Consider the following 55,925-nt stretch of genomic DNA (forward strand, 5'->3'; position numbering starts at 1 on the left):
CGCTGGGCGCGTTGCTCCGCGCGATGGCGCAGGCGCTGCAGAAATTGCCGCGGCTGCCGGAGTGGATCAGCCCCGACGTTCTGCGCCGCGGCCACTTTCCGCCGCTGGCCGAGGCGCTGAACCGCGTCCACATGCCCGTCGAGATGACGGACATTCTGCCGGATGGTCCATTTTGGTCTCGCCTCGCCTTCGACGAGCTGCTCGCCGGCCAGCTCGCTTTGGCTCTGGTGCGCGCGCAACTGCGCCGCCCGGCCGGCGACCGCAACGCCGGCGATGGACATCTGCGCCGGAAGATCATTGACGCGCTGCCCTACGCGCTGACGGTATCGCAGCAGCAGGCCGCCGCCGCCATCGCGGACGATCTGCGCCAGCCGATAAGGATGCTGCGCCTGCTGCAGGGCGACGTTGGATCGGGCAAGACCCTGGTCGCGCTGCACGCCATGCTGATCGCCGCCGAGGCCGGCGCGCAGGCGAGCCTGCTCGCGCCGACCGAGATCCTGGCGCGCCAGCATTACGAATCGCTGCGCCGCCTGTTCGCCGGCTTGGGCGTCGAGGTCGCTGCGCTGACCGGGCGGGACAAGGGCGCGGGCCGCGAGGCGACGCTGATGGGGCTGGCGGACGGCTCGGTCCACATCCTGGTCGGCACGCACGCCATCTTTCAGGAGACGGTGGGCTATCGCGATCTGGCGCTGGTGGTGGTGGACGAGCAGCACCGGTTCGGCGTCGCCGAGCGGCTGCTGCTGCAGGCGAAGGGGCGCAGCCCGCACCTGCTGGCGATGACCGCGACGCCGATCCCGCGCACGCTGACGCTCGCGCAATATGGCGAGATGGACGTCAGCCGCCTCGACGAGATGCCGCCCGGCCGCCAGCCGATCGAGACTCGCGTCGTGTCGGAGGACCGGCTGGACGAGGTGGTCGACGCGCTCGGCCGGCACCTTGCCGACGGCCATGGAGATCAGGGGGGCCAGGCCTATTGGGTGTGCCCGCTGGTCGAGGAGAGCGAGCGGAGCGATCTCGCCGCCGCCGAGGCGCGCGCGGCGGCGTTGCGGCGGCGGTTCGGGGACCGGGTGGGTCTGGTCCACGGCCGCATGAAGCCGCCGGAGAAGGATGCGGTCATGGCCGCGTTCGCCGGCGGCCGCCTCGGCGTGCTGGTCGCGACCACGGTGATCGAGGTCGGCGTCGACGTGCCCAACGCGCGGCTGATCGTGATCGAGCATGCCGACCGGTTCGGGCTGGCCCAACTGCACCAGCTGCGCGGGCGGGTGGGACGCGGCGAGGGCCGCTCGGTATGCCTGCTGCTGCGCGGGTCGGCGCTCAGCGAGACCTCGCGCGCGCGCCTGGCATTGATACGCGAGACGACCGACGGCTTCCGGATCGCCGAGGAGGATCTGCGCTTGCGTGGTGGCGGCGAATGGCTGGGCACGCGCCAGTCGGGCGAGATGAGCTTTCGCCTCGCCCCGCCCGACCAGCTTGCCGAGCTGATGGCGTGCGCGCAGGACGACGCCCGCCTGCTGATCGACCGCGACGGCGGGCTGGAGGGTCCGCGCGGCGCCGCGGCACGGATCGCGCTCTATCTGTTCGATCGGGATGCGGGCGTGCAGATGCTGCGGTCGGGCTAACGCCGGAGCGCGCTCAGCAGGGTGTAGTATTCCGCGAGCCCCAGCGCGCGATCCAGCTTGCAGCCGAGCCGCCCGCCCAGCGACCAGCGGACCTCCGCCACCACGCTGCCGATCTGCGGCAGGTCGACGCGCAGCCGATCGCCCGGCTCGCAGGCCGCGTCGCAGCGGGCCATCAGGCCGCTCTGGGAGGTGTTGACGATGAGCAGCGGCAGCAGTCGGCCGTCCGGGTGGACGGCGCGGGCGCGGTGATGCACGGCGTCGCGCGGCTCGACCCGTTCGTCCATCATCCAAGGCAACGCGCTGCTCGCCACCGACCGTCGCTCCTGCTTCGATCCAGGCATGGCGGCGAGAGTTGAAGCGCGCGCGAACGGACATGGTTAGCGAAAGATTACGCCGGCAAAAGCAGCCCGTGGAGCTTCTTGCCGGCGGAGATGCGCAGCGGCGCGCCGCTGACGGTGACGGTGGCGGCCTCGTCGCCGACCTTCTCGCCGCCGACCCGCGCGCCGCCGCCCGCGATCAGCCGCCGCGCCTCGCCCCTGGACTTGGCGAAGCCGAGCGCGACCAGCGCGTCGACCACGCCGATCTCGCCGCTGACGGTCACGCTGGGCAGCGCGTCGCCTGCCGCGCCCTCGTCGAACGTGCGGCGCGCCGTCTCGGCGGCGCTGACGGCCGCGGCCGCGCCCCGACACATGGCGGTGGCCGCATCGGCGAGCGCGATCTTGGCCTCGTTGATCTCCGCGCCGGGCAGCGCCTCCAGCCGGGCGATCTCGTCCAGCGGCAGGTCGGTGAACACGCGCAGCCGCTTGCCGACATCGCGATCGTCCGTGTTCCGCCAGAACTGCCAATAGTCGTAATGCGGCAGCTGATCCTCGTGCAGCCACACCGCGCCTGCCACCGTCTTGCCCATCTTAGAGCCGTCGGCGTTGGTGATGAGCGGCGTCGTCACCGCGAACAGCTCCGTCCCGTCGGCGCGCCGCGCGAGGTCGATCCCGTTGACGATGTTGCCCCATTGATCCGAACCACCCATCTGCAGCCGGCAGCCATGGCGGCGCGACAGCTCCAGGAAGTCGTAGCCCTGGAGGATCATGTAGTTGAACTCGAGGAACGACAGCGACTGCGCGCGGTCGAGCCGCAGCTTGACCGAGTCGAAACCGAGCATCCGGTTGATCGAGAAGTGCCGGCCGATGTCGCGCAGGAAGGGCAGATAGTCCAGCCGGTCGAGCCACTCGGCATTGTCGACCAGGATCGCGTCGCTCGGGCCTCCCTCTTCTCCTTCCGGGCCGAAGCGCAGGAAGCGCTCGAAGATGCGGCGGATGTTGGCGATGTTGGTGCCGATCGTCTCCGCCGACAGCAGCTGGCGCGCCTCGTCCTTGAAGCTCGGATCGCCGACCTTGCTGGTGCCGCCGCCCATCACCACGATCGGCTTGTGCCCCGCCTGCTGCAGGCGGCGGAGCAGCATGATCGAGACCAGGTTGCCGACATGGAGCGACGGCGCGGTCGCGTCGAAGCCGACATAGCCCGGCACCACCTGTCGCGCCGCCAGCGCGTCCAGCCCGGCGGCATCAGTGAGCTGATGGATATAGCCGCGCTCGTCGAGCAGGCGGAGCAGGTCGGAGTGGTATGTCATGCTACTCGCTCTCCCCTCCCGCATGCGGGAGGGGTCGGGGGAGGGGGTGTGTGTCGCCTGACATGCCCTCCCCCAGCCCCTCCCGCAAGCGGGAGGGGAGCAAGGGTCGCCCCTCCCGCAAGCGGGAGGGGAGCAAGGGTCGTCCCTCCCGCAAGCGGGCGGGGGCTAGACGGAGGCTAGAGCGGCGGCAATTGCGCCTGCGGGTCGATCGGCGTGCGACCGCGGCGCAGCTCGAAATGGACCGCCGGGCGCTGGGCATCGCCGGTCGCACCGGACAGCGCCAGCGTCTGGCCCTTCTTCACCGCCTGGCCGCGCTGGACAAGCAGCTTGGCGGCATAGCCGTAGACGCTGGTCCAGGCGCTGCCATGCTTGACGATGACGAGCCCGCCCAGCGACTGGATGCCGGTGCCGACATAGGCAACGACGCCGTCCGCGGTCGCCCGCACGGGGGTGCCGAGCGGGGCGGCGATGTTGACGCCGTTCTGCCGCTCGCCGCTCTCGCCGGGACCGAAGCGGGCGAGGAGGCGCCCCGTCACCGGCCACGCGAAGCCGCCGCCGGCTAGCCGGGCGGGCGGGGCGATCACCGCGGTCGCGGGCAGCACCCGCCCGGCACCGTTCGCCGCGCGCACGGGCGCGGCGTCGACGGCCAGCGCCGGCTCGCCGCCGGTCAGGATGTCGTCGATGTCGAGCCGGAACGCCGCGGCGCGCTGCGCGGCGGTGCTCAGCCCCGGTTGCGCGGGCGTGAGGTCCGGGATCAGCACGCGCTGGCCGGCGCGCAGCAGGAACGGCTCGGCCAGGCCGTTCGCCTCGACGACGCGGCTCCACGGCACGCCATAGGCGCGGGCGATGGCGATGCCGCTCTGGCCGGGCTGAACGAGATGGTAGCGGCCGCCGGGGATGGTCAGCCGCCGGCCCGGCCGCAGCGCGAAGGGCGGCGCGAGGCCGTTGGCGCCCGCGATCGTCTCCGCGCCGGCTCCGGTGACGTTGGCGACATGGCCGAGCGTATCGCCCGGACGGACGACATAGGTCTGCGACGGCACGACTGTCGCATCGGCCGCGACCGGTCGCGATTCCCACGAGGGGCGAGGAGCGGGCAGGGCGGCGACTTGGGCGTCATTTCGTCGGGATGGCCCGTCCTGCTCGGGATAGGGCCGCTCGGCGGGTGGTGCGTCCGGATACGGCTCGGCGGCGGCAGGGTCGTGCTGAGGTCGAGGCGCGGGACCTGCGCCGTCATACGGGCGATCGACGTGCGGTATGCAGCCGGCGAGGCCCATCGCCGCCAGGATCGCCAGACTCCGTTGCATCCCGAACCTCCCGGCCGTCATGCCGGCCTTGTGCCGGCATCCACCTTTGCCCGCTCCTGAACGTCGGGCTGTATCTGCTCCGTCGGACCTGGCCAACAGTGGACCCCGGCACTGCGGCCGGGCTGACGGGGGTGAGGATCAGCCCTTCGGCTCCAGCCGGTTGAGCCCGCCCAGATAGGGCTGCAGCACCGAGGGCACCGCCACGCCGCCGTCCTCCTGCTGGTAGTTCTCCAGGATCGCGACGAGCATACGGCCGACCACCAGCCCCGAGCCGTTGAGCGTGTGGACGAAGCGCGTGCCCTTCTCGCCCGCCGGCCGATAGCGCGCGTTCATGCGCCGCGCCTGGAAATCGGTGCAGGTCGAGCAGCTCGAAATTTCGCGGTAGCGGTCCTGGCCGGGCAGCCAGACCTCCAGATCATAGGTGCGCGCCGCCGAGAAGCCCATGTCGCCGGTGCACAGCTTCATGCGGCGGAACGGCAGCTCCAGCCGGGTCAGCACGCCCTCCGCCGCGGCGGTCATCCGCTCATGCTCGGCCTCGGACCGGTCGGGCGCGACGATCGAGACCATCTCCGCCTTGTCGAACTGGTGCTGGCGGATGAACCCGCGCGTGTCGCGCCCCGCCGCGCCCGCCTCCGAGCGGAAGCAGGGCGTCAGTGCGGTGAAGCGCAGCGGCAGCTCGTCGGCGCTCAGGATCTTCTCGCGCACGATGTTGGTCAGGCTGACCTCGGAGGTCGAGATCAGGTAGCGCCCGTCGGTGGTCTTGAAGAGGTCTTCCTCGAACTTCGGCAGCTGGCCGACGCCGAACACCGCCTCGCGCCGGACGAGCAGCGGCGGCACGACCTCCTCATAGCCGTGCTCGCGGGTGAGCACGTCCAGCCCGAACTGGCCGAGCGCACGCGCCAGCCGGGCGGCAGCCCCTCGCACCAGCGTGAACCGCGCGCCGGCGATGGCGACGCCGGTCTCGAAATCGAGCCCCAGCGCCGGGCCGATCGCGTCGTGCTCGCGGACCGCGAAGGCAAACGCCGGCTTGCGGCCGCGCTCGTGCTCCAGGACATTGCCGTCCTCGTCCGCGCCGCCCGGCACGTCGGCGAGGGGCAGGTTGGGGATCGCGGCCAGCGCATCGTCCAGCGCCGCGCCGAGCCGCTGCTCCTCGCCTTCCAGCGCGGGCAGCCGCTCCTTCAGCGCGGCGACGTCGCGCATCAGCACGTCTGCCCTCGCATCGTCCTTCGCCGCCTTGGCCTGGCCGATCGCGCGCGACAGTTCGTTGCGCTGCGCTTGCGCGGCCTGCGCCTCGGCGATCGTCGCCCGCCGGTGTTCGTCGAGCTGGAGAAGCGCTGCCGCCTGGGGCGCCACCCCGCGCCGGGCAAGCGCGGCGTCGAAACCGGCGGGATCGTCGCGGACGAGACGGATGTCGTGCATGGCGGGCGGGCTATGGCGGCGGCCCCCGCCGCGCGCAACCCGCGCCGCCGACGGGGCGTTGGACCGGGATAACGATCGAGGAGCATGCCCATGGAACTCGCCCCCAACGCCGTCGTGCTCGTCGCCGACGGCCGCAAGCTGCTGTTCCTGCGCAACGAGGGCGACGCCGCCTATCCGAACCTGACCGTCGAGACGGCGGAGGAGCACCCCAATCCGGCCACGCGCGATCAGGCGACCGACGCCGCCGGCCGCGCCTCATCCACCAGTGCCGGGGGCGGCAACGAGCGGACGGGCAGCTCGGTCGAGCCGACCGACTTCCACCAGCTGGAGGAGGACCGCTTCGCCGCCGAAGCGGCCGCGATGCTGAAGGCCAAGGCGCTGGCGCACGAATACGAGCACCTGATCATCGTCGCGCCACCCAAGACGCTCGGCGAGCTGCGCAAGCATTATCACCGCGAAGTCGAGGATCGGCTGGCTGGCGAGCTCGCCAAGGACCTGACCGGGCACACGGTGGCGCAGATCGAGGCGGCGCTGAAGGCGGCCTGAGTCGCTACTCGGCAAAGACGGCCGGGCGGTAAAGTCGAAAGACAGGCCAAAACGGGCCCGCCGCTCCCCCGAACGGCGGACCCGTACCGGCGCTCGAACCTGTTCAGGCGAGCGCTGGCCTGCTGAACCGCTTGCGTGCGACGATCGCCGCGGCCGCCGCCCCGAACAGCAGCACCATCGGCGGCGCGGGCACCGGCGTCGGCGGGCCGCCGCTCGATCCGCTGCTCCCGCCCGAGCTGGACGACGACGAGCCCGACGACGAGCCCGACGAGCTGCTGGAGCCGCTGCTCGATCCCCCGGTGGAGCCGGTGCTGGACGACCCGTTGGATGACCATCCGCCCGTCGACGACCAGCCCTGGCTGGAGGAGCCGTAGCCGGAGCTGCCGTTCTGGTTCTGGTTCTGGTTCTGGTTCTGGTTCTGGTTTTGAGCCTGCGCTTGCTGGTTCGAATTGGTGTTGGTGTTGGTGCTGGTGCTGGTCGCGTTGTTGGCCGACGAGTTGTTCGCGCTGTTGTCGTTGCTGCTCGTGTTCGCATTGTTGATGTCGACCGCCGCGCCGCCGGTCGAGCTGGAGCCGGAGACGTTGCCCGACGACGAACTGGAGACGTTCCCGCCCGAACTGCTGGAGGTCGAGGACACGACGATGCTGCCGCTCGATCCGCCGCCGCCGCCGCCGAACCCACCGCCGAAAAAGCCACCGCCGCCACCCCCGAAGAAGCCGCCGCCGCCGATCACCCCCGGCACGATGCCACCGCCGCTTACCACCGCCGTCGGCGCGGGCGGGATCGGCACCGCCGTGCCAGCGATAGTCACCACCGCGGGCGGGCAGGACGAGGTCGTCGTGGTGATGATTCGCCGCTTGGGGCGGACCTGCGCGACCTGGGTCACCCGGCGGACGACTCGGTGATGCACGGCGCGCCGGTGCTCCGCCACATGGACGGCGCCGCCACCGATCAGCGCGCCCCCGCAGGCGCAGGCGCATAATTTGGCCAAGGCCATTCGCACCGACATACCGTCTCGTCCTCATCGTGGCGCGGACCGCTGCCCCCATCCACGCCGTTGCCGCTGGCGGCGGCTAGAGGCAGAGTGCGAAATAAAGCATTAAGCGCAATGCGGTTAACCACGAATAGTCGGAGGACGCGCGCGATACTGATCGCGCCGGCGCTGACAGCGTAGTTAACGTGCCGCCGTGGCACAATCCGGCCCGCCTGATCTTGACCAAATCACGAATGATGCAGGCGTGTGACAGATCGTCGGCATCCTCGCGGCCGCGCCGTCGGTCGCTTGTCCCCGGTCTTGCTCCAGATTATAGCCCGCTTGGGCATAGGGACGGCTCGATGGTGCCGGCAGGGGTCATCGCGGGTCGTGGGGAGAGCGGCCATGGCGACTGTGTTGCAGCGTGTGCATTCCGACACCGACCTCATCGCGGCGAACGACGCCGGGCCGGGCTACCGCCCGTCGCCCGACGAGCCGTTCATGAGCCTTCGGCAGCAGGCCTATTTCCGCGACAAGCTGCTGCGCTGGAAAGACGCGATCCTGCGCGAGGCGCTGGACACGCTCAGCCACCTGCAGGTCGAGCCGCTCCGCGAGGCGGACCTCACCGACCGCGCGTCGAGCGAGACCGACTGGTCGATCGAGCTGCGCACCCGCGATCGGCAACGCAAGCTGATCAGCAAGATCGACGCGGCGCTGCGCCGGATCGACGAGGGCGAATATGGTTATTGCGAGGCGACGGGTGAGCCGATCAGCCTCGGCCGGCTGGAGGCGCGCCCGATCGCGACCATGACCGTGGAGGCGCAGGAGCGGCATGAGCGGCACGAGCGCGTCTCGCGCGAGGACTGAGGCGCGCGTCCTTAGCGTTTCGCTAAGCCTTCGCCGCCTATGCCGTCGTTCGGGCCAGCGTGGAGCGCGTAAGCAGGTGAAGGACGGCGGCGGGCACGTGGACAGGGACACGGGCGACAGCGAGCCCGCCACCGGCGGCGGCGTGCGTGCACGCAAGCGCGACAGCCTGTTCATGTCCGCCCGGCTGCACGTCGCAGGGCAGGAAGGCGAGCACGAGGTGCGCGTGCGCAATCTGTCGGAAGGCGGGCTGATGGTCGAGCTGGATCGCGCGGTCGAGCCCGGCGCCGCCGTGACGCTCGAGATGCGCGGGCTGGGCGAGATGACCGGCGTCGTCGCCTGGCGAACCCACGGGCGCATGGGCATCGCGCTCGATCACCCGATCGATCCCGCGCGTGCGCGCAAGCCGATCGCGGCCGCCGCGGCGACGGTGTCGGCGCGGCCGGAGACCAAGCCGGCGCCGCGCCGCCGCTGACCGCGACTACAGGCTGGAGAGCTCTTCCTTCAGCTTCAGCTTCTGCTTCTTCAGATCGGCGATCACGAGGTCGTCCGGCATCGGTCGTGCGGTCTCCGCCGCGATCCGCTGGTCGAGCACGGCGTGCTTGGACTGGAGGGCTGCCTGATGCGTGGACGCCATGGTCGCGATCTCCTCATGCGCTCAAGGGAGCCGAATAAACCATCGAGCCGCCGGAAAGTCGCGCCCCGGACCGCGCCGGAGCGACGATCCGAGCGGTGACCTGCGACGACCCGTTTGCGCCTCCGGCGCTGGTCGGTCGGCGCGCCGCTCCGGGAGCCGTTTGCGCCGGCAATGCGCGCGGCTATGTCGGTCCGAAGCAGGGGGCGAGGCGGATGGACGAGGCGCAGATCAGGGCCCGGCTGGGGAGCGCGCGGATGGAACATCGCGATCTGGACGCGGCGATCGCGGCCCTTGCCGGCCAGACCCTTCCGGATCAGCTGCGGCTGGCCCGGTTGAAGAAGCGCAAGCTGATGCTCAGGGACGAGATCGCCATGCTGGAGGATCAGCTGATCCCCGACATCACCGCCTGAACCGCTCCCATTGCGGGACGCACGCCCCGGCACGGCCGCTGGTTCGTGACGGGCGCGCATGGCATCGTTCGGCATGGTCTTCCTGACCGAATCACGCTTGCGTCATCGGCTCGTCGCGTCCTTGCACGTCGAGGCGATGCTGCTCGCCGACGAGGCGCGCAGCTATTTCGACGAGGCCGGCCGGGCCGAGCGCGAGGCGCTAAGCCCGCTCGATCGGGTCGGCTTCTCATGCGAATCGCTGAAGGTGACCACGCGGCTCATGCACGTCATCGCCTGGCTGCTCACCCAGCGCGCAGTGACCGCCGGCGAGCTTCGGCCGGGCGACGCGCTGCATCCGTCGCGCCGGCTCGGCGACGCGCCGCGGTCGGACGAGGGAGTGGTGGCGCTGCTGCCGGTCCGCGCGCGGCTGCTGATCGCCGGCAGCATCGACCTGTATCGCCGCGTCGCGCGTCTGGATTCGGCGCAGGAGGAGGGCGCGTCGGACAGCCCCGTCCGCTCGCTCCAGCAGCGGCTCGCGCTCGCCTTCTAGGCGGCGAGGCGCAGCCGGCCGCGCGCGGCGTCATATTCGCGCCGCATTCGCTCGACCCGGATGCCGACCGGCTCCACCTGGTCCACCGCGCCGATCCCCTGGCCCGAGCCCCAGATATCCTTCCACGCCTTGGGGCTGCGGTTGCCGCCGAAGTTCATCGTGCTCAGGTCACCTTCCGGCAGGTTGTCGGGATCCAGCCCCGCCGCCTCGATCGAGCCGCGCAGGTAGTTGCCGTGCACGCCGGTGAAGAGGTTGGAATAAATGATGTCGCTCGCACGCCCGTCGACGATGCCCTGCTTGTAGCGCGGATCGGCGTTCGCCTCCTCCGTCGCGATGAAGGGCGAGCCGATATAGGCGAGGTCCGCCCCCATCGCCTGCGCCGCCAGCACCGCGGCGCCCGTCGCGATCGAGCCGGACAGCGCCAGCGGCCCGTCAAACCATTGCCGGACCTCCTGCACCAGCGCGAAGGGAGAGAGCCGCCCGGCATGGCCGCCCGCGCCCGCCGCCACGGCGATCAGCCCGTCCGCGCCCTTCTCCACCGCCTTGCGCGCGAAGCGATCGTCAATGACGTCGTGCAGCGTGATTCCGCCCCAGCCATGCACCGCCTGGTTCAGCTCCTCGCGCGCGCCGAGCGAGGTGATGGTGATCGGCACCTGCCACTTTTCGCAGGTGGAGATGTCCTGCTCCAGCCGGTCGTTGGACTTGTGGACGATCTGGTTGACCGCGAACGGCGCGGCGGGCGCGTCGGGGTGATCGCGATTGTGCTGCGCCAGCTCCTCCGTGATCCGGTGCAGCCATTCGTCCAGCAGCGTCGCCGGCCGGGCGTTGAGCGCCGGGAATGAGCCGACGATCCCGGCCTTGCACTGGGCGATGACCAGTTCGGGGCCGGAGATGATGAACAGGGGCGAGCCGATGACCGGCAGCGCCAGGCGATCGAAGAGGGCGGGCAGCGACATGAACCGGTTCTGTCATGCAACCGGCTCGGCTGTCCAGCGGCCGTTGCTTGGGTCGCGCCCGGCGCTATGGCGTCGCTACTGACCTACATCGGAGCCGTTCATGAAGATCGCCGTCGCCGTCCTGCTGCTCGCCGCCGCCTCCGGTCCGGCGCTGGCGCAAGGGCAGCTGCCCCGCAACGCCGTGCCCGTGCTGTACGACATCGCGGTCGCGCCGGACGCCAGGGCACTGACCTTCAAGGGGCAGGAAACGGTGACGGTGGACGTGCGCGAGGCGACGCGCACGCTGACGCTCAATGCCGCGGACCTGACCATCGCCGCCGCGACGTGGGACGGCCGCCCGGTGACGGTGAAGCAGGACAAGGCGACGCAGCAGCTCAGCGTCGCGCTGCCCGCCGCCGCCGCGCCCGGCCGGCACCTGCTCCATTTCGACTATGCCGGCACGATCAACCGCTCCGCGGCCGGAATGTTCGCGATCGACTATACCAACGGCGACGGGTCGCCGAGCCGGATGATCGCCACCCAGTTCGAGGCGCCGGACGCGCGCCGCTTCGCACCGATGTGGGACGAGCCGAGCTTCAAGGCCCGCTTCCGCCTCGCCGCGATCGCGCCGGCGGGGCAGCTCGCCTTCTCCAACATGCCCCCGGCAGCGATCACGAAGAACGGCGACGGCACCCAGCTGTACCGCTTCGGCGAGACGCCGGTGATGTCGAGCTACCTCCTGTTTCTCGGCATGGGCGACCTGGAACGCAAGACGGTGATGGCCGGCAAGACCGAGATCGGCGTCATCACGCGGCGCGGCGTCGCCGATCAGGGCGATTATGCGCTGGCGCAGGCGAAACGGTTGCTCGCCTATTACAACAGCTATTTCGGCCAGCCCTATCCACTGCCCAAGCTCGACATGATCGCGGGCCCCGGCTCGTCGCAGTTCTTCGGCGCGATGGAGAATTGGGGCGCGATCTTCTATTTCGAGAACGAGCTGCTGTTCGATCCCAAGCGCACGACGGAGAGCGGGCGCCAGCGCATCTTCACCGTCGTCGCGCACGAGATGGCGCACCAGTGGTTCGGCGATCTCGTCACCATGGCGTGGTGGGACGACCTGTGGCTGAACGAGGGCTTCGCCTCCTGGATGGAGGGCAAGACCGCGGCCGACCTCAACCCCGCCTGGCTGGCCGATGCGGCTGATGTCGCGGGCGCGCGCGAAGCGGCGCTCGGCATCGACGCGACGGCCGCGACCCACCCGATCATCCGCCATGTCGAGACGGTGGACCAGATCGGCCAGGCGTTCGACGGCATCACCTATGCCAAGGGGCAGGCGGTGATCGGCATGATCGAATCGACGCTCGGCCCCGACGTGTTCCGCGACGGCATCCGTCGCTACATGGCGAAGTATAAATACGGGAACACCGTCACCGATCAGCTCTGGGCCGAGCTGTCGGCGGCGGCGGGCAAGCCGGTCGCGGGGATCGCGCACGATTTCACGCTGCAGGGCGGGGTGCCGCTGGTCAGCGTGTCCGGCGTGCGCTGCGCCGCCGGCACGACCAGCGCGTCACTGGCGCAGGGCCGGTTCGGGCTCGATGCGGCGTCGAAGGCGCCGCAGACCTGGCATGTGCCGTTGACGGTCGGCGCGCTCGACGGCGGATCGGCGGCGGTGATCGCCACCGGTGCGGCGACGCCGATACACGTCCGCGGCTGCGGGACGCTGGTCGTCAACCAGGGCAAGGGCAGCTATGCGCGCGTGCTCTACGACGATGCGAGCCACGCCGCGATCGTGAAGGATTATCCGCGGCTGGCGCTGAACGACCGGCTCGGCACGCTGGGCGACGATTTCGCGCTGGCGGCGGGCGGCGATCAGGACCTGTCGCGCTGGTTCGCGCTGGCTGGACGCATCGATGCCGACGCCAACCCCCTCGAATGGGATTCGCTCAATGCGGGCCTGGGCGAGTTGCTTCAGCTGAACCTGGGAACGCCCCTGGAGGCGCCGCTGCGCGCGCGTCGTGTTCAGCTGATCGCGCCGGAACTGCGCCGGATCGGCCTGGAGGCGCAGCCCGGCGAGCCGGTGCTCGTCACCAACCTGCGCGAGGCCCTGTTCAGCAGCGCGGGCACGAGCGGCGATCCCGAGGTGGTGGCGCTGGCGCGACGCTATGTCGGCGCGTTGCGGACCGATCCGACGGCGGTGCCGCCGGCGATCCGCCAGCCGGTCCTGACCATCTTCGCCTTCAACGCCACGTCCGCCGATTGGGATCAGCTGCTCGCGCTCATGCAGGCCGACAAGAGCCCGGTCGCGCGCAACGGGTTCGTGCGCCTGCTGGGCGCGGCCCGCGACGAGGGGGTGGCACACCGCGCGCTCGACCTGCTGCTCACCGAGCAGATCACCCCGCCGCAAAAGGCGTCGCTGCTGCGCGCGATCGCCAACGTGCACCCTGATCTGGCGTTCGACTGGGCCGCGGCGCACCACGAGGCCGTCGAAGGCTGGCTGGAGGAGAGCACCAGGGCGCAATTCATCGTGGGCCTGGGCGGCGGCTCCAACGATCCGGCGATGCCCGGCAAGATCCAGGCCTATGCCGCCAGATATCTCCCGGCCGGATCGGGCGACGCGGCCAAGCGCGTGCTATCGGGGATCGCGGTGCGCAAGGCGACCGCCGATCGCCTGCGGCCGGCGACGGCGCGATGGCTGGGGATGGCGGGGTGAACCGGAATCGTCACCCCGGCCTTGTGCCGGGGTCCATGGTCGGTCTTGCCCAGCACCAGGCGCTGCTCGCGCGATTGGCCTGATCGACGGTGGATGCCGGCACTTAGGCCGGCATGACGGTCAGGCGATCCGGTTCGCCACCAGATCGTCCACCACCGCCGGGTCCGCCAGCGTCGAGGTGTCGCCCAGGTTCGCCACATCGCCCTCCGCGATCTTGCGCAGGATGCGCCGCATGATCTTGCCCGAGCGCGTCTTGGGCAGCGCGGGGGCGAACTGGAGCGCGTCGGGCGTCGCGATCGGCCCGATCTCGCGCCGCACCCAGTCGCGCAGGCCTGTGTGCAGCCCTTCATCGGCCGTGACGCCCGCGTTCAGCGTCACATAGGCGTAGATGCCCTGGCCCTTCACGTCGTGCGGCATACCGACCACCGCGGCCTCCGCCACGTGCGGGTGGAGCACCAGTGCCGATTCCACCTCCGCCGTGCCGAGGCGATGGCCCGAGACGTTGATGACGTCGTCCACCCGTCCGGTGATCCAGTAATAGCCGTCCGCGTCGCGCCGGCAGCCGTCGCCGGTGAAATACTTGCCCGGATAGGTGGTGAAATAGGTCTGGAAGAAGCGGTCGTGGTCGCCCCACACGGTGCGCATCTGGCCGGGCCAGCTCTGGCTGACGACGAGATTGCCCGCCGCCGCCTTGACCAGCACGGTGCCGATCTCGTCGACGATCTGCGGCTGCACGCCGGGCACCGGCTTGGTCGCCGAGCCCGGCTTGAGCGGGGTCGCGCCGGGCAGGGGGGCGATCATCGCGCCGCCGGTCTCGGTCTGCCACCAGGTGTCGATGATCGGGCAGCGGCCCTCGCCGATCACGTCGTGATACCAGCGCCACGCCTCCGGATTGATCGGCTCGCCGACCGTGCCGAGCAGCTTCAGGCTCGTCCGGCGCGTCGCCTTCACCGGCGCGTCGCCCTCCTTCATCAACGCGCGCAGCGCCGTGGGGGCGGTGAAGATCGCCTCGACCTGATGCCGGTCGACGACCTGCCAGATGCGGCTGGCGTCGGGCCAGTTGGGTAGGCCCTCATACATCAGCGTCGTCGCGCCGTTCGCGAGCGGGCCGTAGACGACGTAGCTGTGCCCCGTCACCCAGCCGACATCGGCGGCACACCACCAGACCTGGCCGGGGCGATAGTCGAAGCAGAGCTCGTGCGTGTAGCTCGCCCACAGCAGATAACCCGCCGACGTGTGCAGCACGCCCTTCGGCTTCCCCGTCGAGCCGGAGGTGTAGAGGATGAACAGCGGGTCCTCCGCCGCCATCGCGACGGCCGGGCAATCGGTCCCGACGCCCCGGATCGCCTCGTGATACCAGCGGTCGCGCGGCCCCATCGGCATCTCGGTGCCGGTCGCGCGGACGACGATCACCCGCTCCAGCGTCGGCGCGCGCGCGGCGGCGGCGTCGACATTGGCCTTGAGCGGCACGCGCCTGCCGCCGCGCCGGCCCTCGTCGGCGGTGACGACGATCCTCGACCCGCAATCGGCGATCCGCCCCGCCAGCGCCTCCGGCGAGAAGCCGCCGAACACCACCGAGTGGATCGCGCCGATCCGCGCGCAGGCCAGCATCGCGATCGCGGCCTCCGGGATCATCGGCAGGTAGATCGTCACCCGATCGCCCTTCGCCACGCCTTCGGCCTTGAGCATGTTGGCGAACCGGCAGGTCTCGGCGTGAAGCTGGCGGTAGGTGTAGCGCCGCGGCGCCTCGGCGGGATCGTCCGGCTCCCAGATCAGCGCGACCGCGTCGCCGCGCGCGTCCAGGTGTCGATCGAGGCAGTTCGCCGCGACGTTCAGCTCGCCGTCGGCGAACCACTGGATGTGGAAATCCTGCTCGGCGAATGACCAGTCGCCGGCGATCGTCGGCTCGCGTACCCAGCGCAGCCGCTTCGCCTGATCGAGCCAGAAGCTCCCCGGGCTGCTGACCGAGGCCTCGTACAGCCGGCGATACTCGGCCTCGTCGACGCGGGCGGTCTTGGCCCAGCCAGCCGGGACGGGATAGATGTCGTCGTTCATGGCGGGATGCCTAGCATAAGAGACGTGGCATTGAAGGTGGCGGACGCACTTGAGCCTCGTGCGGCGATGGGCGAGACTGGTGGCCGGCGGCGATGGGGGATCGGATGATGGTGCGGGCTCTGGTCTCCCTCTCGGCGCTGTGCTGGTGCGTCGGCGCGGCGGCGTCGCCGTTCGCGGCGACGGTGCTGCCACCGCCGGTCGAACCGAGCCGCGCGGTGCAGCCCTATGTTGCAAGGGCCGCCGGCCGGATCGCGCTGGCCCATGTCCGAGTGATCGACGGGACCGGCGCGCCGCCGCGTGACGACATGACGGTGGTGCTCGACGGCGCGCGGATCGCCGCGGTGCAGCCGGCTGCGGCGCCGGTGCCCGCGGGCGTGCAGGTGCTGGATCTGACCGGCCGCACGGTGCTGCCGGGGCTCGTCGGCCTCCACGATCACATGTATTATATCGGCCGGCCCGATCTGGATGCGCAGGGTCACAGCGAGCCGCCGCTGGTCGTGCCGCAGATGACCTTCACCTCGCCCCGGCTCTACCTTGCCGCCGGCGTGACGACGCTCCGCACGACGGGCAGCGTCGAGCCCTATACCGATCTCAACCTCAAGCGGCAGATCGACGCCGGCCGCATCCCCGGCCCGCACATGGACGTGACGGGCCCCTATCTGGAAGGACCGGACAGCCCGTTCATCCAGATGCACCAGCTCAAGGACGCGGACGACGCGCGTCGCACCGTCGCCTTCTGGGCGGATCAGGGCGTGACCTCGTTCAAGGCCTATATGAACATCACCCGGGCCGAGCTGCGCGCCGCGATCGCCGAGGCGCATCGGCGCGGGCTAAAGCTTACCGGGCACCTCTGCTCGGTCACCTATCCGGAGGCGGCCGCGCTCGGCATCGACGACCTGGAGCACGGCTTCTTCGTCAACACGCAGGACGATCCCGGCAAGACGCCCGACCGCTGCCCCGACATGGCCGGCACGCCGACGCTGGCCGGGATGGCGCCGGGCAGCCCGGCGGCGGCCGCCCTGATCGCCGACCTGATCCGTCACCATGTGGCGCTGACGTCGACCCTGCCGGTGTTCGAGCAGCAACTGTCGTTGCACGGGCCGCTGCAGCCGCGCGTCATGGCGGCGATGACGGCGGAGGCGCGCGAGGCCTATCTTTATGCGCGCAACGGCCGCGCCACCCACCCGAACGCCCAGTTCGAGCAGGCCTATCGCAACGATCTCGGGCTGGAGCGGCAGTTCGTCGCCGCCGGCGGCCTCCTGCTGGCGGGGCCCGATCCCACCGGCAATGGCGGCGTGGTGCCGGGCTATGGCGACCAGCGCGAGGTCGAGCTGCTGGTGGAGGCGGGCTTCACGCCGGTGGAGGCGATCCGGATCGCGACGCTGAACGGCGCCACCTATCTCGGCCTCGCCGACCGGATCGGCACGGTGTCGCCCGGCAAGGACGCCGACCTGATCGTGGTCAACGGCGATCCGGCCAGCCGCATCGCCGACATCGAGCAGGTCGAAACCACCTTCAAGGACGGTTTCGGCTATGACAGCGCCAAGCTTATCGCGTCGGTACGCGGGCGCTACGGCGAATATTGATCGCCGCTCGACGGGAGCGGAGGCCGGGACGTCGGTTGCCGCGCGGGTGCGTCATGGGTCTACCGTCGTGACCGGACGCCCGCACGGCGACGCGGGTTCGCAGCGGCGCGCCCCTTTTCCCTTTGCGTCGCCGCGCTATAGGCGTGGGTCATGAGCCCCGACTTCGATTTCGCGCTGGGCGAGACGGCGGACATGATCCGCGACACCACCCGCCGCTTCGCCGCCGACCGGATCGCGCCGCTCGCCACCCGCATCGACGCCGAGGACTGGTTCCCGCGCGACGAGCTGTGGCCGGCGATGGGCGAGCTCGGGCTGCACGGCATCACCGTGGCGGAAACGGACGGCGGGCTCGGCCTCGGCTATCTGGAGCATGTCGTCGCCTGCGAGGAGGTCGGCCGCGCATCGGCCTCGATCGGCCTTTCCTACGGCGCGCACTCCAACCTGTGCGTCAACCAGATCGCGCGCTGGGCCTCGCCGGAGCAGAAGGCCAAATACCTGCCCAAGCTGATCTCCGGCGAGCATGTCGGCAGCCTCGCCATGTCCGAAGCCGGCGCCGGCTCCGACGTCGTGTCGATGAAGCTGAAGGCGCAGCGCGTGCAGGGCGGCTATGTGCTGAACGGCACCAAGTTCTGGATCACCAACGCCGCTTACGCCGACACGCTGGTCGTCTACGCCAAGACCGGGCCAAGTGACGGACCGCCGAGCCGCGGGATCACCACCTTCCTGATCGAGAAGGACATGCCCGGCTTCGCGATCGGGCAGAAGATCGACAAGATGGGCATGCGCGGCTCGCCGACCGCCGAGCTGGTCTTCACCGACTGCGAGGTGCCGGACGCGGCGGTGATGGGCCCCGTCGACGGCGGCGTCGGCGTGCTGATGAGCGGGCTCGATTACGAGCGTACGGTGCTTGCCGGCATCCAGCTCGGGATCATGCAGGCCTGCCTCGACACGGTGCTGCCCTATCTTCGCGAGCGCAGGCAGTTCGGCGTGGCGATCGGCTCCTTCCAGCTGATGCAGGCCAAGGTCGCCGACATGTATGTCGCGCTGAACAGTGCGCGCGCCTATGTCTATGCGGTCGCGCGGAGCTGCGACGCCGGGCGGACCACGCGGTTCGATGCGGCGGGCGCGATCCTGCTGGCGAGCGAGAACGCCTTCCGGGTCGCCGGCGAGGCGGTGCAGGCGCTGGGCGGCGCGGGCTACACGAAGGACTGGCCGGTCGAGCGCTTCCTGCGGGACGCCAAGCTGCTCGATATCGGCGCGGGCACGAACGAGATCCGGCGGATGCTGATCGGGCGCGAGCTGATCGGCGCGAGCGAGCGGGTGGCGCAGTGAGGGTGAACATCCTTCCCGGGACGGGGAGGGGGACCATGACGCGCAGCGGCATGGTGGAGGGGCCCCAATACCGGGTGCATCCCTCCGGTCGGAACCTCCTCCACGACGCCCTGCGGGCGCGGCTCCTCTCTCCGTCCCGGGGAGGATCGGCATGACCGCGCCCGTCCTCGACACCCGGCTGGCGCCCGACAGCGAACAGTTCCGCGCCAACGCCGCGCACAACCGCGCGCTGGCCGACCGGCTCCGCGCCGACGTCGCGCGCGCCGCGCTCGGCGGCCCCGAAGCGTCGCGCTCCCGCCACACCGGCCGTGGCAAGCTGCTGCCGCGCGACCGCGTCGAGCGGCTGCTCGATCCCGGCTCGCCCTTCCTGGAGATCGGCCAGCTCGCCGCCGCCGACTTCTACAACGGCGAGGTGCCTGGCGCGGGGCTCATCACGGGCATCGGCCGCGTCTCGGGCCGGCAGTGCATGATCGTGTGCAACGACGCGACGGTGAAGGGCGGCACCTATTATCCGCTCACCGTCAAGAAACACCTGCGCGCGCAGGAGATCGCCGAGGCGAACCGGCTGCCCTGCATCTACCTCGTCGATTCGGGCGGCGCCAACCTGCCGCACCAGGCCGAGGTCTTCCCCGACCGCGACCATTTCGGGCGCATCTTCTTCAACCAGGCGACCATGAGCGCTCAGGGCATCGCCCAGATCGCCTGCGTGATGGGCAGCTGCACCGCGGGCGGCGCCTATGTCCCCGCGATGTCGGACGAGACGGTGATCGTGCGCGGCCAGGGCACGATCTTCCTTGCCGGCCCGCCATTGGTGAAGGCCGCGACCGGCGAGGTCATCAGCGCCGAGGAGCTGGGCGGCGCCGAGACGCATGGCCGCCGGTCCGGCGTCGTCGATCATGTCGCCGAGAATGACGAGCACGCGCTGACGATCGTGCGTGATATCGTCTCCACGCTCGGCCCCGCCCGGCGCGCCGAGGTGAACCGGCGCGACCCGCGCCCGCCGAAGTTCGCGGCGGACGAGCTTTACGGCATCGTTCCCTCTGACGTCCGCGCGCCCTATGACGTCCACGAGGTGATCGCGCGGCTGGTCGACGCATCCGAGTTCCACGAGTTCAAGGCCCTGTATGGCGCATCGCTGGTGTGCGGCTTCACGCACATTTGGGGCCTGCCGGTCGCGATCCTCGCCAACAACGGCGTGCTCTTCTCGGAGAGCGCGGTGAAGGGCGCACATTTCATCGAGCTCGCCTGCCAGCGACGGGTGCCGCTATTGTTCCTCCAGAACATCTCCGGCTTCATGGTGGGCGGCAGGTATGAGGCGGAAGGGATTGCGAAACATGGCGCGAAGCTCGTCACCGCCGTCGCCACCGCGTCGGTCCCCAAGCTCACCATATTGATCGGCGGCAGCTTCGGCGCGGGCAATTACGGCATGTGCGGTCGCGCGTTTTCGCCGCGCTTCCTGTTCACCTGGCCGAACAGCCGCATCAGCGTGATGGGCGGCGAGCAGGCCGCGTCCGTGCTCGCCACCGTCCATCGCGACGCGGATGGCTGGACGCCCGAACAGGCCGAAGCCTTCAAGGCCCCGATCCGCCAGCGTTACGAGGACGAGGGCAACCCGTGGCACGCCACCGCGCGGCTGTGGGACGACGGCATCATCGACCCCGCCCAGACCCGCGACGTCCTCGGCCTCGCCCTCGCGGCGACGCTGGAGGCGCCGATCCCGGACCGGCCCCAGTTCGGGGTGTTCCGGATGTGAGGGGGGACGGCGTGCTTGTTCCTCCCCGGAACGGGGAGGGGGACCGCGCGGCAAAGCCGCGTGGTGGAGGGGTCCCCCCGCCAGTATTGCGCGCACCCATCAAGGACGTGCGTCAAGCTCGCAAACTCCGCACCGAAATGTCGCTGCCCGAGGTCCTCCTCTGGGAACAGCTCCGTCGACGACCTGGCGGCCTTAAGTTCCGCCGCCAGCATCCGCAGCTCGGCTACAAGCTGGACTTCTGCTGCCTGAGCAGCCGCGTCGCGATCGAAGTCGACGGCGAAGTGCATGGGCGAGGCGATCAGCCGGCGCGCGATGCGTTGCGGGACGAGCGGCTGGATCGGCGTGGATTCGCGACGCTGCGCATACCTGCGGTCATGATACTGCGGGATCTCGACGCCGCGATCACCGCCATCGTCACGCTCTGCATGGAGCGGGCCCCCTCCACCGCCGCGCAAGGGCGCGGCGGTCCCCCTCCCCGTTCCGGGGAGGATCAAGGAATATCATGATCCTGTTTCTCCTCGCCCAGATCACGCCCGTGCAGCCGCTGCCCAAGGGCACCGGCCAGCCGCCCGCGCCCGATGCGGATGCGCCCGCCGTGCTCGCGACGGTGCAGCGCATGTTCGACGGGCTCGCCGCGCGCGACGCCGCGGCGATCCTTGCCCAGACCCGGCCGGAGGGCGGCGCCACCGTCGCGGACGAGCGGGCCGACGGCACGCGTCAGGTGCGCCATTTCAGCTGGCCCGCGTTCGCCGCCGGGATCAAGCCCGGCCCGGAGCGCTACCAGGAGCGCCTCACCGATCCCGCCGTCGAGGTGGACGGCGACATCGCGATGGTCTGGAGCCCGTACGTCTTCACGATCGACGGCAAGGCGCATCACTGCGGCACCGATCACTTCGATCTCGTCCGCGAAGCCGGCCAGTGGAAGGTGCTCAACGTCACCTGGACCCAGCGCACCACCGGCTGCGAGGCGCCATGATCGCGTCGCTCCTCATCGCCAATCGCGGCGAGATCGCCTGTCGCGTGATCCGCACCGCGCGGCGGCTCGGCATCCGCACCGTCGCCGTCTATTCGGACGCCGACGCGCACGCGCTCCACGTTCGCCAAGCCGATCAGGCAGTCCATATCGGCCCGTCGCCGGCGCGCGAGAGCTATCTGGTCGGCCAGCGGATCATCGCCGCCGCGCGCGAGACCGGGGCGGAGGCCATCCATCCCGGCTACGGCTTCCTGTCCGAGAACGCCGACTTCGCGCAGGCCGTCATCGACGCCGGCCTGATCTGGGTCGGGCCCAAGCCTGCCTCGATCCGGGCGATGGGGCTGAAGGATGCGGCCAAGCGACTGATGATGGAGGCCGGTGTGCCGACCACGCCCGGCTATCTCGGCGACGATCAGTTGCCCGAGCGCCTGCAGGCCGAGGCCGACGCGATCGGCTATCCCGTGCTCATCAAGGCGGTGGCGGGCGGCGGCGGCAAGGGCATGCGGCAGGTCGCGGCGCCGGCTGAGTTCGCCGACGCGCTGCTCAGCTGCCGGCGCGAGGCGGCGTCGAGCTTCGGCGACGACCGCGTGCTCCTGGAGAAGTACATCCTCAGCCCCCGCCACATCGAGGTGCAGGTGTTCGGCGACAGCCATGGCAACGTCGTCCACCTCTTCGAGCGAGACTGCTCGCTCCAGCGCCGCCACCAGAAGGTGATCGAGGAAGCCCCCGCGCCCGGAATGGACGAGGCGACGCGCGAGGCGGTCTGCGCCGCCGCCGTCCGCGCCGCGCAGGCGGTCGACTACGAAGGCGCCGGCACGATCGAGTTCATCGCCGACGCGAGCGAAGGCCTGCGCGCCGACCGCATCTGGTTCATGGAGATGAATACGCGGCTCCAGGTCGAGCACCCGGTGACGGAGGAGATCACCGGGCAGGACCTGGTCGAATGGCAGCTCCGCGTGGCGAGCGGTGAGCCGTTGCCGAAGCGGCAGGAGGAGCTGCGGATCGACGGCTGGGCGATGGAGGCGCGCCTCTATGCGGAAGACCCGGCGAAGGGTTTCCTGCCAAGTGTAGGGCCGCTTACGCACTTCCGCTTGCCGTCGACAAGTCGGCGCTGGCCGCTGCGTATCGAGACGGGATACCAGCGCGGCGATGACGTAACGCCGTTCTATGATCCCATGCTCGCAAAGCTGGTGTGCAGTGGTCGGGATCGTGACGCGGCGATCAGCTCTCTCGCCCATAATTGCAGGAACGTGACCTGTTGGCCGGTCAAGACCAACGCTCAATTCCTCGCCGCTAGCCTTCGTGATCCCGCCTTTGTAGCTGGGGGCATCGACACAGGTTTCTTGGCACGCGAAGGTGATCTCCTCGTCGGGGACGGTCAACCTAGCGAGAGTGCTCTCCAGGCCGTCGCCGGGCTCATCTACGCCGACCAACGAGGTGGCCACCCCGGCGACATCTACGACTCGGCTGCTTACGAGCCGAAGGGTGCTTGGGAGACTCAGATCGGCACGCGGCTTAATGCAGCTGCCGCACGCCCGATCTTCCGGTTGAGCGATGGCGCCGCCGTAGCGACGGTCGAGTACGATTCGCAGTACGTGGGGCCCAATCCTTGGGCCGCGCGGGTCGACGAGGGCTGGTTGTTTGTCGACCACGGCGCGACGTTCGTGTTGAACGTCGCCCGGAGTGAAGGCACCGCCACCGGCGCCGCCGCCGATGGAGCGATCCTCTCGCCCATGCCGGGCCGGGTCATCGCGGTGGAGGTCACAACGGGCGATCAGGTCGTCAAAGGTCAGAAGCTTGTGACGCTGGAGGCGATGAAGATGGAGCACAGCCTCGTCGCGCCGTTCGACGGCACCATCGCCGTGCTCGATGCCGAGGCGGGTCAGCAGGTGAGCGAGGGCAGGCTGCTCGTCCGGGTGGAGCGCGCGGCGTGATGGCCGTAGCCGAAATCCTCCCCGGAACGGGGAGGGGAACCGCCGGCGTAGCCGGTGGTGGAGGGGGCCCCGGGCCGGATACACCGCTCGCGGTGGGCCCCCTCCGTCACGCGCTGCGCGCGCGCCACCTCCCCGTCCCGGGGAGGAGCTAGTGGCCGGGCGCTTCTTCGAGGACTGGACGGTCGGCGACACGCTGACGCACGATATTCGCCGCACCGTGACCGAGACGGACAACCTCCTCTTCTCCGTCATGACCCACAACCCGCAGCCGCTGCACCTCGACGCCGAGGCGGCCAAGGCGAGCGAGTTCGGGCGCATGCTCGTCAACGGCACCTTCACCTTCGCGCTGATGGTCGGGCTGTCGGTGGGGGACACGACGCTGGGCGTGCTCGTCGCCAATCTCGGTTACGACAAGCTGGTGATGCCCCGCCCCGTCTTCCTCGGCGACACGTTGCGCGCACAGACCGAAGTCGCCGAGCTGCGCGAGAGCCGATCGCGCCCGAACGCCGGGCTCGTCACCTTCCGGCACCGGCTGTTCAACCAGCGCGACGAGATCGTCTGCGAGTGCCTGCGGACCGCCTTGATCCTCAGGCAATCGGCTGACCCGGGTCGACATTGATCGTAGTTATTGTAACGTTCTTCCAATCCACGCTTGCTGCCGGGACGACCATCTAACCGGAGACAGGGCTTACCTGATGTTGACGCGCCGCTTCTTGCTGGGCCGATCCCGCGACGCGCTCAGCGAAGAGGAGCTGATGGTGCTCGAAGGCGCCGTGTCCCAGGTCCGCTCGATCCCGGCGCGCCAGCAGGTGATGGGCCGCGGCGAGCTGGTCACCGCCAGCACGATGCTGCTGGAAGGTTTCATGTGCCGCTATCTGGATGACCGCGAGGGTTATCGGCAGCTCGTGTCGATGCACGTGCCCGGGGATTTCGTCGACCTGCATGGCTTCCCGATGCGCAGGCTCGACCACGACATCGGCACGCTGGGGCCCTGCACGATCGCCACGTTCGAGCATAGGACCTTGGCGGAGATCGTCGCCCAGCGACCGCACCTCACGCGCTGGTTATGGTTCTCGACGCTGCTCGACGGCGCCATCCATCGCGAATGGATCTTCCGGCTGGGACGGCTCGGGGCCGAGGGCCGCGTCGCGCATTTCTTCTGCGAGCTGAACGCCCGGCTGGAGATGGTGGAGCTGGCCGAAGGTGGCCGGTATGCATTGCCCGCGACCCAGGCCGATGTGGCGGAGGCGTGCGGGATTACCGGCGTCCACGTCAACCGCGTGCTCCGGGCCATGCGTGAACGTGGGTTGCTGCAATTCCGCTCGGGCGAGGTGCGGATTCTCGATCTCGCGCGTTTGACGGCCCTCGCCGAGTTCGATCCGGTGTACCTTTACGGCAGCCGGTCGGATTGGCTCGACGAGCAGAGGCATTCGGAGCGTTGAGGATGGCAGATTCGCGAGAGTCGCAGAAAGGGCCGGGTGAAGTCTCCGCCGAGGCCGGGCAGGTCGTGCTGGACGGCCCGGATGGCGTCGCCGTAACGATGACGCCGGACGCTGCCGAGGAGACCGGCCGCCGTCTGATCGCGGCTGCCGCCGAGGCGCGCGGCCAGCACGGCCATGGCGGGGAAACCGATGGCGACGCCGACGATGCGCTCTAGCGCCGATGGTGACCAGCCTGGCTCGTCCGACCGCGCCTTTTCCGTCATCCCCGCGCAGGCGGGGATCCAGGCTGATCCGCTCGATCCGAACCCATCATTGCCGTCCGCCTGGGTCGGGCCTGGATCCCCGCCTGCGCGGGGATGACGAGGTAGGAGAAGAGGGCAACCGCCGCGACCGGCTCCACCACTGGAATGGCCCCGGCCGCCCCGGACAGATCGCAAACCGCTCTAGCGCGGCAGCGTCAGGGCGGCTTCCAGCCCGCCTTCCGGCCGATTGGCCAGACTGATGTCGCCACCCGCCTCGCGCGCGATCGAGCGGGCGAGGGCCAGTCCCAGCCCGATGCCGCCGGTGTCGCGGTTGCGCGAGCCTTCCAGTCGGGTGAATGGATCGAACACCTGCTCAAGCTGATCGGCCGGGATGCCGGGGCCCCGATCGGCGACGACCACGGTAACGGCCCGCGGCCCGGGCTCGATCCGGACCTCGGCCGCGCCGGCATAGCGGACGGCGTTCTCGATGAGGTTGCGGACGGCGCGGCGCATCAGCCCGGGGCGCAGGCGCAGCGGCAGCCGCGGCGCCTCGGCGAGCGCCACATCCTGCCCGAGATCGCGGAAATCCTCGACCACCGCATCCACCAGCGCCGCCAGGTCCACCTCCGTCGGCGGCTCGCTCGGCCGCCCCACCCGGGCGAGCGACAGGATATCGTCCAGCGTCCGGTTCATCTCGGCGACACTGTCCGCCATTCGCGCCCGGTCGGTCTCGTCCTCCACCGACTCGATGCGGACCCGCAACGCCGCCAGCGGCGTGCGCAGGTCATGGCCGAGCGCGCCGAGCATCCGGTCCTTCTCCTCCATCATCGCGGAGACGCGCAGCCGCAGCGCGTTGAAGGCGGCGATCAGCTGACGCAGGTCGTCCGGTCCCGACGGCGACAGCGGCGGCGCCGGGGCGACCGGATCGAAACTGCCCGCCGCGCTCGCCAGATCGCGCAGCGGCCGGGAGATGCGCCGGGCGACCCACAGCACCGGCAGCAGGATGACGCCGTAAAGGATCAAGGTCTGCACCAGCAGCGCCACGAGCAGCCGCTCGCCCGCCTCCGGCCATGGCGCGACGATCATCAGCCAGCCGCGCCCGGGCTGCTCGACCGCGATCAGCAGCCGGTCGATCGGGCGCCTCGGGTCGCGCCGGTCGGCATTTTCCGGCCGATCCGGTCGCGCCGCTTGCAGGCCGGTATCGATGCGGCCAGCCCTGACCCCCTGCTCGGCAAGCTGCCGGCGCAGCTCGACGCCCACCTCGGGATGGCGGATCAGCCCCGCCGGCACCGGATCGGCGGCGACGCGGCGGATGCGGCCACGATCGGGCAGGATCGCGCGCCCGCCCTGCGCCTCGCGTTCCAGCGCGTCGGCAAGCCGCGTCGCCACCGGCCGCGTCGCCTGGGCGAGGCGGAACTCGGCCCGGTCCCGCAGCGCCAGCGCGACGTTGATCGCCTGCGCGATGAACAGCGCCAGGGCGATCAGCGTCGCCATCTGCCCCGCGAGGCTGCGTGGCCAGGGCCTCAAAGCCGGGTCACTTCCGCCGAGAGCATGTAGCCGCCGCCCCACACCGTCTTGATGATCTCCGGGGTCTTGGCGTCGCGCTCGATCTTGCGGCGCAGCCGGCTGACCTGGTTGTCGATCGCGCGATCGAAGGCGGCGGCCTCGCGGCCCTGCGTCAAGTCGAGCAACTGGTCGCGGGTCAGCACCTGACGGGGCCGGGTGACGAGCGCCAGCAGCAGGTTGTATTCTCCCGTCGACAGCGGCGCTGAGACGCCCTCGCGGTCGACCAGCGCACGCTCGCCGATCTTCAGCACCCAACCGGCAAAGGCGTAGGCGCCGCTCTCGGGCGGGTGCTGGCGCGCGCCGCCCGCGGCCGCGCGGCGCAGCACCACCTTGGCGCGCACCGCGAGCTCGCGCGGCGAGAAGGGTTTCACGACGTAATCGTCCGCGCCCATCTCCAGGCCGACGATGCGGTCCGTCTCCTCGGCGCGGGCGGTGAGCAGGATGACGGGCACGTCGCTGGTGGCGGCGATGTGGCGGCACAGGCTCAGACCATCCTCGCCGGGCATCATGACGTCCAGGATGACGAGATCGATCGCGTAGGCGGCGAGCCGCACGCGTGCGGCAGCGGCGTCGGCCGCCTGGGTGACGCGAAAGCCCTGCTTGCCAAGATATTGCGCCAACGGCTCGCGGATCGAGCGCTCGTCGTCGACCAGCAGCAGGTGGGGCGTCTCGCCGGCCATGGCGTCAGGATGTAGCATGGCGCGGGCGTCAGGCCAGCGCCGGACGGGGCAGGCCCGTCCGGCGCACCCTGTTACTGTTGCGGCGGCGTGGTGCCGCCCGGGGGCGGTGGGGGTGGGGGCATGTCGCCGCCGCCGCGCATGCCGCCCCGCCCACGCATCCGCTCGCCGATCTGCTGCATCTCGCTTTGATCGATCTTGCCGTCGTGGTTCCGGTCCATCCGGTCGAACCGCTGGCCGGCCTGCGCCAGATATTCCTCCCGGGTGATGACGCCGTCGCCGTTCGCGTCCGCCCGCATCATGGCGCGCGCACCGGCGGCCATGCCGCCACCCGGGGGCTCCTGCGCGATGGCGAGGCCGGCGGCCGTCGCGAGGAAGGCGGCGATGCCAGCGAGCAAGGGCTTCATGGGACGCATCTCCTGTGACCGGTCCGTCCTCGCTAGCGGCGCGATGTCGCGCCGGTGTGTCCGCCGTCTGCCGAAGTGTCGCAAAATGTCGCAGGCTCACGCGAAAATGGCGACACTCTGCATCTCCTCGGCGACCGGCTCGCCAGCGGCGTTCCAGATGCCCATCTGCTGGCTGGAGCTGCCGGCGCTGGCGTAATCGGCGTTGGCGCGCAGCAGCCACCAGCCGTCGTCCGTCCGCGGCGCGGGGCCGAGCAGGTTGAGAATCCACGTCATCGAGCTGACCGGGGCGGGGCCGCCGACCAGCTTCAGGGCGGCGGGTGGCAGGCAATCGGCGATCGCGATCAGCTCCACCATCGGGTCCAGCCCCTCGCGTTCGTTCAGCCGCACCCAGCGCAGCCACTCCGCCACTCCGACGCTGCCGTCGCGTCGGTCGAGGAACTCGAAATTGCGGGTGAAGGATACCGCGCTGTTTCCCTTGAACGTCCGGTCATCCGGGCCGGGCCGCGGAAAATCGGGCGCGCGGCCCTGCCTCAGCTCCACCTTCGACGCGACCGGCCCCATGAACACGAAGGTGGCGCGCAGGCCCAGCCCGGCCTCGCTCTCCACGTCCGCCTGGATGAAGGCGGCGTTGCGCCCGCGCCGGAGCCGCTGCGCGCGGATCAGCACCGGGCCGGCGAGCGGGCCGATGAAGCTGACCTGCGCCGAGCGGAGCGGCGGCAGGTCTTGGTCGGATTGCTGCGCGACGTGCAGCGCCAGCGCCGCCGACAGGCCGCCATAGGCGGTGCGCCCCTGCAGCCAGTTCTCGGGGATCGCGCCGCGCCAGCCATTGTCCTCGATCGGCTCCAGCCCGGCGATGAGGGCGGGGAGCGAGATCATGCGGCGACGCCCGCCAGCCGGTCGCGCAGCTCGCGCTTGAGCACCTTGCCGATCGCGCTGCGCGGCAGCTCGTCGATGACGTGGAGCGCTGACAGCCGCTGCGTCTTGCCGAGCTGCGCGTTCGTCCAGGCGAGGATGGCGTCGGCATCGGCCGTCGCGCCCGGGCGCGGCACGTAAAAGCCGACCGGGGTCTCGCCCCACTGCTCGCTCGGCACGCCGACTACGGTGCCGTCCGCGACGTCGGGATGCTGCGCCAGCACCGCCTCCAGATCGGAGGGGAAGACGTTGAAGCCGCCGGAGATCAGCATGTCCTTCTTGCGATCCATCAGGATCAGGAAGCCGTCCTCGTCGAAGCGGCCGACATCGCCGTGGCGGATGAAGCGGTTGCCTTCCTTGTCGCGCCAGGTCGCCTCCTCGGTGGCGGCGGTGCGGTTCTTGTAGCCCAGCATCATCGCGTTGGCGTTGCGGCCGACCACCTCGCCGACCTCGCCCGGACCGACCTCGTTGCCGTCGTCGTCGATCAGTCGGACATCGACGCCCGGCGCGGGCCGGCCGACGGTGTGCAGCTTGTCCGGAAAGGCCGTGCAGTCGAGCACGGCGCCGCCACCGCCCTCGGTCATGCCGTAATATTCGATCAGCTGGCCGGGCCACCGCTTCACCACAGCGGCCTTGAGCGCGGCGGGAAAGGGGGCGCTGGTGCAGGTCTTCAGCTCGAAGCTGGTGAGGTCGAAATCGTCGAAGTCCGGCACCGCCATCAGGCGCGAATACTGGACGGGCACGAGCATGGCATGAGTGACGCGATGCGCCTGCGCCAGCTCCAGGAAGCGCCGCGCGTCGAACTTCCTCATCAGCACGACGGTGCCGCCGCGCGCGAGTGTCGGCAGGAAGCTGACCAGCGTGGTGTTGGAGTAGAGCGGCGTCGAGCAGAGCGTGACGGACGTGCCGAGCTCGCCCTGGTAGCGCGCCACCTGGCCCCAGCGCATCCGATAGGGCTGGACGATGCCCTTGGGCACTCCGGTCGTACCGGACGAGTAGATAATGTTGAACGGATCGTCCGGGCCGATCGCCACCGGCTCCGGCACCACGCCGGCCGGGGCGAGCCACTCCTCGAACGGCTCGCCGGCATCACCGCCATCGAGCGCGATGCGGCGGCCGTTGACGGCGCGGTCGCCGAGCGTCGCGGCGGCGGCGGCATCCAGGAACAGGTGGTCGGACTCCGAGTCCGCCACCATCGCCGCCATCTGGTCGCCGGTGGATGACGGCGCGATCGGGGCGGGAACGTTGCCGGCCCGCAGCGCACCAAGGAACACCGCGGCAGAGTCGATCGAGGTGCCGGAGATGATCGACACCGCCTGGTGCAGGCGCGCCCCGTCCCGCTGGAGCGCGGCGGCGATCCGGTCCATGCACTGGTCGAGCTCGGCATAGGTCAGCCGGCGATCGTCCATCACCAGCGCCGCGCGTGTCCCGCGCTCGCGGGCATGCGCCCGGATCAGTTCGGGCAAGGTCCCGAACTCGCGCGCCATCAGCGCCTTCGCCGACTCCATCGACCCCTCCTCTCCTAGCGTTGCCTCGGCTACTAGTCGGCACGCGGCGGCGATGCCATACGCGATCTTCGAAATCGGGGAGGACCGCTTGCTGTTCTACGACTCGCCGAACCCCGCGCCCAACCCGCGGCGCGTGCGCATCTTCCTCGCCGAGAAAGGCGTGCGGGTGCCCGTCACGCCGGTCTCGATCACGCGCGGCGAACACAAGGGCGAGGCATACCGCGCGATCAATCCGCTCGGCCAGACGCCGTCGCTGGCGCTCGACAACGGGGTGGTGCTGACCGAGAGCGTGGCGATCTGCCGGTATCTGGAAGGACTGCATCCGCAGCCGCCGCTGTTCGGCCACGGTGCGCTCGGCCAGGCGCTGATCGACATGTGGACCCGGCGGGTGGAGATGCGGCTGATGTTCCCGCTGTCGATGGTGTGGGCGCACACCCACCCGTTCACCGCGCGGGTGGTCAAGCCGCAATATCCCGACTTCGGCGAGAGCCAGCGGCCGCGGGTGACCGGCGCGATGCGCGAGTTAAACCGCGCGCTGGGCGGCCGCGAATGGCTGGATGGCGAGCGATATTCCGTGGCCGACATCGTGCTGCTGACCACGATCGACTTCGCCGCATTCGTCGGCGTGGCCATGCCTGAAGACCTGACTTTCCTCCGCGAATGGCATGCGCGCGCCTCCGCCCGCCCGAGCGCCAATGCATGAGCGCCGGCATGGACGGCGGCGTGGCGATCGTCACCGGCGGCGGCACGGGGATTGGCGCAGCGGTGGTGCGACTGCTCGCCCGGCGGAGCGTGCGCTCCGTCATCAACTATGCGCATAGCCGCGACGAGGCGGAAGCGCTGGCGGTCGAGGTCGGGAACGGCTCGATCGCGGTGCAGGCCGACATCGTCGCGGACGCCGACTGCCGCAAGCTGGTGGAGGCCGCGACCGGCGCGTTCGGGCGAGTGGACTTCCTGGTCAACAATGCCGGCCGCACCAAGTTCGCGGCGCACGAGGATCTTGATGCGCTCGACGCGGAGGACTTCGTCGACATCTACCGGCTCAACACCGTCGCCGCGTTCCAGATGATCCGCGCCGCCGCGCCCGCCCTGCGCGCGAGCGACATGGGCGCGGTGGTCAACGTCGCCAGCGTGGCGGGCGTGTTCGGGATCGGCTCATCGGTCGCTTACGCGGCGTCCAAGGGCGCGCTGCTGACCATGACCAAGAGCCTGGCGCGGGTGCTGGCGCCCGCGATCCGGGTCAACGCCGTCGCGCCTGGCTATGTCGGCACCGGCTGGTTCGAGAAGCGGCTGGGCGAGGAGGGCTTCGCCCGGCTCAACCAGCGCATCGCCGCGTCGACACCGATGGCGATGGCGGCGGGGCCGGACGACATCGCCGGGCCGATCGTCATGCTGCTCGATCCGGCGGGCCGGGTGATGACGGGGGAGACCCTGCTGCTCGACGCGGGAACGCATCTCGACATCGGGCTGAGCCGCCGGCCGGGGCGGGAGGCGTGATCCTCCCCAGGACGAGGAGGGGACCGCCGGCCATCGGCCGGTGGTGGAGGGGGCTCCGTCACAAGCCGATCCCCAACTCGGCGCCCCCGCCACCACCGCTAGGCGGCGGTTCCCCTCCCCGCGAGCGGGGAGGATTTAGCGGGTCGCCGCCGTCTGGCCGAACAGGAGCTTCTTCGCCTCCTCGCTCATCGGCTGCTGGCCCTCGGGACGGACCTCCTTCGCCCTGGCATAGGCGCGCTGGGTCGCCGGGCGCGCCTTGATCGCGGCGTGCCAGCGGGCGAGATTGGGGAAGGCGGCGATGTCCTGGCCCTGCGCCTCGGGGATGATCCAGGGATAGGACGCCATGTCGGCAATTGAATAGTCGCCCGCCACATAGTCGCGATCCGCCAGCCGCCGGTCGAGCACGCCGTACAGCCGGTTGGTCTCGTTGACGTAGCGGTTGATGGCGTATTCCAGCTTCTCGGGCGCGTAGTTGCGGAAATGATGGTTCTGGCCGAGCATCGGCCCGAGCCCGCCCATCTGCCACATCAGCCATTCGGTCGCCTCCACGCGCCGGCGCATGTCGGTCGGCAGGAACTGGCCCGTCCTGTCGGCGAGGTAGAGCAGGATCGCGCCGGACTCGAACACCGATACCGGCTCGCCGCCGTCGGCGGGGGCACGATCGACGATGGCCGGCATCCGGTTGTTGGGCGCGATCCGGAGGAAATCGGGCGCGAACTGCTCGCCCTTGCCGATGTTCACCGGCACGATCGTGTAGGGCAGTCCCGTCTCCTCCAGCAGCATCGTGATCTTGTGGCCGTTGGGCGTGGGCCAGTAATAGAGGTCGATCATGGTGCGAGGTCTCCTGCGGGGGCGGCGTCGGGCAGATGGGGCACGCGCAGCGCGATGATCAAGGCCGCGAGGCCGATCAGCGTGCCCGCGACCAGGAAGGCCATGCCGTCGAACCCGCGCGCCGAGCCCCAGGCGAGGCTCTGCGTCGCGATCAACGGGCCCAGGATCGCCGCCACCGAGTTCATCGAGCCGATGCCGCCCTGCAGCGCGCCCTGCCGCGTCGCGTCGACCAGGCGCGAGAGCAGACCGTTCAGCGCGGGCCAGGCGAAGGCGCCGAGCGCGCCGACCAGAAAGAAGGCGTAGACCTGCCACGGCCGCGTGGTGAAGGCATAGGCGAGGATGCAGCTCGCCCCGCACGCCAGCCCCAGCACCGCCGCGCGCCGCTCGCCGAGCCGCGCGACGACGCGGCCGGTAAGCCCCACCTGCACCAATCCCATCAGCAGCCCCACCCAGGCGAGGCTCCAGCCGATCTCGCGCGCGCTCCAGCCGAAGCGGATCGCGGCCCAGAACGACCAGGTCGAGGGATAGACGATGCTGCCCAGCTGCCACAGGAACCAGGCGACCAGCAGCGGCGCGGCGTTGCCGGCGGCGAACAGCGGCCTGAAGGCGCCGATCACGTGCGAGTCGCGCAGGCGGAACGGGCGGCGGTTCGGCCTGTCCAGCGTCTCGGGGAGCAGGAAGAACATGGCGGCCGCGTTCAGCGCCGCCAGCACCGCCGCCGCCGCGAACGGCACGCGCGGGCCGAACGTCGCGAGCAGCCCGCCCAGCGCCGGCCCCACGACGAAGCCGATGCCGAACGCCGCACCGAGCAGGCCGTAGCCCGCAGCGCGTTTCTCCGGCGGCGAGACGTCCGCGATCACCGCGCCGGCCGGGCCGTAGATCGCCCCCGTGATGCCCGCGATCGCGCGGCCGGCGAACAGCCAGGCCAGCGTCGGTGCGGCCGCCTGCAGGCCATAGTCGATCGAGAAGCAGATCATGCAGGCGAGCAGCACGGGCCGGCGGCCGAACCGGTCGCCGAGGTTGCCGATCACCGGCCCGGCGAAGAATTGCGCGAGCGCGAAGGTGGCGAGCAACCAGCCGCCGACCCGCGTCGCCGCGGGCAGATCGAGATGTCCCAGATGCGTGATGAGCGTCGGCAGCACCGGCGCGATGATGCCGAAGCCGATCACGTCGATCGCCGCCGCCGCGACAACGATCGGGACGGCGCGATGATCGAAGCGGCTCATAGCCACGGACCGCGGAAGCCTGTCACACTAGCGATATGCCGCTGGCGGATCGAGGCAGTTGGATGGCCGCGGGTCAGCGGACAGAAGGCGGGAGCGATCGTCATCCACAATCCATGCCATGAATGCGGCGCGGTATAACAGACTGCCGGTGTGTCACTCCTCCCTCGTCCTCCCCGCAAAGGCGGGGATCCATTCTCGCCATCTTCCGATCACCTCGTAAGGCGGGGATTATGGATCCCCGCCTGCGCGGGGGTGGCAAAAGAGAGAGCCTTTCCCGATCTGACCGACTCCGGGGCGATCGGAGGAACATGCATCACCCGTCGCCTTTGCGTTGCGCCGCGATCCGTGCCACTGAGCGGCATACCCGATCTTCAGATTCGATGGAGTGTCCCGATGGCGACCGCCCCCGACCTCGACCACCCCGTTGCCGACCCGACCGACGCCTTCCGCCAGGAGGCGCGCGCCTGGATCGCGGCGAACTTCCCGGCCTCGCTGAAGGGCGCCGGCAACGCGCTGGCCGGCATCGAAGGCGACACCCAGCCCAGCGCCGACGAGGAAGCGTGGCGGATCGCGATGGGCAAGAAAGGTTGGGGCGTCCCGACCTGGCCTAGGGAATATGGCGGCGGCGGGCTCAGCCGGGCCGAGACGCGCGTGCTCCAGGAGGAGCTGGCCCGCGCCGGCGCGCACAACCCGATCGGCGGCATGGGCGTGATGATGTTCGGCCCGACGTTGCTGGAATACGGCACCGAAGAGCAGAAAAAGAAATATATTCCTGACATCGCGATGTCGAACGTCCGCTGGTGTCAGGGCTATTCGGAGCCGGGCGCGGGATCGGATCTCGCCAACATCCAGACCTTCGCCGAGGACAAGGGCGACCATTACCTGGTCAACGGCCAGAAGACCTGGACGAGCGGTGGCCAATGGGCGGACAAGTGCTTCTGCCTGGTGCGCACCGACAGGAGCCAGAAACATGCCGGCATCAGCTTCCTGTTGATCGACGACATGCATGCGGACGGTATCGAGGTGAAGCCGATCCGGCTGATCTCCGGCCAGTCGCCCTTCTGCGAGACCTTCTTCACCAACGTGAAGGTCTCCAAGGAGAATCTGGTCGGGCGCGAGGGGCAGGGCTGGGAGATCGGCACGCGCCTGCTCCAGCACGAGCGCAGCTCGCTGTCCGGCGGCGGCTCGGCCGGGCGGATGAACGCCGGCGACAGCGTCCCCGGGATCGCCAAGAAATATCGCGGCACGGATGAGAAGGGCCGGCTGAACGACGGCGATCTCAGGATGCGCATCGTCAAGCACGATATGGACACCCGCGCCTTCGCGCTGACGCTGCGCCGCGCCGCGCTGGAGGCCAAATCCAATCAGGGGCCGTCGGCGGCGACCTCGATCATGAAGAATGTCGGCGCGCGCATCACCCAGGATCGCGCCGAACTGGGCGTCGAGATCATGGGCATGCAGGGGCTGGGCTGGGACGGCGAGGGCTTCAGCCCCGAGGAGCTGAGCCAGACGCGCACCTGGCTGTGGGGCAAGGCGGTGTCGATCTACGGTGGGTCCACCGAGATCCAGAACAACGTGATCGCCAAGCGCATCCTGGGCATGCTCGACCACAAATAGGGAGAGGGGCGGGAGGACGGCCGAGCCGGACCTTCCGCCTGGTTTTCGTCACCCCGGGCTTGGCCCGGGGTCCCGCTTCTTCTCGCGGCGGGTCAAGGCAGCGGGACCCCGGCTCAAGGCCGGGGTGACGAATGTTGGGGAATCAGAATGGCCGTCCTGAACGACGAACAAGTGATGTTGCGCGACATGGCGCGCGAATGGGCGGACAACGAGTCCCCCGTCACCGCCTTCCGCAAGATGCGCGCCGCGGCGCCGGCAGCTGGCTACAATCCCGAAGCATGGAAGGCGATCGGGGAGATGGGCTGGGGTGGCATCGTCGTGCCCGAGGAGCATGGCGGCTCCGCCTTCGGCTACCTGTCGCTCGGCCTCGTCGTCGAGCAGCTCGGCCGCAACCTCGCCGCCTCGCCGCTCGCCTCCACCGGCCCCGCCGCGACCGCGATCGCGATGGGCGCGGACGCGGGCGCGAAAGGCGAATGGCTGCCGAAGATCGCGTCGGGCGAGGTCGTCGCGACGCTGGCGATCGACGAAGGCCCGTTCCACGATCCGACCAACCTCAAGACCAGCGTCGAAGGCGGCAAGCTGACCGGGACCAAGGCGTTCGTGGCCGAGGGCGACGGCGCGCAGCTGTTCGTGGTCGCCGCGACGGACGGGCTCTACCTGGTCACGGGCGGAGCCAATGGGGAGGGGGGCGTCACCCGCGCCACCCGGCACATGGCCGACAGCCGCAGCCACGCGCAGGTGACGTTCGATGGCGCGCCGGCGGTGAAGCTGGGCGGCCCCGAGCTGACGACGGCGATCGTCGATCGTGCCACGGCGGTGGTGTGCGCCGAGATGCTGGGCATGGCCGAGCAGGCGTTCGGCGTCACCAACGACTATCTCAAGACCCGCGTCCAGTTCGGCCAGCCGCTGTCGACCTTCCAGGCGCTGCAGCACCGCATGGCGGGCATGTTCACCGAGCTGGAGCTGATGCGCTCGGCCGTGGAAGCGGCGCTGGAGGCGATCGACGCCAGCCGTTCGGACATCGATCAGGCGGTGAGCCTCGCCAAGGCGATCGCGTCCGACACGTTGAAGCTGGTCAGCCGCCAGATGATCCAGCTGCACGGCGGCATCGGCATGACCGACGAGCATGACGCCGGGTTCTACATCAAGCGCTCGGCGGTGCTGGAGGCGATGTGGGGCAACGCCGCCTATCACCGCGAACGGTTCGCGCGGCTGAACGGGTATTGATGCGGGCGGCCTGAGCTTGCGGAAGCAAGCTCAGGACTCGTCACGGCGGGCAGCGGAAAAGCGGCATCGCCGCTTCACGGCTGACGGCGTGGCGCCCCTGTCCAGCCATTTCGAGCGATAAGCGCGCCGCGGCGAAGCCGCGTTGTCGGACGGGCTAACGCCCGCCGGCCGGCCTTGCGCCTCTCGACGTCAGCTACGCTGGCATCGTGGGCGCTTCGGCAAACATGCCGAAGAACAGGCACGACGCATACATCGCGATCGCGCGGTCGCGCGGCATGGTGGCGGCCCATTTGCGCATGTCGAACGCGGCGTTCTGGAGTGCCATGAGCATCTGACTCGCGACGAGGGCGTCGACCGGGCGGACCGAGCCCTCGACGATGCCGTCCATCACCGTGCCCGCATAGCGCCGCGCGATGCCGTTCGACCGGTCGACCATCGCCGTCCGGACCGATGGCGGCAGACCCGACATGGCGGTCGTGCGCAGCAGCGGCGCGCGCTCGGCGAACTGGATATCGAGCAGGGTCGCCACCGCGCTCGTCAGCCGCCGCCAGTGCGCACCGCCCGCGCGGTCGGCTGCGCGCTGCGCGTCCGCAACGGTGTCCAGGCTGCGCTTGTAGCAGGCGATGACCAGCTCGTCCTTGGCATCGAGATGGTGATAGAAGCTGCCCTTGGTGACGTTCAGCTCCGAGGCGATCCGCTGCACGGACGCGCCGCGATAGCCGAGCTCGTTGATCAGCCGCGTCGCCGCCAGCAGGAACTGCGCGCGCGCAGGCTCGCGCTCCTGGTGGGAAAGGTCGAGCAGCTGCGGCTCCCAGCGCGCGCCGGGCACCGCCAGGCCGCGCGCGAACAGGTCCATCAGCCGCCCGTTCACCCGCGGCCACTGCTCGGGCTCGTAGCGCCGGAGCACCACCGTCAGCCAGAAGGTGTTCTCCAGCAGCACGTGCGCGCGCGCGCCGTTCAGGTCCTTGGCCGCGCGCGTCGCGGGCTCGCCCCACAGCGCGCGCGTCCGGCGGAAGACGTCGCGCCAGCCCGCCAGCAGCCGCCCCCGCGCCGGCTCCTCCGTCGCGCGCAGGTCCGACAGCACGGCCATCGGCCGCTCGCCGCCGCCCTCGATCCGCAGCAGCCGTTCGAGATTGAGCTGGAGATAGCGTTCGACCCGGCGCTCGGGCGTCGGCTCGCGCGCCGCCTCGTCCAGCATCGTCAGCAGATAATCGAGCGTGTGCTCGAAGGCGGCCGCCGCCAGCTCCTCCTTGCGCTTGAAATAATAGGTGACGCTGGTCGTGTTCAGCCCGACGCGGCGCGCCACGTCGGCGAAGGTCATGCCCTTCGCGCTCTGCTCGTTGATCGCCTCGGCGGCGGCGGTGAGGATGGCGTCACGCTTCTGGCGGAACCGCGCCGTCCCCTGTCCAGCCTCGCCGATGGCCGGCTGCTCCCCTTCCATGGTGCGGAGCCTATCACGACGACAGGGAAGGGCCAGCGCTTTTCTTGGGGGCGGCGGCTTTACCGAAAAACGGGTACGGGCTAAGCCGCTCGGGCAATATGGTGCAATCGGAGAGGCGGCATGGACTTCACGCTGAGCGAGCGCGAGACGTTTTTCCGGGATCGCGTGAAGGACTTCATCGCCCGCGAGATCGCGCCCCGCAATGACGAGTATCGCCGCCAGGTGACCGAGGGCGAACGCTGGAAGGTGATCCCGGTCATCGAGGAGGTCAAGGAGAAGGCCAAGGCGGCTGGCCTGTGGAACTTCTTCATGCCGCCGCACTCGGGCCAGACCCATGTCGACGACAGTTTCGAGTTCGAGGGCACGCAGCTCACCAACATGGAATACGCGCTGTGCGCCGAAGAGATGGGCAAGCTCGGCTGGTCGTCCGAATGCTTCAACTGCTCGGCGCCGGACACCGGCAACATGGAGGTGTTCCATCGCTACGGCACGCGCGAGCACAAGGAGCGCTGGCTCAAGCCGCTGATGGAGGGCAGGATCCGCTCCGCCTTCCTGATGACGGAGCCGGCGGTCGCCTCGTCCGACGCGACCAACATCGAGACGCGCATGGAGCGCGACGGCGACCATTATGTCATCAACGGCACGAAATGGTGGTCCAGCGGCGTCGGCGATCCGCGCTGCGAGGTCGCGATCGTGATGGGCAAGACCAACCCCGGCTCGTCGCGCCACAGCCAGCAGTCGCAGATCGTCGTCCCGCTGGACACGCCGGGCGTGCGGATCAAGCGGATGCTGAGCGTCTATGGCTATGATCACGCGCCGCACGGCCATGGCGAGGTGGAGCTGAAGGACGTTCTCGTCCCCGTCGAGAACGTCCTGTTGGGCGAAGGCCGCGGGTTCGAAATCGCGCAGGGCCGCCTCGGGCCGGGCCGCATCCACCATTGCATGCGCACGATCGGCGTCGCCGAGACCGCGATCGAGGCGATGGCCAAGCGCCTGCTGTCGCGCGTCGCGTTCGGCAAGACGCTGTCGAGCCACTCGATCTGGGAGCAGCGGCTGGCCAAGGCGCGGATCGACATCGAGATGACGCGCCTGCTGTGCCTCAAGGCCGCCGACATGATGGACAAGGCCGGCAACAAATCCGCCCAGCAGGAGATCGCGATGATCAAGGTCGCGGCGCCGACCATGGCGCTGCAGATCATCGACGACGCGATCCAGGCGCATGGCGGCGGCGGCGTCTCGGGCGACTTCCACCTGGCGAGCGCCTGGGCGTCGATGCGCACGCTGCGCTTCGCCGACGGTCCCGACGAGGTCCACAACCGCGCGATCGCCCGCCACGAGTTCGGCAAATATATGGAATATCGCGTCCAGCCCGGCAACGACCGCGTGTCCTCGGGCGACATGGCGGTCGCGCGCTGATCCTCGACGCCTTCCCGACGAAGGCCGGGACCCAGCATCGATCTGCATCGCACCTGGGCCTCGGCCTGCGCCGGGGAAGCGAAAGGACCCTATGAAAGCCGCTGTCCTGTTCGAAGCCAAGACGCCCCTCCGCATCGAGGACGTCACCGTCGACAAACCGCAGGCGCACGAGGTGCTGATCCGCACCGCGGCGTGCGGGGTGTGCCGCTCCGACCTCCATTTCGTCGACGGCGCCTATCCCGCGCCGATGCCCGGCATTCCCGGCCACGAGGCGGCGGGCGTGGTCGAGGCGGTCGGCGAGGAGGTGCGCACGGTCAAGCCGGGCGACCATGTCGTGACCTGCCTGTCGGCGTTCTGCGGACATTGCGAGTTCTGCGTCACCGGCCGCATGTCGCTGTGTGTCGATCCGGGCGTGAAGCGCGCCAAGGGCGGCCCGCCGCGGCTGATGCTGGGGGCCGGATCGGATAGGCGCCCGGTCAACCAGATGCTCAACCTGTCGTCCTTTGCCGAGATGATGCTCATCCACGAGCATGCCTGCGTGGCGATCGACCGCGACATGCCGCTCGACCGCGCCGCGATCCTCGGCTGCGCGGTGACGACGGGGGCGGGCGCGATCTTCAACGCCGCCAAGGTGGTGCCGGGTGAGACGGTGTGCATCGTCGGCTGCGGCGGTGTCGGGCTCGCCGCGGTCAACGCCGCCAAGATCGCCGGCGCGGGCAAGGTGATCGCGGTCGATCCGGTGCCCGAGAAGCGCGCGCTCGCCGAAAAGTTGGGTGCGACCCACAGCGTCGACGCCAACTCGGCAACCGCGGCCGACGAGGTGATCGAGATCAGCCGCGGCGGCGTCCACCACGCGATCGAGGCGGTCGGGCGCCCGCAGTCCGCCGCCACGGCGGTCAAGGTGCTGCGGCGCGGCGGCGCGGCGACGATCCTGGGCATGATGCCGTTGAGCGAGAAGGTCGGCCTCTCCGCGCTCGACCTGCTGGCCGACAAGAAGCTGCAGGGCGCGCTGATGGGGCGCAACCACTTCCCCGTCGACATCCCGCGCCTGGTCGATTTCTACCAGCGCGGCAGCCTCGACCTCGACACGATCATCGCGGACCGCATGCCGATCGAGCGCATCAACGACGCCTTCGACGAGCTGCGCAAGGGCGACACCACGCGCTCGGTGATCGTGTTCTCGTGAGAGCTTCTTCCCTGTCACCCCGGCCTTGTGCCGAGATCCATTCAAGGCCTTTCCTGACGGCCGGGAACGGCTCGCGACGATATGGCCGGGATCGGGAGTGGATGCCGGCACAGGGCCGGTATGACGGGGAGGGGGAATGACCGACGCTGCACCTTCGGCCAGCATGACCGGCACCATCCCGGTCGACGACAAGGACCGGCTCGACGAGGCGAAGCTCACGGCCTGGATGGCGGCGAACGTCGAGGGCTTCGAAGGCCCGCTCACCTACGCCAAGTTCGCCGGCGGCCAGTCCAACCCGACTTATCGGATCGACAGCCCGTCGGGCGCCTATGTCCTGCGCCGCAAGCCGTTCGGCAACCTGCTCCCCTCCGCGCACGCCGTCGATCGCGAATATCGGCTGATCGCCGGGCTTTACCCCACCGGCTTTCCCGTCGCGCGGCCCCATGGCCTGTGCACGGACGAGGACGTCGTCGGGTCGATGTTCTACGTCATGGGCTTCGCCGACGGCCGCAATTTCTGGGACGGCACGCTGCCCGGCTACGCGCCCGCCGAGCGCACCGCGATCTACAACGGCATCTGCGACACGCTCGCCGTGCTCCACAACACGGACTATCAGGCGGCGGGGCTGGGCGAGTTCGGCCGGCCGGGCAATTACTTCGCCCGCCAGGTCGAGCGCTGGACGAAGCAATATCGCATGTCCGAGACCGAGCACATGCCGGAGGTCGAGCGGCTGATCGAGTTCCTGGCCGCCACCGTGCCCGAGCAGACGCGCACCAGCATCGTCCATGGCGACTACCGCATCGACAACATGATCGTCCACCGGACCGAACCGCGCGTCATCGCGGTGCTCGACTGGGAGCTGTCGACGCTGGGCGATCCGCTCGCCGACTTTTCCTATTTTCTGATGAGCTGGGTGACGCAGCCCGAGGGCCGCTCGGGCGTGATGGGCCGGACGGGGCCGGAGACGGGCATCCCGACGATGGAGGACATGGTCGCGCGCTATTGCGCCGCGACGGGGCGCGACGGTGTGCCCGACCTCAATTGGTATTTCAGCTACAGCCTGTTCCGGCTGACCGGCATCGTTCAGGGCATCAAGAAGCGCATCGTGGAGGGCACCGCCTCGTCCGCCCAGGCCGAGCGATCCGCGGCGGGCGTGTATCGGCTGGCCAGGGCAAGCTGGGAGTTCGCGCAGAAGGCGGGGGCGTAAGCCAATTCCCACTCCCCTTCAGAGGAGAGGGGGGAGCCGCGTAGCGGCGGAAGGGAGAGGAGCTGGCCGATGGGGCGGATGCCAACCGGCGTCCCCCTCTCCCCGACCCTCTCCTCCGAAGGGAAGAGGGAGTAATCATGTCGCAATTCGATCTGACCGGCCGCACGGTCCTCATCACCGGCTCCTCGCGCGGCATCGGCAAGGCCGCCGCGATCGCCTGCGCCGAGCAGGGCGCGACCGTGGTGATCTCCAGCCGCAAGCAGGATGCCTGCGACGCGGTCGCGGCCGAGATCAACCAGCGCTTCGGTACCAAAGGAAATGGGGGCACGGCGATCGCGGTCGCCGCCAACATCTCCGACAAGGCGGCGCTCCAGCACTTGGTCGACGAGAGCCGCCGCGCGTTCGGCCGGATCGACTGCCTGGTCTGCAACGCTGCGTCCAATCCCTATTACGGCCCGCAGGAGGGGATCGCGGACGAGCAGTTTCGCAAGATCCTGGACAACAACATCCTCTCCAACCACTGGCTGATCACCATGGTCGCCCCCGAGATGCGCGAGCGGAAAGAGGGCTCGATCGTGATCGTCTCGTCGATCGGCGGCCTGCGCGGCTCCACGGCAATCGGCGCCTATTGCATCAGCAAGGCCGCCGACATGCAGCTCGCGCGCAACCTGGCGCACGAATACGGCCCCGCCGGCGTGCGCGTGAACTGCATCGCGCCGGGCCTCATCAAGACCGACTTCGCGCGCGCGCTGTGGGAGAACCCGGAGCGCCAGGAGGAGGCGAACCGCCGCGTGCCGCTGCGCCGCATCGGCGAGCCGGAGGAGATCGCGGGCGCGGTGGTGTTCCTCGCGAGCCGGGCATCCGCGTTCATGACCGGGCAGACGATGGTGATCGACGGCGGCGTGACGATCTGAGGCCGGGACGACTGGGGAGAGAAGAATGCGTTTCGAGAACAAGTCCATCATCGTCACCGGCGCGGGCTCCGGCATCGGTCGCGCCGCGGCGACGCTGTTCGCGGCCGAGGGCGGGCGGGTGGTGTGCGCCGACAAGACCGACGGCGCGGACGCGACCGCGCAGGCGATCCGCGACGCCGGCGGGACGGCCGACAGCATCCAGATGGACGCCGGCGCGGAAACGGACGTCCAGCGCACCGTCCAGCTCGCGCTCGATCGGTTCGGCGGGCTCGACGTGATGTTCGCCAACGCCGGCATCTCGGGCGGGATGGCGAACATCTTCGACACCGACGTGGCGCTCATCACCGAGGTGCTGCGCGTCAACCTGATCGGCCCCTATCTGGCGATCAAGCACGCGGCCCCGCGCATCGCCGAGCGGGCGGCCCAACAGAACCGAGGCGGCGCGATCATCCTGACCGCCAGCGTCGCCGGCATCCGCTCCGGCGCGGGCTCGCCGGCCTATTCCGCCTCCAAGGCGGGCGTCATCAACCTCGCCAAGACCGCCGCGCAGCAACTGTCCGGCGCCAACGTCCGCGTCAACGCGATCTGCCCCGGCCTGACCGAGACGGGCATGACCAAGCCGACCTTCGACTATGCGCGCGAGGCGGGGAAGATGGACCGCGTCGGCCGCCTCAATCCGCTGCGCCGCGGTGCCCAGCCCGAGGAACTGGCCCGCGTCGCGCTGTTCCTGGCGTCCGACGACGCCAGCTACGTCAACGGCCAGGCGATCGCGGTCGACGGCGGGCTGTCTTCCAGCCATCCGGTCACGAAGCAGGAATATGGTCGCACGGCGGTGTAGGGAGGGTCAGTTGGTCCGGGCGGCGGGACCCGTCGCCGCCGCCGGGCACCGACAATCAGGCTGCCGCCTGACGCTGCGCGAAGCCGCAGAAATACCCTCGCAGCGATGCGTCGCCGATCGGCGCGATCAGCGCCCGGACGGCCTCGGACACCGCGAGAGCGCCGGTTGCCGGCGCGCCTTGCTGCACGCCCATCGTCCATTGGGCGAACTGTCGCGTGCCGATCACCTCGCGCGCGAGCTGCACGACCGCGAAGTGGCGCGGGTCTGCGCTGATGCGGTCGTAGGTCGCCTGCACCGCTTCGTCCGGCCCCTCGAGCGCCTGGAGGAAGCGGCGGCCGCCGGTGACGAGCAGCCCGGTCACGCCGACAGCGGCGTTATTGCGGCGCGACGTGCGCAGGATATGGTCGACCATCAGCGGCGTGATCGGGCGGCTGGCGGTGCTGATGTAGAGCAGGCGGATCATGAACGCGTTTCCTTCCGCGTGTCGCGTAGAAAACATCCGCAAAGGCCCCGTAAATCGTAGCTAATCTATGTTACACGCAGGCGGATTAACCCCTCCTGCGCGACGCTCGCGACCAGCCGGCCGTCGCGGCTGAAGATGCTGCCGCGATTCATGCCGCGCGCGTGCCCCGCCCAGGGGCTGTCGGTCGCGTAGAGCAGCCAATCGTCGGCGCGGACCGGCTCGTGCAGCCACACGGCGTGATCCAGGCTGGCGCTCTGCATCCCCGGCGTCGTCCAGGCGACGCCGTGCGGCATCATGCTGGTCGCCATCAGTGCCATGTCGGAGGCGTAGACGAGGACCGCGCGGTGCATCGCGGGATCGTCGCCGATGGAGCCGACGGCGCGGAACCAGCTGAAGTTCACCGGCTCCCGCTTCTCCGCGCCATACCAGCCGCGCGGGTAGAGCGGACGCACGTCGATCGGGCTGTTCCAGCGCAGGAAATTGGCCCGCATCCGCTCGGGCACCTGCTCGGCGACCTCGGCGCGCAGCTCCGCCTCGGTCTTCAGCTCTTCCGGCGGCGGCACGTCGGGCATCGCGTTCTGGTGGTGCAGGCCGCCCTCCTCAACCTGGAAGGAAGCGGCCATGTTGAGGATCGGCTGGCCGCGCTGGGTGGCGATGACGCGCCGGGTGGCGAAGCTCTTGCCGTCGAAGTCGCGCACGACGCGGTAGACGATCGGCAGCGAATCGTCGCCGGCGCGCATGAAGTAGGCGTGAAGCGAGTGAGCGATCTTGCCGTCCGCGGAACGCTGCGCCGCCTGCAGCGCCTGCGCGACCACCTGCCCGCCGAACGCCCGGCCGCGGCCGCCGGGCAGCTTGGCGCCGCGATACAGGTCGGTGTCGATCTCCTCGACGTCGAGGAGATTGACGAGCATGGCGGCGAGTGCCTCGGGGCCGCGCGGTCGGCCGGTGGCGGGATCGTCCTCGAACATCAAAAGCCTGCCGCGCGCGCGAGCTTGTCGGCGTGAAAGTTGGCGTCGCCGAACAGCTCGGCAAGCGCGCGGTGGCGCTTCATGTAGAAGCCGATCGCATATTCGTCGGTCATGCCGATGCCGCCGTGCATCTGGACGCCCTCCTGAACCGCCAGCGCGGTGGCGAGCGCCGCCTGCGCCTTGGCAACCGATACCGCCTCGTCGGCGCGATCGGACCCTGAATCGAGCAGCTGCTGCGCCTTGAGCACGGCGGCGCGCGCGACCTCCATCTCGGCGTACAGATGCGCGGCGCGATGCTGGAGGGCCTGGTAGCTGCCGATTACCGTGCCGAACTGCTTGCGCTGCTTGAGGTAGCCCACCGTCATGTCCATCGCGCCGCCGCCGACCCCTAGCAGCTCGGCCGAGGCACCGGTGCGGCCGGCGCGGAGCAGGCGGTCGAGCGGGTCGCGCCCGGCGTCGACCTCGCCGATCACCGCGTCGGCATCGACCGCCACGCCATCGAACTCCAGGCGGGCGGCGATGCTGGCGTCAGCGAGGCGTTCGGGTGTGGCGGTCAGGCCCGCCGCGTCCTGTTCCACCGCGAACAGGGTAATGCCCGCCTCGTCATCGGCCGCGCCGGCGGTGCGCGCGGCGACGATCAGCAGGTCGGCGACATGGCCGTGGGTCACGAACCGTTTGGCGCCGGTCAACCTGAAGCCGTTGCCCGACCGCTCGGCCTTGAGCCCGACCGCCTCGCGGTGCTTCGCGCCCTCATCGACCGCCAGCGCCGCGACCGTCTCGCCGGCGACGATGCCGGGGAACCAGCGCTCCCCCTGCGCGGTGCCCTGCAGCGCCGCGACCGCGGCGACCGCGGTGGCGAGGAACGGGGAGGGGCTGAGGTTGCGTCCGATCTCCTCCAGCACCACGCCCGCCTCGACATGGCCGAGACCCAATCCGCCCTGCTCCTCGCCGATCAGGATGCCGGTGAAGCCCATCTCGGCGAACTGCTTCCACAGGTCGCGCGAGAAGCCGGTCGGATCGTCCGCATCACGCAGCGCGCGCAGGTGCGCGACGGGTGCGGCGTCCGCCACGAAGTCGCGTGCGGTATCGCGGAGCATCTGCTGTTCGTTGTTCAGGTAGAGGGGCATTTTCGTTTCCCTTTGTCCCTCTCCCTGCAGGGAAGAGGGTGGCCGAGCGTAGCGAGGTCGGGAGAGGGGCTGCGTGTTCATCCCCTCGCCCTGGCGCCTCCGGCGCCTGTCCCTCTCCCCTGAAGGGAGCGGGACTCAAGCGCCCGGCAGCTCCAGGATCCGCTTGGCGATGATGTTGAGCTGCACCTCGCTGGTGCCGCCCTCGATCGAGTTGGCCTTGGTGCGCAGCCACGCGCGCGGGGCCGCGCCGCCGTTCGAGCGGTCGCTCTCCCATTCCAGCGCGTCCGAGCCGCCTGCCGCCATCAGCAGCTCGTGGCGGCTCTTGTTCAGCTCGGTGCCGAAATACTTCATCATCGACGGCTGAGCGGGATGTGCCTTGCCTGCCTTGAGCTCGTCGACGAAGCGCTCCGACATCGCGCGGAACGCCTTGGCGCGCACCTCGAACGCGGCGATCTGGCCGCGCAGCAGCGGGTCGGCGAGCTTGCCGTCATGGTCCAGCCCGATCGTCGCGATCGCGCCGGCGACCAGCGGGTTCTCGCCCTGGCCGCCCAGCCCCATGCCCGAGATCATCTCGCGCTCGTGGCCGAGCAGGTATTTGGCGACGTCCCAGCCCTTGTTCTCGTCGTAGACGCGCTGCGACTTGGGTACGCGGACATTGTCGAAGAAGGTCTCGCAGAAGGGCGAATAGCCGCTGATCAGCAGGATCGGCTTGGTCGAGACGCCGGGCGAGGCCATGTCGAACAGCAGGAAGCTGATGCCGCCCTGCTTCGATTCCTTGCTGGTGCGGACCAGGCAGAAGATCCAGTCGGCCTTGTCGGCGTAGCTGGTCCATACCTTCTGGCCATTGACGATGTAATCGTCGCCGTCGGGGACGGCCGAGGTCTGCAGCCCGGCGAGGTCGGAGCCGGCGTTGGGCTCCGAATAGCCCTGGCACCAGCGGATCTCGCCGCGCGCGATCTTCGGCAGGTAGTCGAGCTTCTGCTCCTCGCTGCCGTATTTCAGCAGCGCGGGCCCGAGCATGGAGATGCCGAAGGAATTGAGCGGGTTGCGCGCGCGGATCGCCGCCAGCTCCTCGCGCAGCACCTTGGTCTCGGCCGGGCTGAGGCCGCCGCCGCCATAGGCGCTGGGCCAGTCGGGCACCGTCCAGCCCTTCGCGCCCATGCGGTCGAGCCAGTCCTTCTGCGCCGGGCTGGACGGCGTGAAGTTGCGGCCGCCCCAGCAGACATCGTCGTCCGAGCGCACCGGCTCGCGCATCTCGGGCGGGCAGTTCTCCGCGAGCCAGGCGCGGGTTTCGGAACGGAAGGCGTCGAGGTCGGTCATCGGGGTCACTCCGGGTCAGGCGGCGCGGCGGTATTGGATCATTTCGATCTCGTGGCCTTCGGGATCAAGCACGAAGGCGACGCGCATTGGTCCCATACCGGTCGGCGGGCGATGCGCGGACGCGCCGTGCGCCAGCGCCCTGCCATACGCGGCGTCGACATCGCGGGTCAGGAAGCCGGCGGGGCCGAAGCCGTTGCCGACGGTGATCGCGCGCCCGTCCTGCCACTGCAGCAGCACCAGCGTGAACTTGGCGCCCGGCATGACGAGCATCCGCTCCTCCAGCTCCGGCAGCGACACGGTGTCCGTGACCGAAAAGCCGAACACCTCGGTGTAGAAGCGCACCGCCGCATCGAGATCGGCGACGTTGATCTTGAAGAAGCTGAAGCTGAACGAGACGGCGGGGGTGGCGGGATCGGTCATCGGGTCACCTCATGGGCCGCGCGCGCGACGGCGATGGCGGTGTGATCGGCGAAGGCGTCGGCGATCACCTGGACGCCGATCGGCAGTCCGTCACCGTCGCGGCCGATCGGCACGCTGGTCGCCGGCAGCATCGGGAAGGTGGCGAGGCCGGGAAAGACGAACTGGTGGAAGAATTGCGTGTCCTCGCCGTCGATGTCGAGGCGGCGCTCGGCAAGCGGGGTGTCGTCGTGCGCGAAGGCGGTCATGCCGACGGTGGGCGCGATCACCGCATCATAGCGCTCGAACAGTCGGCGCCACTGACGCAGGTTGCGCGCCTGCTCGTCGTGGAGCTGGTGCCAGGTTTCGAGCGACGTCTCCGGCGCGGCGCCGGGCGGCAGACGGCGCGACAGCGCGACGTTGAGCAGCTGCCAATAGCCCGCATGCTGCCGCTCCAGATCGGGCAGGAGGCCGCTGCCCCGATCGACGGTCCCGCCGGCGCGGGCGAAGGCCTCGCCGAGCGTTTCAAGCGCAGCGACGATGCTGCCCTGCACCTTGGCCAGGGGGTGGCCGGTGAGCAGCAGGACGCGCCACTCGCCCGGTGTGCGGCGCGGGGCGGGCGCGAGCGGGTGATCGGCGACGATGTCGACCGTGGCGGCGAGATCGTCGCCATCGCGCGCGAGCGGGCCGACGACGGACAGCACCGTGCGCGCGCTGTCGGTGCCGGGAAAATAATGGCCGTCGGCGGGCAGCACGCCCCAGCTCGGCTTGTGGCCCCACACCCCGTTGAAGGCGGCGGGCACCCGGATCGAGCCGCCGATGTCCGAGCCGAACTCCAGCGGCACCATACCCGCCGCCACCGCCACCGCCGATCCGCCCGACGAACCGCCCGCGACGCGGCTAGGGTCGACGGCGTTGTTGGTGCGTCCATAGACGGGGTTGTTCGACTGGAGATCGGCGAGCGAGGGCGGCACATTGGTCTTGCCCAGGATGATCGCCCCCGCGTTCTTGAGGCGGGTGACGGCGACCGCGTCCGTTTGGGCGACGAAGCCGCGATGCTCCTCGAACCCGAACGTCGTCGGCAGGCCGGCGACGTCGAAGCTCTCCTTCACCGTCATCGCGACGCCGAGCAGCGGCGCGTCGAAGCCGGTGGCGATCCGCTTGTCCAGCGCCCGGGCGGTGGCGCGCGCCCGGTCGAAGTCGCGCACCACGACGGCGTTGAGTTCGCCGTCGCGCGTCTCGATGCGCGCGATCGTCTCGTCGCAGACCTGCGCCGCCGTCTTATCGCCGGAGCGGACGGCAGCGGCGGTGTGAAGGGCGGAGCGTTCAGCCACGAAGGAAGCCGTCATTCCCGCGAAGGCGGGAATCCATTTTCGCGCAAGTATGCGGCCTGAGATAGATCCCCGCCTGCGCGGGGATGACGGGGCCCTGCATCAGAACCTCTCCCCCGCCGCTGCCTTCTTGCGCAGCAGCGGCGCGACCTCGACACCCTGCGCCTCCAGCCCGGCGACGACCTTGTCCAGCCCGACCGTGTTGGCCCAGAACATCGGCCCGCCGCGATAGACCGGCCAGCCATAGCCGTAGATCCACACCACATCGATGTCGGACGCCCGCTGGGCGACGCCCTCGTCCAGGATCTTCGCGCCCTCGTTGACCATCGGATAGAGCAGCGCGCCCAGGATCTCGTCGTCGCTGTAGGTCCTGCTTTCGTGGCCCCCCTTCGCGCGGAACTCGTCGATGATCTGCTTGACCTCGGCGGACGGCGTCGGATTCCGGTTCTCGTCGTAGTCGTAGAACCCCTTCTTGGTCTTCTGCCCCCAGCGGCCCTTGGCGGCGAGCGCGTCGCGGATGCTCTCGATGCGGGTGGGATCGCGGTGCCAGCCGATGTCGACGCCGGCGAGGTCGCTCATCTGATAGACGCCCATCGGCATGCCGAAATCGGTCAGCACCTTGTCGATCGTCTCGGGCGCGACGCCCTGCATCAGCATGGTATTGGCCGGGCCGCCGCGCTGCGACAGCATGCGGTTGCCGATGAAGCCCGGGCACACGCCCGACACCACCGCCACCTTGCCGATCGGCTTGGCCAGCGCCATCACCGTCGCCAGCACGTCGGGCGCGGTCCTGGCGCCGCGCACCACCTCGAGCAGCCGCATGACGTTGGCGGGCGAGAAGAAGTGCATGCCGATCACGTCGCCCGGCCGCCCCGTCACGTCCGCCATCTCGTTGATGTTGAGGTAGCTGGTATTCGACGCGAGGATCGCGCTCGGCTTGCAGATCGCGTCGAGCTTGCGGAACAGCTCCTTCTTGGCGTCCATGTTCTCGTAGATCGCCTCGATCACGAGATCGCAGTCCTTGAGCTGCGCCAGGTCGAGCGTAGGGGAGAGACGCCCCATCATCTCGTCCACCTTGTCCGCCGTGTAGCGGCCGCGCCTGGCGGAATTGTCGTAGTTGCGGCGGATCACGCCGGTACCGCGATCGAGCGCCTCCTGCGCGGTCTCGACGATCGTCACCGGGATGCCGGCCTGGAGGAAGTTCATCGAGATGCCGCCGCCCATCGTGCCCGCGCCGATCACGCCGACTTTCTTGATGGCGCGGAGCTGGACGTCGGCGGGGAGGTCGTCGACCTTGGCGGCCTGGCGCTCGGCGAAGAACAGGTAGCGTTGCGCGGCCGATTGCGTGCCGCCCATCAACTTCATGAACTCCTGCCGCTCGAACTCGACGCCCTCGCGGAACGATGCGCCCGACGCGGCCTTTTCGATGCAGGCGATGTTGGCGGCGGGCGCGTCGAAGCCGCGCATCTTGCGGCCGTTCGCCTTCCGGAACTCCTCGATCGCGGCAGGGTCCGCCTGCACGGTCTTCTCGGACGCGCGGGGGAGGGGGCGCTTGGCCGCGATCTCCGTGGCGAAGGCGATCGCGTCCGCTCCCAGGCTGTCCTCGCCGACGACCCGGTCGACCAACCCCGCGTCGGCCGCCTGCCGGGCCGAGATCGGGTCGCCGAGCGCGGTCATCTGCACCGCCAGCCTGACGCCCGCGACGCGGGGCAGCCGCTGCGTGCCGCCGGCGCCCGGCAGCAGCCCCAGCTTCACCTCCGGCAGCCCCAGCTTGGCCGAGGGCACCGCGACGCGGTAGTGACACGCCAGCGCCACCTCGCACCCGCCGCCCAGCGCCGTGCCGTGGATCGCGGCGACCACCGGCTTGTCGGCGGCCTCGATCATGTCGACGACCTGCGGCAGCTGCGGCCCCTGCGGCGGCCGCCCGAACTCGGTGATGTCCGCGCCCGCGAAGAAGGTGCGGCCGTCGCAGCGGATCACCATCGCGGCGATCGACGCGTCGGCGACGCCCTGCTTGATGCCGGCCTCCAGCCCTTCGCGGACGCCGGCGCCGAGCGCGTTCACCGGCGGGTTGTCGGAGATGATGACGAGCACGTCGCCGTGACGCTCGGTGCGGATGGGGGAGGGCATGCGATTTCCTTCTGTCATCCCCGCGCAGGCGGGGATCCATTCAGCCCCGAGCGCAGGTGGAGAAATGGATTCCCGCCTGCGCGGGAATGACGATTAGGTCAGCGCCGAATAGATCATCGTCTTCAGCTCGCGCCGGATCGGGTAGAGCGCGGATGGGCTCAGCTGGGTCATGAACACCATGTGCAACCGCTCGACGGGATCGATGAAGAAGGCGGTCGAGAACATCCCGCCCCAATAATATTCGCCGAGCGAGCCCGGCATCATGGTCTTGGCGACATCCTGCACCACCGCGAAGCCGAGCCCGAAGCCGGTGCCCGCGTTCTGCGTCTCGCTGAACAGCGAGCGCGACATCGAGGACAGGTCCGCCTTGTTAGGCAGGTGGTTCATCCGCATCAGGTCGAGCGTCTTGCGCCCGAGCACGCGCGCGCCGTCGAGCGTGCCACCGTTGGCGCACATCTGGCAGAAACGGTGGTAATCGAGCGCGGTCGAGACCAGCCCGCCGCCGCCCGACAGCAGGTTGGGGCGCTTCGCCCAGCCAGACTGGCCGCCCGCATCGAACATGACCCGCTCGCGCTTCTTGGGGTGCCAGACATAGCAGTCGGTCAGCCGCTCCACCTTGTCGGCGGGCACCTGGAAGAAGGTGTCGTCCATGCCGAGCGGCGCAAACAGGCGCTCGTGGAAGAACTGGTCCAGCCCCTGGCCGGACACCCGCTCCACCACCGCGCCGAGCACGTCGGTGGAGACCGAGTAGTTCCACGCCTCGCCCGGTGAGAACTCCAGCGGCAGCTGGCCGAGCGCGGCGACGAACTGCTGCAGGTCGTGCCCGCCATGCCATTCGCCCAGCTTCGCCTCGCGATAGGCGGCGTCGATGTTGCTCCGGTTCTGGAAACCGTAGGTGAGCCCTGACGTGTGCCGCAGCAGGTCGAGCATGCGCATCGGCTCGACGGTCGCCTTGCTGAGGAACGGCACGCCCGCGCCGCCGCCATTATAGACGCCGACGCCCTTCAGCTCGGGCAAGACGTGGTGGACGGGAGTGTCGACCGCGACCTTGCCCTCCTCCACCAGGATCATGAACGCCGCCGAGGTGATCGGCTTCGTCATCGAGGCGATGCGGAACAGGGAGCCTTCATCGATCGCGCCGCCGTCCTCGCGGCTCGCGCCCTGGTGCGAAAAGTGCGCGATCTCGCCGTCGCGCGCGATCAGCAGTTGCGCGTTGGGCAGCTTGCCCGTGTCGAGATAGCGTTCCTTCAGGAACGCGTCGATCCGGGCCAGCCGCTCCGGATCGAAGCCCGACCGCGCGGCGTCCCCCGTCGCCCGCTCCGCGTCCGCCCTGGCCATCCGCTCCATACCTCGATTTCTAACTGCTCGCTCTATCGCCTTGAGCGGGGCATGAATCAACTCTAACCTTGGCGAAACGGCAGCCGCCCGTCGATCGGACATGGAGAGCATAGTGGCCAGCGAACCCGTCATCGCGCTTCCCGCCTCCTGGCCCGCCATGTCGCTCGCCGACGCCGGCGCCGCACTCACCGCGCCGGGCGGCAAGTTCGAAATGGAGACGATCCCCATCCGCGGCATCCCGACGCGAGTGTGGAAGAATGCGCCGCCCCACCTGCGCTTCCTGATCGAGGCATCGGTCGCGCATGGCGAGCGGCTGCTCTCGATCTATGAGGACGAGCGCGTCACCTATGCCGCCAATTTCCGCGCGGTCGCGGTGCTGGCCAACCGGCTTGCCGAGCTGGGCGTCGGGAAGGGTGACCGCGTCGCGCTGGCGATGCGCAACCTGCCCGAATGGCCGGTCGCCTTCTTCGCGGCGACCGCGATCGGCGCGATCATGGTGCCGCTCAACGCCTGGTGGACGGGCGCCGAGCTGGAATACGGTTTAAAAGACTCCGGGGCCAAGGTGCTGATCCTCGATGACGAGCGGCATCAGCGGCTCCAGCTCCACTACGCCGGTCTGCCCGAGCTCCAGCACATCCTGGTCAGCCGCGCGACCGCGCCGCTCGACAGCCCGGAAAGCCATGGGGCGACGCGGCTGGAGGATGTGATCGGCACGCCGCACGATTTCGCGTCGCTGCCCGAGACGGCGCTGCCGCCGGCCGAGATCGTGCCGGACGACGACGCGACGATCTTCTACACCAGCGGCACCACGGGCGCGCCCAAGGGGGCGCTCGGCACCCACCGCAACCTGATGACCAACATCCTGTCGGGCGGTTATTCGGCCGCCCGCTCCTTCCTCCGCCGCGGCGTGCCCATCCCCGAGCCGATGCCGCGCACCAGCCTCACCGTCATCCCGCTGTTTCACGTCACCGCCTGCTCGGCGGGGCTGATGGGGACGATCGCGGGCGGCTCCACCAGCGTCTACATGCGCAAATGGGACCCGGTGCGCGCGATGGAGCTGATCCAGCGCGAGAAGGTCAACATGACCGGCGGCGTGCCGACCATCGCCTGGCAGCTGATCGAGCACCCCGACCGGCACCGATACGACCTCTCCTCGATCGAGGCGATCGGCTATGGCGGCGCGCCGTCCGCGCCCGAGCTGGTCAGGAAGATCTACGAGGAGTTCGGCGCGCTGCCCAGCAATGGCTGGGGCATGACGGAGACGATGGCGACCGTCACCGGCCATTCGGCGGAGGATTATCTCAACCGCCCGACCAGCGCCGGCCCGCCCGTCGCCACCGCCGACCTGGAGATCCGCGACGAGGACGGCGTGACCGTGCTGCCGACCGGCGAGGTCGGCGAGCTGTGGGCGCGCGGGCCGATGATCGTGAAGGGGTATTGGAACAAGCCCGAGGCATCGGCCGCGACCTTCGTCGACGGCTGGGTGCGCACCGGCGATCTGGCGCGGCTGGACGAGGAGGGCTTCGTCTACATCGTCGATCGCGCCAAGGACATGATCATCCGCGGCGGCGAGAACATCTATTCGAGCGAGGTCGAGAACGCCCTTTACGAGCACCCCGCCGTGACCGATTGCGCGCTGATCGGCATCCCCCATCGCACGCTCGGCGAAGAGCCGGCGGCGGTGGTCCACCTCGCGCCGGGCATGACGGCGAGCGAGGCGGAGCTGCAGGCGTGGGTCAAGGCGCGGCTGGCGGCCTTCAAGACGCCCGTCGCGATCCGTTTCGCGACGGAGACGCTGCCGCGCAACGCCAACGGCAAGATCCTCAAGCGCGAGCTTGGGGTGCTGTTCGCGGACCGGATGGAGGCGGCGGCCTAGCTGCGCGTTTCCGTGGCGCGTAGCATCGCGGCTCTCTAGGGGCTGAGCCATGCGCATCGCCATGCTCGCCCCGATCTCCTGGCGCACGCCGCCGCGCGGCTATGGCCCGTGGGAGCTTGTCACCAGCCTGTTGACCGAGGGGCTGGTCGCGCGCGGCATCGACGTGACGCTGTTCGCCACGCAGGATTCGGCAACGGCGGGCACGCTCGCCGGGATCGTGCCCCGCGGCTATTCCGAGGACCCCTCGCTCGACGCGAAGGTGTGGGAGATCGTCCACGTCGCCGAGGTGTTCGAGCGCGCGGCCGCGTTCGACCTGATCCACAACCAGGCGGATTTCGTGCCGCTGGCGTTCAGCCGGCTGGTCGACACGCCGGTCGTCACCACCATCCACGGCTTCTCGTCCGAACGCATCCTGCCCGTCTACCGGCGCTATGACGGTCACGCGCATTATGTTGCGATCAGCGACGCCGATCGGCATCCGGGCCTCACCTATGCCGAGACGATCCACCACGGCATCCGCATCGCCGACTTCCCCGCCGGGCCGGGCGGCGAGGACCTGCTGTTCTTCGGCCGTTTCCACCCCGACAAAGGCGCGGCGGTCGCGATCGATGCGGCAGCGGCGTCCGGCCGCAGGCTCGCCATGGCGGGGCTGGTGCAGGACCAGGGCTATTGGGAGCGCGAGGTGGCGCCGCGCATCGACGGCGAGCAGGTGCGCTATCTGGGCGTGGTCGGCGGCGCGGAGCGGGCGCGGGCGCTCGGTTCGGCGCGGGCGCTGCTTCATCTGATCGCCTTCGACGAGCCGTTCGGGCTGTCGGTCGTGGAGGCGATGGCCTGCGGCACGCCCGTCATCGCCTATCGTCGCGGCTCGATGCCCGAGCTGATCGAGGACGGCGTCACCGGCTTCCTGGTCGACGGGTTCGACGAGGCGGTGGCCGCGCTCGCCCGGATCGACACGATCGATCGCGCCGCCTGCCGCCGCGCCGCCATTGCGCGGTTCAGCGTCGAGCGGATGACGGATCGCTATACCGCGCTATACGAGCGCCTGCTCGCCGGTCGCGACCGGCGCTAGCGGAGGAGAGGGCCAATGTTCAGCCACATGATGGTCGGCAGCAACGATCTCGCGCGATCGAAGCGCTTCTACGACGCGCTGTTCGGCGCGATCGGCGGCAAGCCGGCGCGCGAGGACGACAAGGGCCGGCTCATCTACATGCACAATGGCGGCATCTTCATGGTCACGCCGCCGATCGACGGCGAGCCGGCGACGCACGCCAACGGCGGCACGATCGGCTTCCGGATGGACGACCCGGCGCAGGCCGATGCCTGGCACGAGGCCGGGGTGGCCGCCGGCGGCACGCCGATCGAGGACGCGCCGGGCATCCGCGAGGGTGGCTTCGGCCAGCTCTACCTCGCTTATCTGCGCGATCCGGACGGCAATAAGCTCTGCGCGATGCATCGCGTGCCGGCCTGATCGCTTTGCCGTCGCGCATGACGCTTTCTTGAAATCCGTGACCACAAAATTAGTATAGAACCGGCTCGGCCATGCGTCACATGCGGCGCTGGCCCGGAGGCAGCCGTGGCGATCAAACCGCCCAAGCCCGCGCGCCGTACCCAGGCCG

The 55,925-nt window shown here is 69.9% G+C and carries 54 protein-coding genes (1 of these 54 running past the window's edge); 31 read left to right on the forward strand and 23 right to left on the reverse strand.

Annotated elements, in window-relative coordinates; genetic code table 11:
- Positions 1-1,619 (forward strand): ATP-dependent DNA helicase RecG (recG, locus tag ACFE64_RS00895; RefSeq protein WP_375390558.1); only part of this gene is annotated, 1,619 nt, incomplete at its 5' end.
- Here recG and ACFE64_RS00900 read toward each other — a convergent pair.
- The 4 genes from ACFE64_RS00900 to serS form a co-directional block, all read right to left on the reverse strand.
- Positions 1,616-1,930, reverse strand: a complete 315-nt coding sequence (locus tag ACFE64_RS00900) for a PilZ domain-containing protein (protein ID WP_375390559.1) — start codon at positions 1,928-1,930, stop codon at positions 1,616-1,618. The genes recG and ACFE64_RS00900 overlap by 4 nt on opposite strands.
- A gap of 77 nt (positions 1,931-2,007) precedes the next feature.
- A complete protein-coding gene (tyrS, locus tag ACFE64_RS00905; RefSeq protein WP_375390560.1) occupies positions 2,008-3,246 on the reverse strand; it encodes a tyrosine--tRNA ligase in 1,239 nt (412 codons plus the stop codon).
- Between the two features lie 176 nt (positions 3,247-3,422).
- Positions 3,423-4,550 carry a peptidoglycan DD-metalloendopeptidase family protein gene (locus ACFE64_RS00910; protein ID WP_375390561.1) on the reverse strand — a complete coding sequence of 376 codons (1,128 nt, stop codon included), beginning with the start codon at positions 4,548-4,550 and terminating at the stop codon, positions 3,423-3,425.
- A gap of 138 nt (positions 4,551-4,688) precedes the next feature.
- A complete protein-coding gene (gene serS, locus ACFE64_RS00915) occupies positions 4,689-5,969 on the reverse strand; it encodes a serine--tRNA ligase (protein ID WP_375390562.1) in 1,281 nt (426 codons plus the stop codon).
- Positions 5,970-6,059: 90 nt separating this feature from the next.
- Here serS and ACFE64_RS00920 point away from each other — a divergent pair, with 90 nt between their 5' ends.
- The 5 genes from ACFE64_RS00920 (at position 6,060) to ACFE64_RS00940 (ending at position 8,827) form a co-directional block, all read left to right on the forward strand.
- The gene (locus ACFE64_RS00920) at positions 6,060-6,515 is read left to right on the forward strand and encodes a host attachment family protein (RefSeq protein WP_375390563.1); all 456 of its coding nucleotides are present in this window, start codon (positions 6,060-6,062) and stop codon (positions 6,513-6,515) included.
- A gap of 131 nt (positions 6,516-6,646) precedes the next feature.
- Complete coding sequence (locus tag ACFE64_RS00925) at positions 6,647-6,889, forward strand: hypothetical protein (protein ID WP_375390564.1); 243 nt, start codon at positions 6,647-6,649, stop codon at positions 6,887-6,889.
- Positions 6,890-6,976: 87 nt separating this feature from the next.
- Positions 6,977-7,420, forward strand: a complete 444-nt coding sequence (locus tag ACFE64_RS00930) for a hypothetical protein (RefSeq protein ID WP_375390565.1) — start codon at positions 6,977-6,979, stop codon at positions 7,418-7,420.
- A gap of 473 nt (positions 7,421-7,893) precedes the next feature.
- On the forward strand, positions 7,894-8,355 hold the full coding sequence (gene dksA / locus ACFE64_RS00935; protein ID WP_375390566.1) for an RNA polymerase-binding protein DksA: 462 nt from the start codon (positions 7,894-7,896) through the stop codon (positions 8,353-8,355).
- Between the two features lie 97 nt (positions 8,356-8,452).
- Positions 8,453-8,827, forward strand: coding sequence for a PilZ domain-containing protein (locus ACFE64_RS00940; RefSeq protein ID WP_375390567.1), 375 nt, complete (start codon positions 8,453-8,455; stop codon positions 8,825-8,827).
- Positions 8,828-8,833: 6 nt separating this feature from the next.
- Here the strand turns inward: ACFE64_RS00940 and ACFE64_RS00945 are convergent, their stop codons facing one another.
- Positions 8,834-8,989 carry a DUF465 domain-containing protein gene (locus ACFE64_RS00945; RefSeq protein ID WP_375390568.1) on the reverse strand — a complete coding sequence of 52 codons (156 nt, stop codon included), beginning with the start codon at positions 8,987-8,989 and terminating at the stop codon, positions 8,834-8,836.
- 212 nt (positions 8,990-9,201) lie between these two features.
- On the opposite strand from ACFE64_RS00945, the gene ACFE64_RS00950 reads away from it, so the two are divergent.
- The gene (locus ACFE64_RS00950) at positions 9,202-9,399 is read left to right on the forward strand and encodes a YdcH family protein (RefSeq protein WP_375390569.1); all 198 of its coding nucleotides are present in this window, start codon (positions 9,202-9,204) and stop codon (positions 9,397-9,399) included.
- A 73-nt stretch (positions 9,400-9,472) separates the two neighbouring features.
- Entirely contained in the window at positions 9,473-9,928 is a 456-nt protein-coding gene (locus tag ACFE64_RS00955) for a DUF1465 family protein (protein ID WP_375390627.1), read from the forward strand.
- Here ACFE64_RS00955 and ACFE64_RS00960 read toward each other — a convergent pair.
- Positions 9,925-10,884, reverse strand: a complete 960-nt coding sequence (locus ACFE64_RS00960; RefSeq protein ID WP_375390570.1) for an NAD(P)H-dependent flavin oxidoreductase — start codon at positions 10,882-10,884, stop codon at positions 9,925-9,927. The two genes, ACFE64_RS00955 and ACFE64_RS00960, sit on opposite strands and share 4 nt — an antisense overlap.
- Before the next feature lie 100 nt (positions 10,885-10,984).
- On the opposite strand from ACFE64_RS00960, the gene ACFE64_RS00965 reads away from it, so the two are divergent.
- Positions 10,985-13,573, forward strand: a complete 2,589-nt coding sequence (locus tag ACFE64_RS00965; RefSeq protein ID WP_375390571.1) for a M1 family metallopeptidase — start codon at positions 10,985-10,987, stop codon at positions 13,571-13,573.
- A gap of 120 nt (positions 13,574-13,693) precedes the next feature.
- On the opposite strand, the gene acs is transcribed toward ACFE64_RS00965, so the two are convergent.
- Entirely contained in the window at positions 13,694-15,628 is a 1,935-nt protein-coding gene (gene acs / locus ACFE64_RS00970) for an acetate--CoA ligase (protein ID WP_375390572.1), read from the reverse strand.
- A 107-nt stretch (positions 15,629-15,735) separates the two neighbouring features.
- On the opposite strand from acs, the gene ACFE64_RS00975 reads away from it, so the two are divergent.
- From ACFE64_RS00975 to ACFE64_RS01015, 9 genes are all read left to right on the forward strand, one after another.
- Positions 15,736-17,214 (forward strand): amidohydrolase family protein, encoded by a 1,479-nt coding sequence (locus tag ACFE64_RS00975; protein ID WP_375390573.1) that lies wholly within the window; start codon positions 15,736-15,738, stop codon positions 17,212-17,214.
- A 150-nt stretch (positions 17,215-17,364) separates the two neighbouring features.
- A complete protein-coding gene (locus tag ACFE64_RS00980) occupies positions 17,365-18,546 on the forward strand; it encodes an acyl-CoA dehydrogenase family protein (RefSeq protein ID WP_375390574.1) in 1,182 nt (393 codons plus the stop codon).
- A 151-nt stretch (positions 18,547-18,697) separates the two neighbouring features.
- Positions 18,698-20,299, forward strand: a complete 1,602-nt coding sequence (locus tag ACFE64_RS00985) for a carboxyl transferase domain-containing protein (protein ID WP_375390575.1) — start codon at positions 18,698-18,700, stop codon at positions 20,297-20,299.
- Positions 20,300-20,406: 107 nt separating this feature from the next.
- Complete coding sequence (locus tag ACFE64_RS00990) at positions 20,407-20,805, forward strand: endonuclease domain-containing protein (protein ID WP_375390628.1); 399 nt, start codon at positions 20,407-20,409, stop codon at positions 20,803-20,805.
- Entirely contained in the window at positions 20,802-21,275 is a 474-nt protein-coding gene (locus ACFE64_RS00995) for a nuclear transport factor 2 family protein (RefSeq protein WP_375390576.1), read from the forward strand. Before ACFE64_RS00990 ends, ACFE64_RS00995 begins: the two co-directional genes overlap by 4 nt.
- Positions 21,272-23,206 carry an acetyl/propionyl/methylcrotonyl-CoA carboxylase subunit alpha gene (locus ACFE64_RS01000; protein ID WP_375390577.1) on the forward strand — a complete coding sequence of 645 codons (1,935 nt, stop codon included), beginning with the start codon at positions 21,272-21,274 and terminating at the stop codon, positions 23,204-23,206. Before ACFE64_RS00995 ends, ACFE64_RS01000 begins: the two co-directional genes overlap by 4 nt.
- 151 nt (positions 23,207-23,357) lie before the next feature.
- Complete coding sequence (locus ACFE64_RS01005) at positions 23,358-23,825, forward strand: MaoC family dehydratase (protein WP_375390578.1); 468 nt, start codon at positions 23,358-23,360, stop codon at positions 23,823-23,825.
- Positions 23,826-23,901: 76 nt separating this feature from the next.
- The gene (locus ACFE64_RS01010; RefSeq protein ID WP_375390579.1) at positions 23,902-24,648 is read left to right on the forward strand and encodes a Crp/Fnr family transcriptional regulator; all 747 of its coding nucleotides are present in this window, start codon (positions 23,902-23,904) and stop codon (positions 24,646-24,648) included.
- A 2-nt stretch (positions 24,649-24,650) separates the two neighbouring features.
- A complete protein-coding gene (locus ACFE64_RS01015; RefSeq protein WP_375390580.1) occupies positions 24,651-24,863 on the forward strand; it encodes a hypothetical protein in 213 nt (70 codons plus the stop codon).
- Positions 24,864-25,091: 228 nt separating this feature from the next.
- Here ACFE64_RS01015 and ACFE64_RS01020 read toward each other — a convergent pair whose 3' ends face one another.
- From ACFE64_RS01020 to ACFE64_RS01040, 5 genes are all read right to left on the reverse strand, one after another.
- Positions 25,092-26,384: an ATP-binding protein gene (locus ACFE64_RS01020; RefSeq protein ID WP_375390629.1), complete on the reverse strand. Its 1,293-nt coding sequence runs from the start codon at positions 26,382-26,384 to the stop codon at positions 25,092-25,094.
- A gap of 29 nt (positions 26,385-26,413) precedes the next feature.
- Positions 26,414-27,154, reverse strand: a complete 741-nt coding sequence (locus ACFE64_RS01025) for a response regulator (RefSeq protein WP_375390581.1) — start codon at positions 27,152-27,154, stop codon at positions 26,414-26,416.
- A gap of 53 nt (positions 27,155-27,207) precedes the next feature.
- Positions 27,208-27,540, reverse strand: coding sequence for a hypothetical protein (locus tag ACFE64_RS01030; protein ID WP_375390582.1), 333 nt, complete (start codon positions 27,538-27,540; stop codon positions 27,208-27,210).
- A 96-nt stretch (positions 27,541-27,636) separates the two neighbouring features.
- Positions 27,637-28,416 (reverse strand): acyl-CoA thioesterase, encoded by a 780-nt coding sequence (locus tag ACFE64_RS01035; RefSeq protein WP_375390583.1) that lies wholly within the window; start codon positions 28,414-28,416, stop codon positions 27,637-27,639.
- Positions 28,413-29,960: a class I adenylate-forming enzyme family protein gene (locus ACFE64_RS01040; protein ID WP_375390584.1), complete on the reverse strand. Its 1,548-nt coding sequence runs from the start codon at positions 29,958-29,960 to the stop codon at positions 28,413-28,415. The genes ACFE64_RS01035 and ACFE64_RS01040 overlap by 4 nt, the downstream gene beginning before the upstream one ends.
- A 52-nt stretch (positions 29,961-30,012) precedes the next feature.
- Between ACFE64_RS01040 and ACFE64_RS01045 the strand changes: the two genes are divergently transcribed.
- Both ACFE64_RS01045 and ACFE64_RS01050 read left to right on the forward strand, forming a co-directional pair.
- Positions 30,013-30,663 (forward strand): glutathione S-transferase family protein, encoded by a 651-nt coding sequence (locus tag ACFE64_RS01045; RefSeq protein WP_375390585.1) that lies wholly within the window; start codon positions 30,013-30,015, stop codon positions 30,661-30,663.
- Positions 30,660-31,457, forward strand: coding sequence for an SDR family NAD(P)-dependent oxidoreductase (locus ACFE64_RS01050; RefSeq protein ID WP_375390586.1), 798 nt, complete (start codon positions 30,660-30,662; stop codon positions 31,455-31,457). Before ACFE64_RS01045 ends, ACFE64_RS01050 begins: the two co-directional genes overlap by 4 nt.
- Before the next feature lie 135 nt (positions 31,458-31,592).
- Here the strand turns inward: ACFE64_RS01050 and ACFE64_RS01055 are convergent, their stop codons facing one another.
- Positions 31,593-32,288, reverse strand: coding sequence for a glutathione S-transferase N-terminal domain-containing protein (locus ACFE64_RS01055; RefSeq protein ID WP_375390587.1), 696 nt, complete (start codon positions 32,286-32,288; stop codon positions 31,593-31,595).
- On the reverse strand, positions 32,285-33,514 hold the full coding sequence (locus ACFE64_RS01060; protein ID WP_375390588.1) for an MFS transporter: 1,230 nt from the start codon (positions 33,512-33,514) through the stop codon (positions 32,285-32,287). The genes ACFE64_RS01055 and ACFE64_RS01060 overlap by 4 nt, the downstream gene beginning before the upstream one ends.
- A 393-nt stretch (positions 33,515-33,907) precedes the next feature.
- Here ACFE64_RS01060 and ACFE64_RS01065 point away from each other — a divergent pair, with 393 nt between their 5' ends.
- Positions 33,908-35,131 (forward strand): acyl-CoA dehydrogenase family protein, encoded by a 1,224-nt coding sequence (locus tag ACFE64_RS01065; RefSeq protein WP_375390589.1) that lies wholly within the window; start codon positions 33,908-33,910, stop codon positions 35,129-35,131.
- 147 nt (positions 35,132-35,278) lie between these two features.
- Complete coding sequence (locus ACFE64_RS01070; protein ID WP_375390590.1) at positions 35,279-36,358, forward strand: acyl-CoA dehydrogenase family protein; 1,080 nt, start codon at positions 35,279-35,281, stop codon at positions 36,356-36,358.
- 193 nt (positions 36,359-36,551) lie between these two features.
- Here ACFE64_RS01070 and ACFE64_RS01075 read toward each other — a convergent pair whose 3' ends face one another.
- A complete protein-coding gene (locus ACFE64_RS01075) occupies positions 36,552-37,799 on the reverse strand; it encodes a TetR/AcrR family transcriptional regulator (protein WP_375390591.1) in 1,248 nt (415 codons plus the stop codon).
- 120 nt (positions 37,800-37,919) lie between these two features.
- Between ACFE64_RS01075 and ACFE64_RS01080 the strand changes: the two genes are divergently transcribed.
- From ACFE64_RS01080 to ACFE64_RS01100, 5 genes are all read left to right on the forward strand, one after another.
- Positions 37,920-39,215: an acyl-CoA dehydrogenase family protein gene (locus ACFE64_RS01080; protein WP_375390592.1), complete on the forward strand. Its 1,296-nt coding sequence runs from the start codon at positions 37,920-37,922 to the stop codon at positions 39,213-39,215.
- Positions 39,216-39,306: 91 nt separating this feature from the next.
- Entirely contained in the window at positions 39,307-40,401 is a 1,095-nt protein-coding gene (locus ACFE64_RS01085) for a Zn-dependent alcohol dehydrogenase (RefSeq protein WP_375390593.1), read from the forward strand.
- Between the two features lie 136 nt (positions 40,402-40,537).
- Positions 40,538-41,608 carry a phosphotransferase family protein gene (locus ACFE64_RS01090; protein ID WP_375390594.1) on the forward strand — a complete coding sequence of 357 codons (1,071 nt, stop codon included), beginning with the start codon at positions 40,538-40,540 and terminating at the stop codon, positions 41,606-41,608.
- Between the two features lie 137 nt (positions 41,609-41,745).
- Complete coding sequence (locus tag ACFE64_RS01095; protein WP_375390595.1) at positions 41,746-42,522, forward strand: SDR family NAD(P)-dependent oxidoreductase; 777 nt, start codon at positions 41,746-41,748, stop codon at positions 42,520-42,522.
- 25 nt (positions 42,523-42,547) lie between these two features.
- Positions 42,548-43,360: an SDR family NAD(P)-dependent oxidoreductase gene (locus ACFE64_RS01100; protein ID WP_375390596.1), complete on the forward strand. Its 813-nt coding sequence runs from the start codon at positions 42,548-42,550 to the stop codon at positions 43,358-43,360.
- Between the two features lie 55 nt (positions 43,361-43,415).
- On the opposite strand, the gene ACFE64_RS01105 is transcribed toward ACFE64_RS01100, so the two are convergent.
- The 8 genes from ACFE64_RS01105 to ACFE64_RS01140 form a co-directional block, all read right to left on the reverse strand.
- Positions 43,416-43,823, reverse strand: a complete 408-nt coding sequence (locus tag ACFE64_RS01105) for a BLUF domain-containing protein (protein ID WP_375390597.1) — start codon at positions 43,821-43,823, stop codon at positions 43,416-43,418.
- Between the two features lie 65 nt (positions 43,824-43,888).
- Positions 43,889-44,791 carry an acyl-CoA thioesterase gene (locus ACFE64_RS01110; RefSeq protein ID WP_375390598.1) on the reverse strand — a complete coding sequence of 301 codons (903 nt, stop codon included), beginning with the start codon at positions 44,789-44,791 and terminating at the stop codon, positions 43,889-43,891.
- Positions 44,791-45,918 carry an acyl-CoA dehydrogenase family protein gene (locus ACFE64_RS01115; protein ID WP_375390599.1) on the reverse strand — a complete coding sequence of 376 codons (1,128 nt, stop codon included), beginning with the start codon at positions 45,916-45,918 and terminating at the stop codon, positions 44,791-44,793. The genes ACFE64_RS01110 and ACFE64_RS01115 overlap by 1 nt, the downstream gene beginning before the upstream one ends.
- A gap of 135 nt (positions 45,919-46,053) precedes the next feature.
- Entirely contained in the window at positions 46,054-47,238 is a 1,185-nt protein-coding gene (locus ACFE64_RS01120; RefSeq protein ID WP_375390600.1) for an acyl-CoA dehydrogenase family protein, read from the reverse strand.
- A gap of 15 nt (positions 47,239-47,253) precedes the next feature.
- On the reverse strand, positions 47,254-47,658 hold the full coding sequence (locus ACFE64_RS01125; protein WP_375390601.1) for a VOC family protein: 405 nt from the start codon (positions 47,656-47,658) through the stop codon (positions 47,254-47,256).
- Positions 47,655-48,968: an amidase family protein gene (locus ACFE64_RS01130; RefSeq protein WP_375390602.1), complete on the reverse strand. Its 1,314-nt coding sequence runs from the start codon at positions 48,966-48,968 to the stop codon at positions 47,655-47,657. The genes ACFE64_RS01125 and ACFE64_RS01130 overlap by 4 nt, the downstream gene beginning before the upstream one ends.
- Positions 48,969-49,067: 99 nt before the next feature.
- A complete protein-coding gene (locus ACFE64_RS01135) occupies positions 49,068-51,095 on the reverse strand; it encodes a 3-hydroxyacyl-CoA dehydrogenase NAD-binding domain-containing protein (protein ID WP_375390603.1) in 2,028 nt (675 codons plus the stop codon).
- Between the two features lie 93 nt (positions 51,096-51,188).
- Positions 51,189-52,442, reverse strand: coding sequence for a serine hydrolase domain-containing protein (locus tag ACFE64_RS01140; RefSeq protein ID WP_375390604.1), 1,254 nt, complete (start codon positions 52,440-52,442; stop codon positions 51,189-51,191).
- A gap of 91 nt (positions 52,443-52,533) precedes the next feature.
- On the opposite strand from ACFE64_RS01140, the gene ACFE64_RS01145 reads away from it, so the two are divergent.
- The 4 genes from ACFE64_RS01145 to ACFE64_RS01160 all read left to right on the forward strand — a co-directional run.
- Positions 52,534-54,309 carry a class I adenylate-forming enzyme family protein gene (locus ACFE64_RS01145; RefSeq protein ID WP_375390605.1) on the forward strand — a complete coding sequence of 592 codons (1,776 nt, stop codon included), beginning with the start codon at positions 52,534-52,536 and terminating at the stop codon, positions 54,307-54,309.
- A 49-nt stretch (positions 54,310-54,358) separates the two neighbouring features.
- Positions 54,359-55,378, forward strand: coding sequence for a glycosyltransferase family 4 protein (locus ACFE64_RS01150; protein WP_375390606.1), 1,020 nt, complete (start codon positions 54,359-54,361; stop codon positions 55,376-55,378).
- A gap of 15 nt (positions 55,379-55,393) precedes the next feature.
- Positions 55,394-55,777, forward strand: a complete 384-nt coding sequence (locus ACFE64_RS01155; protein WP_375390607.1) for a VOC family protein — start codon at positions 55,394-55,396, stop codon at positions 55,775-55,777.
- Between the two features lie 105 nt (positions 55,778-55,882).
- On the forward strand, positions 55,883-55,925 hold the 5' end (the start) of the coding sequence (locus ACFE64_RS01160; RefSeq protein ID WP_375390608.1) for a TetR/AcrR family transcriptional regulator. The gene runs 584 nt beyond the window's last position; 43 of the gene's 627 nt are visible here — the first part of the coding sequence; the start codon lies at positions 55,883-55,885; its stop codon lies off the right edge, out of view.

Origin of the sequence: uncultured Sphingomonas sp., from assembly GCF_964250165.1 — a bacterium.
In the GTDB taxonomy this organism is placed as follows: Bacteria; Pseudomonadota; Alphaproteobacteria; order Sphingomonadales; family Sphingomonadaceae; genus Sphingomonas.

Bases quoted from the DNA above. Each gene is read 5' to 3' on its own strand.
- ACFE64_RS01000 (WP_375390577.1), top strand. From the start codon at position 21,272: ATGATCGCGTCGCTCCTCATCGCCAATCGCGGCGAGATCGCCTGTCGC.
- ACFE64_RS01080 (WP_375390592.1), top strand. From the start codon at position 37,920: ATGGACTTCACGCTGAGCGAGCGCGAGACGTTTTTCCGGGATCGCGTG.
- ACFE64_RS01150 (WP_375390606.1), top strand. From the start codon at position 54,359: ATGCGCATCGCCATGCTCGCCCCGATCTCCTGGCGCACGCCGCCGCGC.
- ACFE64_RS00980 (WP_375390574.1), top strand. From the start codon at position 17,365: ATGAGCCCCGACTTCGATTTCGCGCTGGGCGAGACGGCGGACATGATC.
- ACFE64_RS01145 (WP_375390605.1), top strand. From the start codon at position 52,534: ATGGAGAGCATAGTGGCCAGCGAACCCGTCATCGCGCTTCCCGCCTCC.
- ACFE64_RS01105 (WP_375390597.1), bottom strand. From the start codon at position 43,823: ATGATCCGCCTGCTCTACATCAGCACCGCCAGCCGCCCGATCACGCCG.
- ACFE64_RS01110 (WP_375390598.1), bottom strand. From the start codon at position 44,791: ATGTTCGAGGACGATCCCGCCACCGGCCGACCGCGCGGCCCCGAGGCA.
- ACFE64_RS00960 (WP_375390570.1), bottom strand. From the start codon at position 10,884: ATGTCGCTGCCCGCCCTCTTCGATCGCCTGGCGCTGCCGGTCATCGGC.
- serS (WP_375390562.1), bottom strand. From the start codon at position 5,969: ATGCACGACATCCGTCTCGTCCGCGACGATCCCGCCGGTTTCGACGCC.
- ACFE64_RS01040 (WP_375390584.1), bottom strand. From the start codon at position 29,960: ATGGAGTCGGCGAAGGCGCTGATGGCGCGCGAGTTCGGGACCTTGCCC.
- ACFE64_RS00910 (WP_375390561.1), bottom strand. From the start codon at position 4,550: ATGCAACGGAGTCTGGCGATCCTGGCGGCGATGGGCCTCGCCGGCTGC.
- ACFE64_RS00995 (WP_375390576.1), top strand. From the start codon at position 20,802: ATGATCCTGTTTCTCCTCGCCCAGATCACGCCCGTGCAGCCGCTGCCC.
- ACFE64_RS01155 (WP_375390607.1), top strand. From the start codon at position 55,394: ATGTTCAGCCACATGATGGTCGGCAGCAACGATCTCGCGCGATCGAAG.
- ACFE64_RS00950 (WP_375390569.1), top strand. From the start codon at position 9,202: ATGGACGAGGCGCAGATCAGGGCCCGGCTGGGGAGCGCGCGGATGGAA.
- ACFE64_RS01100 (WP_375390596.1), top strand. From the start codon at position 42,548: ATGCGTTTCGAGAACAAGTCCATCATCGTCACCGGCGCGGGCTCCGGC.
- ACFE64_RS01135 (WP_375390603.1), bottom strand. From the start codon at position 51,095: ATGCCCTCCCCCATCCGCACCGAGCGTCACGGCGACGTGCTCGTCATC.
- ACFE64_RS01010 (WP_375390579.1), top strand. From the start codon at position 23,902: ATGTTGACGCGCCGCTTCTTGCTGGGCCGATCCCGCGACGCGCTCAGC.
- ACFE64_RS01045 (WP_375390585.1), top strand. From the start codon at position 30,013: ATGCCATACGCGATCTTCGAAATCGGGGAGGACCGCTTGCTGTTCTAC.
- ACFE64_RS01070 (WP_375390590.1), top strand. From the start codon at position 35,279: ATGGCCGTCCTGAACGACGAACAAGTGATGTTGCGCGACATGGCGCGC.
- acs (WP_375390572.1), bottom strand. From the start codon at position 15,628: ATGAACGACGACATCTATCCCGTCCCGGCTGGCTGGGCCAAGACCGCC.
- ACFE64_RS01125 (WP_375390601.1), bottom strand. From the start codon at position 47,658: ATGACCGATCCCGCCACCCCCGCCGTCTCGTTCAGCTTCAGCTTCTTC.
- ACFE64_RS01060 (WP_375390588.1), bottom strand. From the start codon at position 33,514: ATGAGCCGCTTCGATCATCGCGCCGTCCCGATCGTTGTCGCGGCGGCG.
- ACFE64_RS01030 (WP_375390582.1), bottom strand. From the start codon at position 27,540: ATGAAGCCCTTGCTCGCTGGCATCGCCGCCTTCCTCGCGACGGCCGCC.
- ACFE64_RS01085 (WP_375390593.1), top strand. From the start codon at position 39,307: ATGAAAGCCGCTGTCCTGTTCGAAGCCAAGACGCCCCTCCGCATCGAG.
- ACFE64_RS01090 (WP_375390594.1), top strand. From the start codon at position 40,538: ATGACCGACGCTGCACCTTCGGCCAGCATGACCGGCACCATCCCGGTC.
- ACFE64_RS01065 (WP_375390589.1), top strand. From the start codon at position 33,908: ATGGCGACCGCCCCCGACCTCGACCACCCCGTTGCCGACCCGACCGAC.
- ACFE64_RS01035 (WP_375390583.1), bottom strand. From the start codon at position 28,416: ATGATCTCGCTCCCCGCCCTCATCGCCGGGCTGGAGCCGATCGAGGAC.
- ACFE64_RS01025 (WP_375390581.1), bottom strand. From the start codon at position 27,154: ATGCTACATCCTGACGCCATGGCCGGCGAGACGCCCCACCTGCTGCTG.
- ACFE64_RS00975 (WP_375390573.1), top strand. From the start codon at position 15,736: ATGGTGCGGGCTCTGGTCTCCCTCTCGGCGCTGTGCTGGTGCGTCGGC.
- ACFE64_RS01050 (WP_375390586.1), top strand. From the start codon at position 30,660: ATGAGCGCCGGCATGGACGGCGGCGTGGCGATCGTCACCGGCGGCGGC.
- ACFE64_RS01015 (WP_375390580.1), top strand. From the start codon at position 24,651: ATGGCAGATTCGCGAGAGTCGCAGAAAGGGCCGGGTGAAGTCTCCGCC.
- ACFE64_RS00965 (WP_375390571.1), top strand. From the start codon at position 10,985: ATGAAGATCGCCGTCGCCGTCCTGCTGCTCGCCGCCGCCTCCGGTCCG.
- ACFE64_RS01075 (WP_375390591.1), bottom strand. From the start codon at position 37,799: ATGGAAGGGGAGCAGCCGGCCATCGGCGAGGCTGGACAGGGGACGGCG.
- ACFE64_RS01115 (WP_375390599.1), bottom strand. From the start codon at position 45,918: ATGCCCCTCTACCTGAACAACGAACAGCAGATGCTCCGCGATACCGCA.
- tyrS (WP_375390560.1), bottom strand. From the start codon at position 3,246: ATGACATACCACTCCGACCTGCTCCGCCTGCTCGACGAGCGCGGCTAT.
- ACFE64_RS01120 (WP_375390600.1), bottom strand. From the start codon at position 47,238: ATGACCGACCTCGACGCCTTCCGTTCCGAAACCCGCGCCTGGCTCGCG.
- ACFE64_RS00985 (WP_375390575.1), top strand. From the start codon at position 18,698: ATGACCGCGCCCGTCCTCGACACCCGGCTGGCGCCCGACAGCGAACAG.
- ACFE64_RS00945 (WP_375390568.1), bottom strand. From the start codon at position 8,989: ATGGCGTCCACGCATCAGGCAGCCCTCCAGTCCAAGCACGCCGTGCTC.
- ACFE64_RS00955 (WP_375390627.1), top strand. From the start codon at position 9,473: ATGGTCTTCCTGACCGAATCACGCTTGCGTCATCGGCTCGTCGCGTCC.
- dksA (WP_375390566.1), top strand. From the start codon at position 7,894: ATGGCGACTGTGTTGCAGCGTGTGCATTCCGACACCGACCTCATCGCG.
- ACFE64_RS00920 (WP_375390563.1), top strand. From the start codon at position 6,060: ATGGAACTCGCCCCCAACGCCGTCGTGCTCGTCGCCGACGGCCGCAAG.
- ACFE64_RS01055 (WP_375390587.1), bottom strand. From the start codon at position 32,288: ATGATCGACCTCTATTACTGGCCCACGCCCAACGGCCACAAGATCACG.
- ACFE64_RS01020 (WP_375390629.1), bottom strand. From the start codon at position 26,384: ATGGCGACGCTGATCGCCCTGGCGCTGTTCATCGCGCAGGCGATCAAC.
- ACFE64_RS01095 (WP_375390595.1), top strand. From the start codon at position 41,746: ATGTCGCAATTCGATCTGACCGGCCGCACGGTCCTCATCACCGGCTCC.
- ACFE64_RS01140 (WP_375390604.1), bottom strand. From the start codon at position 52,442: ATGGAGCGGATGGCCAGGGCGGACGCGGAGCGGGCGACGGGGGACGCC.